The 57,671-nt window shown below is 65.3% G+C and carries 51 protein-coding genes and 3 pseudogenes (1 of these 54 running past the window's edge); 27 read left to right on the plus strand and 27 right to left on the minus strand.

The window, feature by feature from the left end:
* The first annotated feature begins 128 nt into the window (after positions 1-128).
* The 3 genes from ACWEFB_RS21180 (at position 129) to coaD (ending at position 1,805) form a co-directional block, all read left to right on the plus strand.
* Positions 129-548, plus strand: a complete 420-nt coding sequence (locus ACWEFB_RS21180) for a barstar family protein (RefSeq protein ID WP_452287762.1) — start codon at positions 129-131, stop codon at positions 546-548.
* A 236-nt stretch (positions 549-784) separates the two neighbouring features.
* Positions 785-1,132, plus strand: coding sequence for a DUF952 domain-containing protein (locus ACWEFB_RS21185; protein ID WP_452287764.1), 348 nt, complete (start codon positions 785-787; stop codon positions 1,130-1,132).
* Positions 1,133-1,250: 118 nt separating this feature from the next.
* Entirely contained in the window at positions 1,251-1,805 is a 555-nt protein-coding gene (gene coaD / locus ACWEFB_RS21190) for a pantetheine-phosphate adenylyltransferase (RefSeq protein ID WP_452287766.1), read from the plus strand.
* A gap of 76 nt (positions 1,806-1,881) precedes the next feature.
* Here the strand turns inward: coaD and ACWEFB_RS21195 are convergent, their stop codons facing one another.
* The 3 genes and pseudogenes from ACWEFB_RS21195 to ACWEFB_RS21205 all read right to left on the minus strand — a co-directional run bounded on the left by ACWEFB_RS21195 (position 1,882) and on the right by ACWEFB_RS21205 (position 4,703).
* Positions 1,882-2,598, minus strand: coding sequence for a tyrosine-type recombinase/integrase (locus tag ACWEFB_RS21195; protein WP_452287768.1), 717 nt, complete (start codon positions 2,596-2,598; stop codon positions 1,882-1,884).
* Between the two features lie 220 nt (positions 2,599-2,818).
* Positions 2,819-3,214 (minus strand): annotated as a pseudogene (locus ACWEFB_RS21200) (phosphotransferase-like protein); the annotation flags it as partial.
* A 340-nt stretch (positions 3,215-3,554) separates the two neighbouring features.
* On the minus strand, positions 3,555-4,703 hold the full coding sequence (locus ACWEFB_RS21205; protein WP_452287770.1) for a hypothetical protein: 1,149 nt from the start codon (positions 4,701-4,703) through the stop codon (positions 3,555-3,557).
* 443 nt (positions 4,704-5,146) lie between these two features.
* Between ACWEFB_RS21205 and ACWEFB_RS21210 the strand changes: the two genes are divergently transcribed.
* The 9 genes from ACWEFB_RS21210 to ACWEFB_RS21250 all read left to right on the plus strand — a co-directional run bounded on the left by ACWEFB_RS21210 (position 5,147) and on the right by ACWEFB_RS21250 (position 11,857).
* Entirely contained in the window at positions 5,147-5,296 is a 150-nt protein-coding gene (locus tag ACWEFB_RS21210) for a transposase family protein (protein ID WP_452288026.1), read from the plus strand.
* Positions 5,297-6,089: 793 nt separating this feature from the next.
* Positions 6,090-6,317, plus strand: coding sequence for a hypothetical protein (locus ACWEFB_RS21215; protein ID WP_452287772.1), 228 nt, complete (start codon positions 6,090-6,092; stop codon positions 6,315-6,317).
* Positions 6,318-6,344: 27 nt separating this feature from the next.
* Complete coding sequence (locus ACWEFB_RS21220; protein WP_452288028.1) at positions 6,345-6,542, plus strand: IS3 family transposase; 198 nt, start codon at positions 6,345-6,347, stop codon at positions 6,540-6,542.
* Positions 6,543-6,788: 246 nt separating this feature from the next.
* On the plus strand, positions 6,789-7,601 hold the full coding sequence (locus tag ACWEFB_RS21225; RefSeq protein WP_452287774.1) for a hypothetical protein: 813 nt from the start codon (positions 6,789-6,791) through the stop codon (positions 7,599-7,601).
* Positions 7,594-8,058, plus strand: a complete 465-nt coding sequence (locus ACWEFB_RS21230; RefSeq protein WP_452287776.1) for an HIT family protein — start codon at positions 7,594-7,596, stop codon at positions 8,056-8,058. The genes ACWEFB_RS21225 and ACWEFB_RS21230 overlap by 8 nt, the downstream gene beginning before the upstream one ends.
* Positions 8,059-8,072: 14 nt before the next feature.
* Positions 8,073-8,675: an AAA family ATPase gene (locus tag ACWEFB_RS21235; RefSeq protein WP_452287778.1), complete on the plus strand. Its 603-nt coding sequence runs from the start codon at positions 8,073-8,075 to the stop codon at positions 8,673-8,675.
* Complete coding sequence (locus ACWEFB_RS21240) at positions 8,659-9,279, plus strand: HAD family hydrolase (RefSeq protein WP_452287780.1); 621 nt, start codon at positions 8,659-8,661, stop codon at positions 9,277-9,279. The genes ACWEFB_RS21235 and ACWEFB_RS21240 overlap by 17 nt, the downstream gene beginning before the upstream one ends.
* A gap of 11 nt (positions 9,280-9,290) precedes the next feature.
* Positions 9,291-10,148 (plus strand): hypothetical protein, encoded by an 858-nt coding sequence (locus ACWEFB_RS21245; RefSeq protein ID WP_452287782.1) that lies wholly within the window; start codon positions 9,291-9,293, stop codon positions 10,146-10,148.
* Positions 10,149-10,867: 719 nt separating this feature from the next.
* On the plus strand, positions 10,868-11,857 hold the full coding sequence (locus tag ACWEFB_RS21250) for an MFS transporter (protein ID WP_452287783.1): 990 nt from the start codon (positions 10,868-10,870) through the stop codon (positions 11,855-11,857).
* Between the two features lie 194 nt (positions 11,858-12,051).
* On the opposite strand, the gene ACWEFB_RS21255 is transcribed toward ACWEFB_RS21250, so the two are convergent.
* Complete coding sequence (locus ACWEFB_RS21255) at positions 12,052-12,243, minus strand: hypothetical protein (RefSeq protein WP_452287785.1); 192 nt, start codon at positions 12,241-12,243, stop codon at positions 12,052-12,054.
* A 271-nt stretch (positions 12,244-12,514) separates the two neighbouring features.
* Here ACWEFB_RS21255 and ACWEFB_RS21260 point away from each other — a divergent pair.
* The 3 genes and pseudogenes from ACWEFB_RS21260 to ACWEFB_RS21270 form a co-directional block, all read left to right on the plus strand.
* A pseudogene (locus tag ACWEFB_RS21260) lies at positions 12,515-12,883 on the plus strand (dsDNA nuclease domain-containing protein); the annotation flags it as partial.
* 183 nt (positions 12,884-13,066) lie between these two features.
* Positions 13,067-13,852 carry a hypothetical protein gene (locus tag ACWEFB_RS21265; protein WP_452288034.1) on the plus strand — a complete coding sequence of 262 codons (786 nt, stop codon included), beginning with the start codon at positions 13,067-13,069 and terminating at the stop codon, positions 13,850-13,852.
* 673 nt (positions 13,853-14,525) lie between these two features.
* On the plus strand, positions 14,526-16,463 hold the full coding sequence (locus ACWEFB_RS21270; protein ID WP_452287787.1) for a hypothetical protein: 1,938 nt from the start codon (positions 14,526-14,528) through the stop codon (positions 16,461-16,463).
* Between the two features lie 631 nt (positions 16,464-17,094).
* Here the strand turns inward: ACWEFB_RS21270 and ACWEFB_RS21275 are convergent.
* Positions 17,095-17,283: a hypothetical protein gene (locus tag ACWEFB_RS21275; protein ID WP_452287789.1), complete on the minus strand. Its 189-nt coding sequence runs from the start codon at positions 17,281-17,283 to the stop codon at positions 17,095-17,097.
* Positions 17,284-17,536: 253 nt separating this feature from the next.
* On the opposite strand from ACWEFB_RS21275, the gene ACWEFB_RS21280 reads away from it, so the two are divergent.
* The 3 genes from ACWEFB_RS21280 (at position 17,537) to ACWEFB_RS21290 (ending at position 22,612) form a co-directional block, all read left to right on the plus strand.
* On the plus strand, positions 17,537-18,535 hold the full coding sequence (locus tag ACWEFB_RS21280; protein ID WP_452287791.1) for a hypothetical protein: 999 nt from the start codon (positions 17,537-17,539) through the stop codon (positions 18,533-18,535).
* Positions 18,536-18,899: 364 nt separating this feature from the next.
* The gene (locus tag ACWEFB_RS21285) at positions 18,900-19,610 is read left to right on the plus strand and encodes a hypothetical protein (protein ID WP_452287793.1); all 711 of its coding nucleotides are present in this window, start codon (positions 18,900-18,902) and stop codon (positions 19,608-19,610) included.
* Positions 19,611-20,002: 392 nt separating this feature from the next.
* Positions 20,003-22,612: an NACHT domain-containing protein gene (locus ACWEFB_RS21290; protein WP_452287795.1), complete on the plus strand. Its 2,610-nt coding sequence runs from the start codon at positions 20,003-20,005 to the stop codon at positions 22,610-22,612.
* A 464-nt stretch (positions 22,613-23,076) separates the two neighbouring features.
* Here the strand turns inward: ACWEFB_RS21290 and ACWEFB_RS21295 are convergent, their stop codons facing one another.
* The 15 genes from ACWEFB_RS21295 to ACWEFB_RS21365 form a co-directional block, all read right to left on the minus strand.
* The gene (locus ACWEFB_RS21295) at positions 23,077-24,372 is read right to left on the minus strand and encodes a hypothetical protein (protein WP_452287797.1); all 1,296 of its coding nucleotides are present in this window, start codon (positions 24,370-24,372) and stop codon (positions 23,077-23,079) included.
* 144 nt (positions 24,373-24,516) lie between these two features.
* Positions 24,517-25,173, minus strand: coding sequence for a hypothetical protein (locus tag ACWEFB_RS21300; RefSeq protein ID WP_452287799.1), 657 nt, complete (start codon positions 25,171-25,173; stop codon positions 24,517-24,519).
* Positions 25,106-25,894: a hypothetical protein gene (locus ACWEFB_RS21305; RefSeq protein WP_452287801.1), complete on the minus strand. Its 789-nt coding sequence runs from the start codon at positions 25,892-25,894 to the stop codon at positions 25,106-25,108. Before ACWEFB_RS21305 ends, ACWEFB_RS21300 begins: the two co-directional genes overlap by 68 nt.
* 1,471 nt (positions 25,895-27,365) lie before the next feature.
* Positions 27,366-28,055, minus strand: a complete 690-nt coding sequence (locus ACWEFB_RS21310) for a hypothetical protein (RefSeq protein ID WP_452287803.1) — start codon at positions 28,053-28,055, stop codon at positions 27,366-27,368.
* Between the two features lie 179 nt (positions 28,056-28,234).
* Complete coding sequence (dbpB, locus tag ACWEFB_RS21315) at positions 28,235-29,386, minus strand: DGQHR domain-containing protein DpdB (RefSeq protein WP_452287805.1); 1,152 nt, start codon at positions 29,384-29,386, stop codon at positions 28,235-28,237.
* Positions 29,383-30,603, minus strand: a complete 1,221-nt coding sequence (dpdA, locus tag ACWEFB_RS21320; RefSeq protein WP_452287807.1) for a tRNA-guanine transglycosylase DpdA — start codon at positions 30,601-30,603, stop codon at positions 29,383-29,385. The genes dbpB and dpdA overlap by 4 nt, the downstream gene beginning before the upstream one ends.
* Positions 30,604-30,649: 46 nt before the next feature.
* Positions 30,650-31,006 carry a 6-carboxytetrahydropterin synthase QueD gene (queD, locus tag ACWEFB_RS21325; RefSeq protein ID WP_452287809.1) on the minus strand — a complete coding sequence of 119 codons (357 nt, stop codon included), beginning with the start codon at positions 31,004-31,006 and terminating at the stop codon, positions 30,650-30,652.
* A complete protein-coding gene (gene queE / locus ACWEFB_RS21330) occupies positions 31,006-31,647 on the minus strand; it encodes a 7-carboxy-7-deazaguanine synthase (protein ID WP_452287811.1) in 642 nt (213 codons plus the stop codon). Before queE ends, queD begins: the two co-directional genes overlap by 1 nt.
* Before the next feature lie 3 nt (positions 31,648-31,650).
* On the minus strand, positions 31,651-32,355 hold the full coding sequence (gene queC / locus ACWEFB_RS21335) for a 7-cyano-7-deazaguanine synthase QueC (RefSeq protein WP_452287813.1): 705 nt from the start codon (positions 32,353-32,355) through the stop codon (positions 31,651-31,653).
* 478 nt (positions 32,356-32,833) lie between these two features.
* Positions 32,834-33,370, minus strand: coding sequence for a hypothetical protein (locus ACWEFB_RS21340; RefSeq protein ID WP_452287815.1), 537 nt, complete (start codon positions 33,368-33,370; stop codon positions 32,834-32,836).
* Between the two features lie 134 nt (positions 33,371-33,504).
* Positions 33,505-36,645, minus strand: coding sequence for a helicase C-terminal domain-containing protein (locus ACWEFB_RS21345; RefSeq protein WP_452287817.1), 3,141 nt, complete (start codon positions 36,643-36,645; stop codon positions 33,505-33,507).
* Positions 36,642-38,399: a hypothetical protein gene (locus tag ACWEFB_RS21350; protein ID WP_452287819.1), complete on the minus strand. Its 1,758-nt coding sequence runs from the start codon at positions 38,397-38,399 to the stop codon at positions 36,642-36,644. Before ACWEFB_RS21350 ends, ACWEFB_RS21345 begins: the two co-directional genes overlap by 4 nt.
* Positions 38,386-39,618 (minus strand): DUF6361 family protein, encoded by a 1,233-nt coding sequence (locus ACWEFB_RS21355; RefSeq protein WP_452287821.1) that lies wholly within the window; start codon positions 39,616-39,618, stop codon positions 38,386-38,388. Before ACWEFB_RS21355 ends, ACWEFB_RS21350 begins: the two co-directional genes overlap by 14 nt.
* A 52-nt stretch (positions 39,619-39,670) precedes the next feature.
* Positions 39,671-40,429, minus strand: coding sequence for a DUF429 domain-containing protein (locus ACWEFB_RS21360; RefSeq protein WP_452287822.1), 759 nt, complete (start codon positions 40,427-40,429; stop codon positions 39,671-39,673).
* A gap of 233 nt (positions 40,430-40,662) precedes the next feature.
* Positions 40,663-40,968 carry a DUF6444 domain-containing protein gene (locus ACWEFB_RS21365; RefSeq protein ID WP_452287824.1) on the minus strand — a complete coding sequence of 102 codons (306 nt, stop codon included), beginning with the start codon at positions 40,966-40,968 and terminating at the stop codon, positions 40,663-40,665.
* A 523-nt stretch (positions 40,969-41,491) separates the two neighbouring features.
* Here ACWEFB_RS21365 and ACWEFB_RS21370 point away from each other — a divergent pair.
* From ACWEFB_RS21370 to ACWEFB_RS21405, 8 genes are all read left to right on the plus strand, one after another.
* Positions 41,492-42,580, plus strand: coding sequence for a hypothetical protein (locus ACWEFB_RS21370; protein ID WP_452287826.1), 1,089 nt, complete (start codon positions 41,492-41,494; stop codon positions 42,578-42,580).
* The gene (locus ACWEFB_RS21375) at positions 42,577-43,845 is read left to right on the plus strand and encodes a hypothetical protein (RefSeq protein WP_452287828.1); all 1,269 of its coding nucleotides are present in this window, start codon (positions 42,577-42,579) and stop codon (positions 43,843-43,845) included. The genes ACWEFB_RS21370 and ACWEFB_RS21375 overlap by 4 nt, the downstream gene beginning before the upstream one ends.
* The gene (locus ACWEFB_RS21380; RefSeq protein ID WP_452287830.1) at positions 43,842-47,162 is read left to right on the plus strand and encodes a hypothetical protein; all 3,321 of its coding nucleotides are present in this window, start codon (positions 43,842-43,844) and stop codon (positions 47,160-47,162) included. The genes ACWEFB_RS21375 and ACWEFB_RS21380 overlap by 4 nt, the downstream gene beginning before the upstream one ends.
* A gap of 160 nt (positions 47,163-47,322) precedes the next feature.
* Positions 47,323-48,255 (plus strand): hypothetical protein, encoded by a 933-nt coding sequence (locus ACWEFB_RS21385; RefSeq protein ID WP_452287832.1) that lies wholly within the window; start codon positions 47,323-47,325, stop codon positions 48,253-48,255.
* A gap of 165 nt (positions 48,256-48,420) precedes the next feature.
* Positions 48,421-49,008, plus strand: coding sequence for an S-4TM family putative pore-forming effector (locus tag ACWEFB_RS21390; RefSeq protein WP_452287834.1), 588 nt, complete (start codon positions 48,421-48,423; stop codon positions 49,006-49,008).
* Complete coding sequence (locus tag ACWEFB_RS21395; RefSeq protein ID WP_452288030.1) at positions 48,956-49,159, plus strand: hypothetical protein; 204 nt, start codon at positions 48,956-48,958, stop codon at positions 49,157-49,159. The genes ACWEFB_RS21390 and ACWEFB_RS21395 overlap by 53 nt, the downstream gene beginning before the upstream one ends.
* Positions 49,160-49,171: 12 nt before the next feature.
* Positions 49,172-49,699, plus strand: a complete 528-nt coding sequence (locus tag ACWEFB_RS21400; protein ID WP_452287836.1) for a hypothetical protein — start codon at positions 49,172-49,174, stop codon at positions 49,697-49,699.
* Positions 49,700-49,850: 151 nt separating this feature from the next.
* Entirely contained in the window at positions 49,851-50,987 is a 1,137-nt protein-coding gene (locus tag ACWEFB_RS21405; RefSeq protein WP_452287838.1) for an IS701 family transposase, read from the plus strand.
* A 366-nt stretch (positions 50,988-51,353) separates the two neighbouring features.
* Here the strand turns inward: ACWEFB_RS21405 and ACWEFB_RS21410 are convergent, their stop codons facing one another.
* From ACWEFB_RS21410 to ACWEFB_RS21425, 4 genes are all read right to left on the minus strand, one after another.
* Positions 51,354-51,614, minus strand: a complete 261-nt coding sequence (locus tag ACWEFB_RS21410) for a hypothetical protein (protein ID WP_452287840.1) — start codon at positions 51,612-51,614, stop codon at positions 51,354-51,356.
* A 113-nt stretch (positions 51,615-51,727) separates the two neighbouring features.
* The gene (locus ACWEFB_RS21415) at positions 51,728-53,017 is read right to left on the minus strand and encodes a nucleotide-binding domain-containing protein (protein ID WP_452287842.1); all 1,290 of its coding nucleotides are present in this window, start codon (positions 53,015-53,017) and stop codon (positions 51,728-51,730) included.
* Complete coding sequence (locus ACWEFB_RS21420; protein ID WP_452287844.1) at positions 53,014-53,640, minus strand: SLATT domain-containing protein; 627 nt, start codon at positions 53,638-53,640, stop codon at positions 53,014-53,016. Before ACWEFB_RS21420 ends, ACWEFB_RS21415 begins: the two co-directional genes overlap by 4 nt.
* 923 nt (positions 53,641-54,563) lie before the next feature.
* On the minus strand, positions 54,564-55,094 hold the full coding sequence (locus ACWEFB_RS21425) for a PadR family transcriptional regulator (RefSeq protein WP_452287846.1): 531 nt from the start codon (positions 55,092-55,094) through the stop codon (positions 54,564-54,566).
* A gap of 62 nt (positions 55,095-55,156) precedes the next feature.
* Between ACWEFB_RS21425 and ACWEFB_RS21430 the strand changes: the two genes are divergently transcribed.
* On the plus strand, positions 55,157-55,900 hold the full coding sequence (locus ACWEFB_RS21430; RefSeq protein ID WP_452287848.1) for an alpha/beta fold hydrolase: 744 nt from the start codon (positions 55,157-55,159) through the stop codon (positions 55,898-55,900).
* A 392-nt stretch (positions 55,901-56,292) separates the two neighbouring features.
* On the opposite strand, the gene ACWEFB_RS21435 is transcribed toward ACWEFB_RS21430, so the two are convergent.
* The 3 genes and pseudogenes from ACWEFB_RS21435 to ACWEFB_RS21445 all read right to left on the minus strand — a co-directional run.
* A complete protein-coding gene (locus ACWEFB_RS21435) occupies positions 56,293-56,541 on the minus strand; it encodes a hypothetical protein (RefSeq protein WP_452288036.1) in 249 nt (82 codons plus the stop codon).
* A gap of 85 nt (positions 56,542-56,626) precedes the next feature.
* Positions 56,627-57,115 (minus strand): annotated as a pseudogene (locus tag ACWEFB_RS21440) (IS5 family transposase); the annotation flags it as partial.
* A 299-nt stretch (positions 57,116-57,414) separates the two neighbouring features.
* Positions 57,415-57,671: the 3' end of a cation diffusion facilitator family transporter gene (locus tag ACWEFB_RS21445; RefSeq protein ID WP_452287850.1), read on the minus strand. Its footprint extends 433 nt past the window's final position; the window shows 257 of its 690 coding nt (coding positions 434-690); its start codon lies off the right edge, out of view; the stop codon is at positions 57,415-57,417.

Consider the following 57,671-nt stretch of genomic DNA (forward strand, 5'->3'; position numbering starts at 1 on the left):
TGATCGACACTTCGGAACAGTCACTTCCCGGACCCGCCAGTCACCAGCCTAGAACACCACTACTCACCGCCTCTTGACACAGAGGGGTGCCAGATCCGGACGCTGTGGGTCGCGCTCATACTTGCATCGTGACCAACCAGAGCGATGCCCTTCCCGTGCTCGTCATCGACGGAGCCTCGTTCGTCGACTTCGCCGGCTTTGTACGCGAGTTCTCGCAGCTGCTTTGTCACGGCACCTGGAACGGAAGCCTCGATGCCTTCAACGACATCCTCCGCGGAGGCTTCGGCACCCCCGAGACCGCATGGGTGTTCAGGTGGGTCAACTCTGACTCGTCCCGGGTCGCGCTCGGTTATGACGCGACGGTCCGATGGCTGGAGCAGATCCTCCTCACCTGCCACCCATCGCACCGCACGAACATCGAGGCCAGGGTCAGGAACGCGCAGCGTGGCCAAGGGCAGACGCTGTTTGACATGATCGTAGAGATCATCCACGACCACGGCCCAGGCGGCAGCGAATCCGAGGACGGCATCATCCTCGAGTTGCTCTAACCCGTTTGGGTGGATAAACGGACCCCCTGACCGTTGCCGCCCGACCCGAGCTGCATCCGCTCACCAGGTCCACGCCTCCGCCGGCCACGACCTCCAGCGACGCGCGAACCGCGGCATGAGCGGATGCCTCGGTCGCGGTGCGTCCGGCAGCATGCAGCGTCGCTGAAAACTGGCGGGCGGAGTGCATCCACCTGTGGCAGCGGATCGTGCGCGCCGCATTGTGCAAGGATTCGGCTGTGTCCGTGTACAAGATTCTTCTGCCGGCCGAGTGGGCCACCCTCCAAGGGTCTGGGCGCTTCGACGGCTCGCCGTTCGACCGTGCCAGCGGATACATCCATCTCTCCACCCGTGAACAGGTGGCCGGCACCGCTGAGCGACGGTTCGCGGAGGAGGCACTGCTGGTTCTCGTGGAGGTCGATGCGAGCGCGTTCGGGGATCGGCTGCGATGGGAGATGATGCCCAACGGCGGACCGTACCCGCACCTGTACGAGGACCTGACGCTCGGCGCCGTTGTCGCGGTACACCGGGTCCCGGGTGCGGCAGCGGTGGAGAAGTGCCTGTGCGCTGCGGACCCGTCCGCCTGACGAACAGTGCACTCATCTCGACAGTTCAGGGTGCCGGCGCCCCTGGGCGCCGAACACCAAGCGTGACGGCTCATCGTCTGCCTGCGCCCACGATCAACGGCAGATCAGGATGTCGCCTGTGACGAAAGGCCCGATGTCGGGTCAGCACATGTACGGCTGGGATAATCGTGACCATGTGGTTGGAGTTGCGGTGACGGCTACGTCGGATCGTGGAGTGGTGCCGACACCAGGTTCGTTGGTGGTCTATCCCGGTACGTTCGATCCGTTTCACTCGGGGCACCGGGACCTGGTGGCCCGTGCCCGGGTGATGTTCGACCAGATCATCGTGTTGCTGGCGGTGAACGCCGACAAGCGACCAACCGCCGAGGCCACGACCAGGGCCGCACGCGTGCGCGACGCCATGCCGGCAGCCTGGGGCAATGTTGAGGTGGACACCTGGACCGGTTTGACCGCCGCCTACTGCCTGCACCGCGGCGCCACAGTCATCGTCCGCGGCCTACGTACGGCTGCGGACCATCGTCACGAGTACCAGCTCGCTGCGATGAACGAGAAACTCGGCGTTCAGACCGTCTGGTTGCCGTCCCGTCCGCAACTGGCCGCCACTTCGTCTACGGTCGCACGCGCATACCGCTCGGCACAGTCGACCCGTCCCTCCCTGAACGCTAAAGGGTGATCCCAGGGGTCGCGGATCGCTGGTAACGCCTTCGAGATGAAAAGCACTGTTCTCGGCAGACCCGCTCGCGCGGTCGCTAGGTTCCGGAGGCCATGTAGGCGGCGAGGATGTAATTGGGGTGGCGGTCGAGGTTCTTGCGGGCGCGGTCGTAGCGCATGGTGGTGCGGGGGTCGGCGTGGCGGGCGGCGATCTGTACGTCGCGGAGGCTGACGCCGGCGTCGAGCATGGTGGTGACGAAGGTGTGGCGCAGCATGTGGGGGTGCATCCTCGGCATCCGGATCCCGGCGTGGGCGGCGAGGTGTTTGAGTCGGCGGGTCGCGGCGTGGCGGTCCATCCTGGTGCCGAGGGTGTTGCGCAGGATCGGACCGTCGAGGTGGCCGTCGACCGCGCGGTCGACGGCCCTCGCCACCGCGGGTGGGAGTGGGACGAGGACTACCTTGCCGCCCTTGCCGCGTACCCGTAGGACGCGGTGGCCGTGTTCCTCGCCGAGGTCGCTGATGTTCGAGCCGCAGGCTTCGAAGATTCGGAGCCCGAGCAGGCCGAGCATGGCGACCAACGCGAAGTCGTTCGGGTTGTCGGATTGTCGTGAGGTGGTGATCAGTGCTTCGAACTGGAGGTGACCGAGCCCGAGGGTGGGTGATTCGGGTGGGACCACCGGTCTGCGGACGTAGTCGGCGGGTGAGTGCGGGAGGATGTCGTCGATGACGCAGACCCGGTAGAAACCGATCACCACCGACAGGCGGCGGGACACGGTCGAGGGCTGGAACCGCCGTACGTCTTGAAGCCAGCGCACGTACCGCTCAATGTCGACGCGCGCGGCCGACAGTGGATCCAGGTCTTGGTTAACGCACCAGGTCAGGAACACGCCTAGGTCGGAGTCGGTATGCGACCGTGTGTCACCTCGGTACCGACCGAGGTAGGCGGCCACCGCCGCGCGGAGAACGCGGCGATCAGGAGAGACGGTACCGGGACCGGAAGCGGGAGAGGTAGTCATACCTCACGGTGCGTCACGCTCAAAGGCAGTGCCAACACCCGCCAGGCGGCATGAGCGGACAGTCAGATGTCACGACGGGGAGCCGATCGAACGCCTTCGGCGACGGGACCACGCCGAGTGCCTCTGCGATCGCGGTTGCACAGGCATCAGGACCGGTGCTTGTGGTGTCTACGGCGATGTCGAACTCGCCGTGCGCGTAGACCGTGGTCTGGGAACGGGCCAGACCGATGGGCCGATCTCCACGACTTCGCTCGCGCCGGTCGAGTTCCTCCTGAGAGCAGCGAACCTCGACGAGCGTCACGTCGTATCCCTCCGATACATCGAGCAGGTCGTTCATACGCCACTGCTCGCTCAGCGGATAGTCCATAATGATGTCGTTTTCTGCGGAGGCGAGCGCAGCCACCGCTCGGTGAAACCTCGGAGCCCGACGAGGTCGGCCTCGAAGCCGTCCTCCCGCCGCCGCAAATCGTCGAGTGCCGGGTAGGCGGCGGGTGTCTCACCCGCCGCCTACCCGGCAGTACATCGGACTTTCCGACGCCACCGGGAGCGAGCAGGACAAAGCTCCCCGGCCGCCCGGCGAGGTCCCTGGCCGACGTGATGCCGGTGGCCGCACCGATGTCGAGAAAGCCGTCACCGTCCAGCGGCGCGTGCTCCTCATCCGCGCTCTGTATATGGCGTTCGACTGCACCGATGGCCACCGCCTCTCCCTTCCCCCGCTGGAGACGTAAACACTGCCCTAACTGAAGGCGTCGTACCTATTGGCTCAATTCACCAAAATACTCGCCAATGTCCGGATTATACCTAAACCACTCGGTCAGCAATTCCTGAACGAGCCGCCGGTCAAGCGTGCCTTCAACCAGGAATAGCTTGTGGCGCTGGCCAATCTTCTCATCAACGTCACGCCCGGACTCGACGGCATCGAGATACTCGATGTACTCCTCTGCTTGAAACACCCTCACAGCGCCGTCAAGATGGGAGAAGCTGCCCTTGACCTGATCAAAAACCACGTGCCCGAACCTTTCGACGCAGTATCTCTCACCGACACCGTGCCTTTCGTTGAGAGAACAAAATTCTTCGACTTTAAATTGCCTCAGATCCCCGTCCATCATGTCGGTTCTGAATATGGTGAAGATCTCGCAGTGATCGCTCAGACAGATTTTGCACTTGCTGCGATGCGCAGTTCGTGCGGTGAGATGCTTACTCTTCAATAGACCTTCGGAGAACGGTCGGCCATACCAGTAATCATGCTCGAAAATGTCCCGATAGTGATCGACTGTCGTCTTCCTAAGTGGATCGATTCTGATGCTGACACTCGCGCCGGCCGCCTTGGCCTCAGCAAGCAGGCTAGGTATCCCAACGAAGTTGGAGCCATAGAACCTTCGGAGGAACTGGTGAGGGTAGATAAGCGTATGCCCATCAAGGACTATGCCGTGATTGCGTAGCTCAAGCCGGTCGTCATCCGACAGGTTAACCAGCAGATTTTCCTCGTCTACCACCTTGAGCCCGAGTGTTTTGATCAATGTGGCGTCGTACAGATTGTCGATGTGGTTATCGATACCAGGCGCTCGTTGCTGTACGAGTCCTGCACCTATGTGCCGGACCACCACATCTAGATCGAAGCTGCCGTCATCGCGTTCACCAAAGAATAATGCAGATGAAAGCCACTCTGGCAGATTTGAAGTAGCGGAAAGCTCCTGAAGGGAGCCGAACCTGGATAGTATCGGCAAAATCTCAGCATGGAGTGCGTTGCAGTCGGTAACCAAGCGATCAGATGAAGGCGATTCCGAGACGAGCTCCGGGTAATCGATATAGGCAAAGCGATTTCTGTTAGCCAACTCCGCCGCGATTGCCGTGGCGAGACGATCTACTTCTGTGGTGCCGAACAAGGCTTCGAAAGCATCCATTATTAACCACCTCCTGTACCCAGCCATAGTTGATTTCAGGAGAGCAAGCAAGTCAATTTTGCCGGGCTGCCTCGCTGAACTTCCCGGCAAATCCATCGTGAGTTCTGTGATTTACTACTCGAGTTCGGGCATCGATCCTTCTGTTCGTGATCGTGTCGTCGCCATCGAGGCACTGGGGCCAGGGCGATTGCAAGGTCGAGTTCTGGCCGGCGGCGACCCTAGGCCGATGATGATCAACGTCACGTTTTGATCCACGCGGCGTGGCGGTGTCTCGCGCGTAACGGAAGTCCGGTAAATGGTCGAGTGTCTAGATCAAATATCGTCCGGAGCTTCCGTTGCCCGCACAGTCTGCCACGATCACTGCCCTGCCCGATGCCTTGGCCCAGGCCACCGGCGACGCCACCGCCGGCTATACCCCGAACCTACGGAAGTTCCTGGCTACGGTGCCTGACCCGCGTGACCCACGCGGGATACGCCACCCGCTCGTAGCGGTCCTGGCGATCGCGGCGTGTGCGGTCGCGGCCGGAGAGAAACCTTCGCCGAGATCGCCGAATGCGGGCAGGCCGCGGGCCTGGACGTCCTGGCAGTGTTAGGGGCGCGGGTCTGCTCAAGCGGCAGCTCTTGCAGGCGGTTCTGCAGCGCTGCGGCGACCGCCTCCAGGTCCAACCGGCGTTCAGTCGTGAGCGCCTCGGAGCGGGCCAGGTCCACAAGCTCCCAGAACTGGTCAACGACCATCGGGGCAGCATCGCAGGTCCAGCCGATCTTCAAGCGCAGTCAGATGACCCTGTGCTCATGCAAACCCGTTGGCCCCGACGTCGGCCATTGCCACCTCGGTGACGACCAGTTCGCGATGGCCGGCGACCAGGCTCGTCCGGCGCCCACCGGCGGCTCCATCTTCCCGTCCCGAACCCGATCGGCGGGCATCAGTGCCGGTGGAAACCGGTTCCTGGTTCGTCACGTTTCCCCTCGGTACTTTGCGCGGGCCCCTGCCATCCGGGTCCACGACGGACGCGTTGTCGGGCTCGTCGAAACCGGGCTCCTTGACATATCCGAGGGCAAACGCCCAGAAGGCAGCGAGCCGCTGGGATCGTTGGCATCGCATCCCAAGGTCCAATAGATCCCCATGGGGCCAACGTACGTGAGGCAAGACGCACTGTCATCGACAGTTCCGGACGTCGGCGCCTCGGGGCACCGAACACCGAGCGTGACGGCTTGTCGTCTGCCTGCGCGCACGACCAGCGGCAGATCCGTGCACGGCGACAGTGGGTGAGTCTGCGATCATCGCCGGATGCGATACCTGGCGCGACGCGTTTGGACAGTGGACGGAACAACTGAACATGACGGGCCACAATGCCCCCGCCTGTGCCGTACCACCTGAGAGGCGCCATGACCCGTTCGACAGAGCAGCGATATGCCTTCGACGACGCCAGTGACCAGGCCAACGACCACCACGACGCCCTCGGGCGGTTGCCGAACGCGCAGACCCGGCAGTTCATCGGCGACCTGATCGACCTGCCTGGCACGAGTTGCCTCGAGGTCGGTGCGGGCGCGACAGCGTCGCGGTCTGGCCGGCCGGCCTGGGCGCCGAGGTGCTGGCCACCGACATCGCGTTGATGGAGAACTTTTTAGTCCACACTGAAGATCGAACTGGTCTACCGCACCAGCTGGCGGAGCCGCGACGAGGCCCAGAACGCAATCTTTGAATACATCGACGCGTGGTACAACACCCGTCGCATCCCACGCGAGCTCGGCTACCTCAGCCCCGACGAATACGAGACCATCTGGCATACCCAGACCCAGCCAGATAGCCTCACCCCTGCCCCGACCGGAAGCAGGTAACCACCGGTCCATCAAACCGGGGGAACTCAGTCTCGCCTGCGTCCTCATCTGCTGGCACCGACTGATCAACAAGCCCGACCAAGATCGTATTAGGAGCTTAAGTCGAAGGGATGGCCGAAAGCATGTCAAGGGACCGTGCAAGCAAGTCCGCCGGAGCCTCGCCATCATGAGGGTCCGGTTGTATCTTGAGGTTCGACCGCCCCTCGTTCAGATCGGCAATGTCATGCGCTCAAGCTGTGGCCGCAGATGATGCGGCGCATCGATTGGCTTCTGATCCTCGGCGCGGCCGTGACCGGGGCGCTGTCGGTCAGTCTCATCTTGGCCGGCTTCCTGACCTCCGGCAACGCTGCGAATGTCCTGATCGGGCTCGGCATCAGCATCGCCATCGGTTGCGCCCTGTTGGTACTCCAGATCGTTCACATCGTCGGACGCGACCGCCCGGAGCCAGCCGGGACGCCACGGATGACGGAGCCGGCAGCTACGGAGCCCGGGCTGCCAGCCGGTCTGTACCGCTGGGAGCAGTACGCCGATCTCGAATTCGGCCGGCTGCTGGAAAGGGCGGACCGCCTGACGATATCGGCTCGGACAGCCGTGAACATACTCAGCCGCAACGCGGTGGAGATACGGCGTTTTCTGCAGCGCGGTGGAATGATGCGTGTCCTCGTACTCGATCCGTCGAGCGCCGGCCTGCTCAAGATTTATGCCGAGCCGTCCGCCGAGCTGACCGACAACCTTCGAACGGGTTTGCGATATCTGGCCGACTTCGGGCGGCAGTTCCGGCATCAGGTGCAGACCCGGCTCACTGGCCGGCCACCCACTTACGGTCTTATCTGGACCGATTGCCTGGACAAGGGTGGCACGCTTGCCGCCGGCTCGCCGAGCATCCTTCAGGTGAAAATCTACCTGGAGCACAGCCGGACTGGAGGAGGACGGCCCAACATCGTGATTTCGTCATGGGACGAGCCCTGGCACGCCGTCTTCGTCGATGATTTCAACGCGTGCTGGAATGAGGCGACCCCGCTACCGATTCCCGACGAGGCGCGAACCGAGCATGAGTAATGAGGACTGTCCGTTCTGTGAAGCTGCCGGTGGGTTGGCAGTCATCTTTCGCGGTGACGAGTGGCATGCTATATACAACTCGTCGCCCGTGGTCCCCGGTCATAGCCTCCTCATCCCGATCCGACACGTCGAGGACGCCGCAGAGTTGTCCGATACGGAGCAGCGTGAGTTCTTCATGATGCTGAGCAGCTTGGTGGCGGCAATGCTGCCAGCATACGGCGCCCAAGGCTATGACCTCGCGCTGCAGTCAGGCCATGCCGCCGGGCAGTCGATCGGACACTTGCACTTCCACGTTCTGCCCCGCAAGGACAAAGATCTACCCGACGGCAGTTCCTGGACCAGTGAGCTCGGCATCGGGCAGCCACTCGACGACGGACCGCGAAAGCGGTTGGACCTCCCGCGCATGCAGGACGAGGCGCGGCGGATCGCACGCTATCTGCCCGGGCCTCCACCGTGAGTGTGCCACGGGTAGTGTTCATCGAAGGGATGCCGGGAAGCGGCAAATCCACCACCCTCAACGAGTTGTCGCGGAGGGTGGAGCCGGGTGAGACCACGGGCCGGTTCTTCGATCTATCCGCCTCGGCGGCGGTAGAGGCGCACTTCCGACGGATGGTCTTTCAGCATGGCCCGAACACGACCCTGGACCGGGTCATGAACCTTTGGTCGTGGGCGTTGCTTGCAGCGGACACGTATCGGTCGACTGGTGTCGGTGTCGAAACGGTCATCTTGGAAAGGTCCCCGTTGTCGGCTTACGCCGCGGCCGCCCCCTTGATAAGCGGGCCGACGAACCAGTCGCTCCTTGACCTGGCAATGGGCAAAATCGGTGACTGCGCAATGGTGATCCTTGAGTGCCCCGAGGACATGCGGAGGCGACGACTTTCCGCCCGCGGCGCTCGCCAGTGGTGGCATCCAACCAACGAGAACGCGTCCTATCGGGGCGTCTTCGCCGACGCCTACGCCAGGCGTGACTCCCTTCCGTGCCGGGTCGTGGTGGTCGACACCACCGTCCCGGTGGCCGAAGTGGCATCAGAAATCATGAATTGGGTGAGGTGCGCCGATGGCCTTGCTGCCTGAGATCCAGTCACCCCAGGTTCTGCTTCTGGACGTGGGCGGTGTGCTGCTCGCGAGTGGGTGGGAGCTCATCCAGGAACATCCTGGCGCAGCGACGGATCTGGGTGAGATAACCGGCCCCTTTTCCGAAGGTCGCGACAAGGACTGGATCCTTTATCAGTCCTTGAGGCTGAGTGAGCACGAGTACTGGGAAAGGTGGTCGGCGAAGGTTAGGGCTCTGACCGATCCCATCAAAGACATCTACACCCGCGCTGCGGACCCGGTCCGGCATGCCGTCGTGAGAGAGGCGCTGACCATCACTCAGGGCGGTGCCAAGGTACTGGCGGTCAGCAATGGCATTAGTCGCCGGATAGGCGCCGAGTGGTACCGGGCACAAGAGGAACTTCGAGGATTCGAGCTTATCGACGCGGCTACTGTCGGCGCGAGAAAGCCCTCGACCGCCTTCTTTCAGGCCTGCGCAGAAGTTGCCGGAGTGCCGATGTCCGACCTCGTGTTGATCGACGACAATCTGCAATACGCCCTGGACGCGGCCGTCCATGGACTCTTCTCGTATCACTTCGAGATCGGTCACTCGATGACCTGTCGCGCGGTCAGGCCCGCTCCGTGAGAGTCGCAGTCGTGACGGCCCGGACGGTCGGGCTCCGGCTGGCCGAAGGGATCTTGGCGTCGGAGGCCCGGCTGAACGGTGACCTCTGCCTGGAACTGCTCGTCGGTATGGAGGGGGCGGAGCGTAGCGGCCACGTCGGCGCTACAGGGGTAGTCGGATTCGCGGAAGCGTTCGAAATCCCCGCGCACGTCACCGCCGACAGCAGCCTGGCCACTCTGGATCCGGGTGACGTCGACTACGTGCTGGTGGCAGGCTGGCCCTTCCGGATCCGGCGTCCGGCGACCGGGATCAAATTTCTGGGCCTGCACCCACGCCGCCTGCCAGGTGGTCGCGGAAGGTCGCCTATTTCCTGGACGATCGCCGCGCGTGAGCCGTGTACGGAACTCACCCTCTTCGCCTTGAGTGAGACCTTTGATGCAGGGCCGATTCTGCACGCGCATCCGGTTTCTCTCCGTCGCAATGAGGACGCGACCTCGCTCTTCTTGCGCATGTCGGCTGAGCATCAGGTCGTGGGAGAGCGCCTGTACGAGATTCTTTCCGATTCCATGGAATCGCTTCAGGACGAGGCGGCGGCGCGAACCTGGCCGCATCGAACGAGTGCCGACTGCCTTCTCGCGCCCGGCATGACGGTTGCGGACGCCCATCTGCTGCTACGGGCACAAACGCCCCCCTTTCCTCCCCCATTGGTCGTCCATGAGGGCGCCACGTACGTGATCGACTCGGCAGCTACGCTTGCCCGTCGCTGCCCGGATGGACGCCGGCTCCTTGACTTTTCTTGCGCCGACGGGACGATCAATCTGACGGTTCATCATTCCGAGCCGGGACAGGGAGCGAGCAATGCGATATTCCCAGTACATCGGGATTCCTGATCTCTATGCAGCCCCCGCCCGACAAGCCCTTCTGGCCTCGCTCGTCTCAGATCTGCTGCGCTTCGAGCACGCCAACGGCGGTTCCGATCTGCTTCATCCGCCCTCGCCGCTGGGCGCACAACGTCGCACTCGAGTTCTCACCGAGGTGCTGAGCGAGTTCGCGACCGAACCATGCAGCGGTGGGCCGGTGGCGGCTTTACCTCTTTCTCGATATCACGACGAGTACACCTTCCTCCGCATCGTGCAGGCGTTCGAGATCGTTTTCAGCACCATGGTCGGCGCCGCAAAAGACTCTCGGCGGGCGCTCAACCGCGACGACCATCGCTCGGCGGCCGCCGGCCTGTGGTCAGCCGGCCGCGACCTCGCCCGCCTGAACCCGCTGATGGCTCTGCTCGCGACGATGGATCGCGACGCGTTTCTCGCCTTTCGAGAGTTGAGTGCTGGAGCCAGCGCCGTGCAGTCCGACAGCCATCGGGCTTTGGTCGTGCGGTTCAGCAACCTGAATCAGGTCATAGTGGAGGCCCACTCGGCCGACGTGGCCGACGCGCTTCGGTCGGTGGAGAGGGCCCCCTGCACACCTCAACCACCGCGGTCACCGGGGCGTTCACCGCCTCCATCCTCGTCGGAGCGGTCATGGCGGTACCGGTCGGCCGCTGGCTGGACCGACACGGCGCCGAGCGCTTATGACCACTGGGTCACTGGTCGCGACCACGCTCGTCATGGCCTGGTCCCAAGTACGGACCGTCGCGCAGCTCTACGCCGTACTCATCGGCATCGGACTCACCGCGGCGATGGTGCTCTACGAACCGGCGTTCGCCGTCATCATCTCCTGGGTCGACCCCGACCAGCGAGCGAAGGCCCTGCTCGCAATAACCGTCGTCGCCGGCTTCGCCAGCTCCATCTTCCTACCCCTGACCGGGCAACTCGTGGACCGCTACGGGTGGCGCACCGCGTTACTCATCCTCGCCACCATTCACGGGCTGATCACGGTGCCGCTGCACGCCTTCATTGTGCGCAGACCACCGCACGAACCTTCCGCCACGCCGCACACTGTCTCAGCCATCCGCGGCGCGGCAGTGAGGGCGGCGCTGACCGACCGCCGGTTCTGGTGCCTCGCGGTCGCTTTCGTCGCGCACAGCGCCGCGATGAGCGCGATGACTGTGCACCTCGTCGGCTTCCTGATCCGGGAAGGGCACCCGGCGACCTTCGCCGCCGCCGTTGCCGGGCTGCTCGGCGCCCTGTCCGTCACCGGACGTCTGCTCCTGACCGGAGCACAACGCCACGTCCGCATCACCACCATCGTCGCGGCCATCTTCATCATCCAAGCTGTCGCCGCCCTCTGCCTGCCGACCATCGCCGACAGCGCACCAGGCGCGGTGGCCGGCGTGACCGCGTTCGGCCTTGGGTTCGGTATTGCCAGCCTCGCCGCACCGGCACTGCTCGCCGACCGCTACGGAACCGCCGCCTACGCCACCATCGCCGGCACCCTCGCCATGCCCGTCACCCTTGCCAAAGCGGGAGCGCCACTCGGCGCCGCCATACTGCTTTCCGTCAATGGCGGCTACAGCGCTGTCCTCGCGGCCATCAGCGGAACCTGCCTTGTCGCGGTCGCCGGCATCCTCACCGGGGCGAGGAAGCCGGTCCCGGTGCCGGCGTTTGCGGCAAAGGTGCGCGGTCGAACCGAGAGCACCCTCGGCAACACGGAATGACCATCACCCCATGCTGCGGCCTCAACTTCGGGCGGGTTTCGAATTGATTGGGTAGCAGAGGCTGGGGCTATAGGGGGCGAAGGCCTCGTTGATGCGCACTCGGAGCACCGCCCCGGTTAGGTCACGCCCAGCAACGCCGGTGACGCGTGGCAGCTGCCTGTTCGGCTTGGGCCGTACCGCCCTGCATAGTCGGTTCAGGACTGGTCGGTCACCGCAGTGTCGACCGGTTCGTCCTGGTCGTCCGGTTTCTTGTCAACGTCCAAGGAGTGCTGCACCTCCCGCAGAAGCGACACTGCCAGCGTGGCGGCGACCAGCGCGTTCTCGTCGGTGTGCTGCACCTGGTCGACGGGCAGGACTGGCTGTGCCAGACAAGGTCGCTTTGCCATATTGCGTCCTTGTAGATTCGGCCCCCATACAGGACGATGCAGTAGTTCGCTTGCCCTCCAACGGTCGCATACCTGATAACCATCGTCCACTATGCCCACTGCAGTACGTGAGCTAAGTTGCAGGGATGTCAGCCCTGATGGGTCCGAGCCTCCTTGGTCGACAGCCGCATGATCGATACTGGCGTGCCTCGGTCTCAAGTTTCTGCGGCGAGTGGATGGGCCCATTGAATGGAGCGGCCGCTATCGATTCAAGCGTTGGGGACGCGCTCCTGTGAGTGGAGTATTCGAGACAGTCCCAGCGGAGGATAGCGGTGCGAATACTCAGGATCGTTTCGGTTGGCAGCATCATTGCACCGCCGCAGACTGTATTGCGATGCTTTACGCAGACTCGACCATCGAGCGCGTAGTTTGCGAGATCCATGAGGACTACGTTGTGGACCGTGGCGGCGACGATATCGAGCTGGTGAGCTGCAAGCATCGTGACGGATCTCAAGGGCCTTGGAACCTTTCCGATTTATGTCTATCGGGAGGGTTGGCCCACCTCTTTTCGAGGTGGACGGAGCTAAAGGCTGCGAGAGTTCGATTGGTTACCAACGCGGGGTTGAGACCGGGAGCGGGAGAGGCTCTAGAGCTGCAAAAGTCATGCATGCAGGCAGCTGACGGAATGCCTTTCGAGGAAGAGGTGGCTAAGTCTCGGGACGAGTTAGCCTTGGCTCTGCTGGCGGCTCGGCGCAGACGAAGCTTCTATGGCATTCCTGAGACTCCCAAGCCGCCTCGGCGCAGGGATCAGCGCCAACCACCTCCCGCAGAGTTTCTTGTACGCGTGGAGAAATTCATGCGGGTCTTAAGGGTATGCCCTGACCTGCCAGCCCGAAGCTACATTCGCACCCAGCACGTAGAGAATGTGATGCGCCCGGCGCTGGAGAGTCTAGGGCATGATCTGGGCGGGTGTGGCAACGGCTATGACGGAGTCGTCACGCTGATTGCGAATCGCAATAAGGCGGACGCACTGCGCGGAAAGTACGCCTTATGGCTAACGGATCCTGGATTCGGCAGCGCCCGCGCCATCCAGGCCGCGCTCGTTGAGGCGAGAACCATACGGCGCGTCGATATTTTAGAGGCGCTGCCGACGCCAGCAAGCCGCCCTTTGCTCAGGCGCTGGACCACGTCCGGCCACGAGCGGCTACGTGTGAAGCTCGCCGCAGGCGGTGTACGCAGCACGCGAATCCAGGGTGCCTTGCGGTTGAGGGAAGCATGGCTTGCCCAATGGGAAGAATCGCGAGGAGATCTTCCAGGCGATGAGGCAGCGCGCCAAGATCTTGAGGCGCAGATTCTAGAGATTGCTGGTGATATTGAGGCGGCGGTTGCCAAATCAGGCCCCGAGTGGGGGGATCGTATGTATGAGCAATTGCGTGAGAGGCTGCGGAACGGCGACGTCGTGCCGGCGCCGAACCTATCCCTTGCTCCTGAGCATCTCTTTGGGCTGGCGCTCAACCTTTCCGCAGAGTGTGAGATCTGGTTTAGTGATGAATTCGACGTCGAACAAGCATTGAGGGAGGCGGGTCAGGTGGCGGCTCAGTCCTCACGGGGACTGGAGCCGGCCCTGTGAGCGTCCCTGATATTCAGGAAGAGGCGACTCACGCTGCGCTTCAGGAGGCTGCGCAAAGGCAGATCGGCGCGGCCCGTGACGGCGGGCGGCAGCCAACATCTTCGGTTGGTGAGCGGCTAATGCGGCGGCGGCGGGAGTCTATGCTCCGAGAAAGGCGTGAGGCTGAGTACCATCAGGCGCGAGTTCTTCTTCTGATAACTTCTATCGCTGGACAACGTGGGTCACTGGATGGACTAACTAAGCTTGCGAAGCTTGATTTCCTGCTCCGCTATCCAGTTTTCCTCGAACAACTCGCAGATATGGGGATTGATCGGCTAGTTCTGGATGAGGGCACAAGACCTACGCCGGACGAGAGAAAAGCGGTAGAATCGCGCATGGTCCGCTACAAATATGGACCGTGGGATGATCGCTACTACGGGATCATTGGCGCACTTGTTGGCCGTGGTTTGGTTGAATATGTTCCAGGTAAGCTGGGCAATGTAACACTCCGGCCGACAGAAGGTGGCCGAGCAGTGGCTGAAATTCTTGCTCTCGATCCTGCATGGCATCGAACAGCAGCTCGTTGCCGTGTACTTCGGAAGGCATTCGCCCGGTCAAATGGCAACTATCTCAAGAATCTAATATATGAGCGCCTACCTGATGTAGTCGATCGGCCACATCGTACGGAGATATGATGAGCGTTCGCTTCCGCATTAACGACGTTGAGCTGACCACCGGGGCTGGCGATTATTCGTTTTCGTTTGCTAGACCATGCAGCGTGCTGGACGGACCAGTTGGGACTGGCAAGAGCAGCTTGCTGGAACTGATCAAACATGCGTTGGGGGGAAATGCGGTTTTGACACCTGTCGTACGAAGCGAGGTCAGCAGCGTTCGTGCGCGAGTGGTGTTGAATGGTACCCCGATGGATTTGACGAGAGGACTGGGTGGTATGACAGCAACCTCGGTTGAATTTCGTGATCCGCGAGATGGCAGCCTCGTCGAGCAGGTGCCCATTCGTTCAACCGCCGACCGAGCAAACGTCAGTGAGACCTTACTGAGACTGCTTGGCATCCCGATCGTCGCTATGCCGCGTGCCCGGACCCAAGCAACGTCCGCATCAGTGCCGCTCACCTTTAATGATGTCTTCAGTTACATCTACGTCGAGCAGCAAGAAATCGATCGAAGTATCGTTCATCACACGGAGGTCTTTCGTGAACCCAAGAGGAGGGCTGTGTTTGAACTGATGTTTGGTCTTCTGGACCCCGAACAGCTGACTATCGAAACAACGCTGGGGCAGGTCCGCGATGCGTTGAAGGCCGCTGAGGGGCGTGCTGCGGCGGTTAGAACATTTCTCGAAACCGCAACTGATCATGATGAATCTACCCTACGCGAGCGGCAGTTGGTTCTGGGCGAACAGGCCGAGGAAGCGACCCGAGGGCTTTCTCGCCTGCGTGAAGAGATTGCTGCGACCACCCACGCCCATCAGGATCTTCGCATGCAGGTGCTTCGGGCAGAGGAGGAAGCACAAAAGCTGGCGGAAGCATGTCAATCGGCGGACTCCGAGGTTGCGCGGAGGCAACACATGCTTGCGCAGTCGCGTGTCAACCTGGCGCGGGAGGATAAGGCCCGCACGGCGAGCCGTCGCCTTTCCCCGCTCGAATTCGTGGTATGTCCACGTTGCACGCAGCACCTTGATGAGGGACGTGCGCCTGCCAATATATGTACGCTATGTCTTCAGCCGGATCCCCTCGCCGGTATGGATTTCGATTCACCACTCGGTGATAATGACGAACAGATTTTTGAACTTGAAGAGCTACTCTCTCGGGCCGAAAGGGATGCTCGAAGGGCGAGCGCCGTATCTCTACACGCTGATCAGATACTCGGCCGGCTCAAGGATGAACTCGACGTAGTCACCGCTCAAGCAGTAACGCCGCGTTTCAGTGAGGTGGAACTCCTTAGTGGTCGGCGGGGCCAAGCCCTTGCCGAGTTGACTCATACCCAGAACATCCTGAAATTTTGGGACGAGCTCCGATCATTAGACTCCCGGGTGAAGGAGCTTCAATCTGAGCGACAACAACTCGAAGAGCGGCTTGTGCGTTCGAAGGCCCGGCTGAAAACACGCCGGTCTGTACTGCAAGACCTTAGCGAGCTATTCGATCAGACCGTAGAAGCGCTTCAGGTTCCTTGGGCTACCTCTGCGTCCATTGACGATAAGAGCTATTTGCCCTTGGTTAACGGCGAGCGATTTGAATCACTTGCTGTTGCTGGCGGGACGAAGACGATTGTTACTGTGGCGTACCATTTGACGCTCCTTGGGCATGCGCTTTCGCAGCGTGATACCTTGCTGCCTCAACTGATTATTTTTGACACACCGAGAAAAAATCTTGGTGTTAATCCGAACGACAAGGCCATGGGGTATCGAATTTACGACCGTATCCGTACTCTAGTTGATGCTTATCGGGATGACGTCCAGTTCATTATTGCCGATAACGACTTCCCGGAGCGGGCTGATTGGACAAAATCGCTGCACTTCGACTACGAGCGTCCACTGCTGCCGCACGTTGTTCATCCAGGCGAGGAGGCGGCCAGATCCGGGGCGTTAGACACCGTCGATTCACTGCGAGCTCGGTGATACCTGTGCGGGTCCGGGTTTGAGCTGCACGATCTTGGCCGGAGGCCTGCCCTCTGACAGTGATGATGTGGGAGTGGGCCAGCCGGCGGTCTGACCCATCCTCTGACTGACCGTGATGTCTTCGTCGGCCTGGCCGGGTGATCCGTTCCTGCACTCACCCGCGGTCTGCGCAACGACCTGGACGCCGTGCCGCCGGACTCACCCTGCCCTAGAACTCCGGTGTCGGCGTACGGGACCCAGTCTTACTGCTGACCTCACCCGACCCTGACACCCAGAGGGTCGTAGTACAGAAGCACCGCGACCAACGCGGGGCGCGGTCTACGCGGGACGGCCAGCCGGGTGGAGAAGAGGCGGACGCCCCTGGAGGGAAGAACTATCTCAGTGCCGCCCTGAGGCATATCTGGCAGTAGACGTACTCCTCCGGGGCACTCGGCCTTGCTCCCGAACTGTTCCCCGACGCGCGCAGCACCTGCTTCGCCCGATCCTCGTGACCGACCGTATCGCCCGGCACCGGCTGATGCTGACCGACGAATGACCTCAGCCGGACCCACATCCGGTCCCTGCCGGGGAGTGCGCCGAGCCGACGATTGCTTGCAAGTCCACTCATTGCATGGCACGCGCCGGGCACCGGTCAGGTGAACAGCGCCGCCGCGGCCACCGCGAGGGCGATTGCTCCTCCGGCTGCCGAGCCGCCGACGAGTAGCGCGCGGGGCACGCGACCGTCATCAAGCCAGGACAGCAGCCCAGCCACTGAGCCGGCGATGAACGCCCCGATTAGGACGGTGACGATCCACAGGCTGATCAGCGCGTACGAGTCCACCTTGAAGCTCTCCTCAATAAGTCTGGCGCGGCACCGTGCTGCCGCAGTGCAGCAAATGTCACATGTCAGCTCGACGCTGGTTAGGTCAGTGAGTGACCGATCAGCCCGCACTCGGGCGAAATCGGCATGGCCATCTACCTCGTCGTTCGTGGTCCCCAGCCGTCTCCCTGGTAGCGAACTACCCCATGTGACTTCTTGTGCGGGCTGATCGGTCACGCCTATCTTTCTGGGGTGGCGAGCATGGGGGCGGCGAGTGGGTGAACGCGACGATCACCGCAGGCGTCGCCGGGCGGATGCGCTCCAGCGGTATGCCGATCAGTACGAGGCGGCTGGCCGGGCGCTCGATCAGGTGTACGCCGAGGGGGAGCGGTGGCGGAAACGGTTCGTGATCCGTCGTAACCTCATCCGACGTCAGCGTGCCCAGCTCGGTGCACCCACCAGCCCGGAGCCGTCACCGGCAGCGTTGCTGGTCACCCAGAAGGGTTGGGCGCTGCACCTCTACCTCATCGCGCTGTTTGATGCCCAGAGCCGCCGCCCACCGGGAGGCGCGATCCGCAACATACGGCCGCTTCGCGCCACCGGCCGGAAGCCCGGCTGGGTGGACCTGCTGCCCGCGACGACGGCTACCGCCGACCAGGCAGCAGGGATGATGCGCCAGACGAAACGTGCGCTCACGCTGCTCGCCGACCACAACTTGGTCAAGTTGAACGGCCGGAAGGGAACAGCGGGCCGGTTCGAGGAGTTCCAGCTACTCGACGAATCGGGAAGTTCCGAAGGTCTGTGGAGGCAGCACCTGTACGTCATCCCGACCGTGGACGAACTCGGAGGTAACCCGGATCCCTACCGGGCCTTAGCTGCGAAGGCAGGTAAGGCGGAGGCGATGCAGTTGCCAGACGTGTTTTTTCTCAATGGCTGGGTCCATGTCCTTTCGGCAGCCGAGATCGTGACCTACCTGATGTTTCGGGATCTGGAGGCCAGGTACCCGGAGTCGTCGAAGCGGGGCGTGTTCGTCACCGAGCCCAACCGTGCAGCGTGGTACGGCATCGGTCGCGACGTATACGAAAGCCACCGGCAGTTGGCCGCGTACGGGCTGGTTGAACGGCTGGCTGATCCGAACCGTCGCCCGGACGGCAAGATCTTGCACCGGCCCGGCGGGGGTCAGTATCTGCAGCCGCTGCGGTTCCGCACGCTCCAGCACGGTCTGGACCGGCCGGCTCTGAAGACGGTCATCGCCGCCCTCAGGAAAGCTTGACCGCAGCCGGTGATGGCCGCGCTCCCGGGAAGATCGCCCTGGCGCGCACCCACAGGTGGTGAAATGCGAAGCGGCTGGTGCGGCCAAGCTGACCGCTGAAAATGCTGGTGCGGCTGCCGCACAGCGTCGTAGGGCAGGCGCCCCCGAACTGACCGTCGGCCACGCGCTGCTCTGGTCTGTCTAGGCGCTGGTGCTAGGCTCGATACCGCTATGCGGCCCCGGCAGTACCGGGGCCGACGTGCCTCCAGGCGGATGCGACCGGGCCGGTAACCCGGATGACATGCCTACCACTGACTACTCACACAGCGTCACGCAGCTGTGCAGCGGATCGCGTCGCGCTGCGCCGGACAGATGGGAAAGCGACATGGTGTACCAGTTCCTGGCGCACAGGAGCCCCAGCAAGAGCCGAATCTTCGCGCTCATCCGAGCGACCGACGACCACCTTGAGGCGGTCACCACCCTCGGAGCCGCCGACGCAGCGGTGACCGATGACCTCGTCTCGGCGCTCAACATCTACCTTGCCGACCGTGCGGAGAAACCTCTCCACGTGGTCCTCGACCGGCTACCGGACGCGGTACGCATCGCCGTACAGAACTTCGTGCGCGAGCGCTGCGTGTTCGAGCTAGGAGCCTTCACCAACTACGGGCCGGTCGACAACATCCGCCTCAGCTACTTCGACGGTGCAGACGACCAGTTCATCCAGTACCTCGAAGCCGCGTACACGGTTGGATTGGGCATCCGCGCCACCAACGAGCTCAGCGGCACCGGCAACGTAGGCTGGGAGGTAGAACTCCGCTCCGACGAGGTGTTCGTTCCTGGCAGCGCCGAGCCGCGAACTTGGCCTCTCCCGGACGGCATACCGGTGCTGCGCACCTGGACGAGCCAGGAAAGCCCGGGTGAGTCGGTCGTCAAGGCCGTAACCATCGCGATGACGGCGAGCGATGACGGCCGCTACGTCCGCCTGCACACCCTCATCCGGGGCGGCGGCGAAACCGAGATGACTAACGGCGCGACGTCAGAATTCGTCGTCGACATCTTCGATGCTCCGATCCCGCCCTCTGCAGATGACGAGTGATCCAGTGAAGGGGCAGTACTCGCCGACATGACTCTGTGCTGGTCAGCCGATCGGGGCTATACCCGTCCGACCGGCTGACCGACCTTCGGTTCGTCGTGCGCTGGTTCAAGATGGCGGTCATGACAATAAACCGTCGTCGCCGGTGCCGTTATGACCAGAGTCGAAGTCGGGCAGCACCAGGAGCGGCTGACTGACCAGACGCCAACTATGCCGACTGTAAACCGGTAGAGCGGGCCTCGACCCCTCATGCCGAGCTAGAACTGGTGGTCACAGGCAAGGAGAGCCAGAACAGGCAGGCGAGGTCAGCTTCTCTCCCGACATCCTGGGCGGTTCGCCGCAGGCGCCGGCATTAGGACTTGGCCGTCCGTGACTGATCGGGTACCTTCCGGCGTGTGGCGTCCCGGAAACTGGCCTTCGTCGACGCGGTACGACTACTCGGCGGCGACGCGGATGCGGTGGGCTGGCTCAATCGGCTGGCCGGAGTCGCCGCAGCGGCGGTCACGGTCACGACCATCGGTGCCGTGGACCTGTTCGCGTTGCGCGACGAGCTCGTCAAATGGGGCAACGCGGCGGTCGGCCGGATCCGGGAGCGGACGCACGGGCTGGGGCGCTTCGACCGGACACAGCTGCTGGTCGCCGCGCACTCCGTCATCGTCGTGACGTCGTTCTACGAGGCGCTCGACGAGGTCATGACCGAGATACCTGAGCTGAATCTGAGTCGAGCGGAGCTAACCGCGGACGAGCAGGTCGCCTTAGCGACGAAGGGACCTGCGGCGCAGCAGTACGCCGAAATGGTGGCCTCGCTGGTCGAAAGACCGCCGCCGATGCCCGCACCGCACCTGCCGTTCGAAGAAGCGCTGAAGGCGCTGGAGGAGCACTACCGAGCGGTGGCGGGTCGGCTGCACGCGTTCCTTGCCGGGCTCAGCGCGTTCGAGCCGGAGCCCCTCGACGATGCGGCCCGGCTGATGCGTAAGCGGTTGCCTGGCATCGCGGTCGACCGGTACGCAGAGGCGTATCGCGCGCTCGCGCTCCAAGCGCCGGAGTTCGGGGTGTGGTCGGGCATGGTCGAGGGACAGGCTACTCGGGCGGTGCTGGCCGACGCGGTCGCCGGCCTGCGGTCGGAACTGGGCGAGCTGCGCGACGCCGGGCACGCAGCGGTCGACAGCGTCAGGGAGGGGCTCGGCGTACGGCATCGAGCTCGGCTAACGCGGCCCGTCCTCAGTTCGTCCGACGCTCCGCCCCACGCCACGCTGCCGACCCTAAAGCAGTCTTACGTCAAGCCGAAGGGCCGCGTCGCGGTCGCTGGGCCGACCGATCTGCCCGTTATCGAAGCCTGGTGGCGGGACAGACCGCCCGTATCGGACGTCCCCAATTTCCTGTTTGGTCACCTGACCGGGCAGGCGGCGGTAGAGCAGCCGGCGGTGGTGCTCGGTCAGCCCGGGTCGGGCAAGTCCGTGTTGACCCAGATGCTCGCCGCCGAGCTGCCCGAGAGCGACTTTCTGACGATCCGGGTAGAGCTGCGGAAGGTCCACGCGGACTCGTCCGTCCAGCAACAGATCGAACGGACCCTCTACGAGATGCTCGGCGAGGCCGTGACCTGGCCAGATCTGGTCCGGCGAGCCGGTCCGGCGCTGCCGGTGGTCATCATGGACGGGTTCGACGAACTGCTACAGGTCACCGGCGTCAACCGCGCCGACTACCTGGAACAGCTCCGGGAGTTTCAGCAGCGAGAGGCCGAACTCCGACGCCCGGTCGCAATCTTGGTGACGAGCCGGACGGTCGTTGCCGACCGCGCCCGCTTCCCGCACGGCACGGTCGTCGTCCGGCTAGAGCCTTTCGACGACAGACAGGTCGCCACGTGGCTCGACGTGTGGAACGACGTCAACCAGGCGAGCCTGCGACAGCGCGGCCTGCGCACCCTGCCGGTCGCGACCGTCGCCCAGTACGGCGAGCTGTCAAGGCAACCGCTGCTCCTGCTGCTGCTCGCCCTCTACGACCTGGGCGATAACGCGCTGCAGACCGCAGGCGGCGGCATCGGCCGAGTCGACCTCTACGAGCGACTGTTCGCCGACTTCGTCGCCCGGGAGGTCGACAAGCACGACGAGGGCCGCAGCGCCGAGCAGCGACAGCTGGAAATCGACGCGGAATGGCGACGGCTGTGCGCCGTAGCCATCGCCATGCTGAACCGGGGCGGCGACGTGATCTCCGAGACGGACCTAGAGAACGACATCGTGCACCTACTCACGCCGAGCGATCTAGGGTGCGCGCCGTCCGACTCCATGCGCCGAGGGCTCACGGTAGGGCAGCTGCTCGTCGGTCGATTCTTCTTCATCCACCAATCACAAGCGAGCCGGGGCACGGGCGCTTCGGAGCGAAGCTTCGAGTTCCTGCACGCCACGTTCGGCGAGTTCCTTGCGGCCCGCCAGCTCGTCAACGCGCTCACGGACCTGGTCGAGGACCGAGTCCACCAGCGTCTCCGACCTGGAGCGGTGCTCGACGCCGGCTTCCTGTACGCCGTCACGTCGTTCATCACCGTCGCGCGTCGTGCGCCGCTGTGGGAGTTCTCTCGTGGGTTCATCGACCGGCTCGACCTGAACCAGCGGCGACGGTGCCGGCAACTGGTGATCGAACTGCTGGCCGATGCCGGCTTCCTACACCCGACATGGTCGCTTGCCGGGTATGAGCCGCGCCGCAAGCCGGTGGCCGCCCGGCACGCCACGTATTCCGCGAATCTCGTCTGCTTCGCCGTCCTGCTGTCGGACGTGCCGGTAGACGCGGCCGAGTTGGTGGGGGAGCCGGTCGTCGTACGGTGGCGGGCCCAGGCCCTGCTGTGGGAGAGCCAGCTCGATCTGGAGGACCGCCAGCGTCTGTGGCAGGTGCTGAGGGTGACGGGGTCTGTCGCATTGACCGTGTGGGGCCGACGACCCTATGACGCTGCTATGTCCCGTCAAGTGGTTCGGGACGTTGCGGACCCTCCGCTCAAATCGCACCCCGTGAAATAGTTCTTGGCACCGCACTGGGACCGATCCGACCGGCCGGAGATGGCTCAGGTTGCGCCTCGTTGCGTGGCAGTACGTGTCGGAATCGTTCGAGCGTGACCAGCTGCGCGCGTTGATTCCTGGATCGCTGCAACGCCAACTCATGGGAAGCGATGGAGAAGGAGGCGCGCCGTGGCGGTGATGACCTGCATCCTGAAACGGGTCTCGTCGGCGTCAGACATTCCGGGATGCGAACCCTTGCTGTGGGTCATCTTCCACAGCCCCGTTCGTGTTAGGCAGGGCCGCGAAGCTCGCGGGAGACGCTGGTACTTCGTACGCTATCCGGCAACATGGGCAGGCTAAGACGCTCACACGCGTCACCGAGGGCCACAGGTATGTTCTCTCACCTGGGCTTCCGAGAGGCTCGTGCAGCGCAACGAGATCCACGCCGCACTCCACCGGGCGACTCTGGCAAATGGTGCCGGTGATTAGCTGCGTGTGGGCAGGTACAGGCCGCTGCGGTGCTTTTGCGCGCCCGTCGGCACGTGGCGCGCTGGCGGGGTTGTCAGGGCCGTGACTCCGCCGGGGATGCCGAGGCGGGCTAGCGCGCGATCGAGCCAGGCCGGTTCCTCGGTGCACAGTTCGGTGATCAGGGCGTACTGTCCGGGCACGTTGAGCCGGCGGTGCACGACGATGCTCTCCCGAGCCAGAGAACCGGGCGTGGTGCGGCGGAAGGCCGCACCACGGTGGTGGGCCTCGGTGGCGTCAAGCCCGTTGAGGCGCATCTCGCCGGAGGTCAGCACGACGCCGAGTACGTGCGGGTGGGCGTCGAATAGCGGATCGAGCGCTTGGCGAAGTACATCGATCTTCTGAGGTAGTGGGTCGCGGGCAAAGGGCGTGAGCGGCCACACGGCGCCCGCGTCTTCCAGCCACAGCCAGGCCGCGCCGGCGGATTGGGTTTTGACGGCCTTTCCCATGAGCGCTTGCAGCAGCCGGGGGCCTTGGTCAGCCTCCCACATCGGCCCGGCGATTCGAGCGCCGGCCGGCGCCGGATCCGGTTGAGCGGTCAGCGTCAATTCGTCGACGGTGACCTCGACGGGGACTCCGGTCGCCGCTGCCTCAGCGGCAGCCAAGGCCACAGTCTCCTTCCACTGCAGGGTGGCTTCGGGAGGTAGGTCGCCGTCCCAGTGCACGCCGTGGCGGCCTGCCAGCACCCGAAGGTGCGTGGTGGCATCCCTGACCCGCTGGTTGTAGGCGCGGAACGCCTGGTCTGGGCCCAGCGCCCTGACCTCGATGAACACGTCGCTGTCGGCGCGTACCGCCCGCAGATCTCCCGGCCCGCCCTGCGGCTTCACTGGCTCCAGCGTGATCCGCGCACCGGCCTGGATGGCAAGAACCGCCAGCCGTGCCAAGGCGATGTGATGGCGAAACTCCTCAGCCGTCGGGTTGGCACGCAGGTTCTTCCGTACCTGACCGATGCCCTGGACCTTGGCGTCGACCAGGACCTGCAGGCGCGCCCACAAGCCGACTACGGCGACGAACGCTGGCGCGCCCAGCAGCGAGGCGAAGTACGGTCCCATCGTCGGTCCGGTCATTCCTGGCGCGGGATGTGTTGCCCGGTGCAGCCAGGCAGGGCCGAAGAACGCCTCCAAGTCCATGATCGCCTGGCTCGCGATCCGGCGGCCTGTCGACGTCAGGTACTCCGCCTCTGCCGGGTCGCCGACCGCGACCGCCCAGTCCAGTTGTCGCCGGCCAGCTTCGACGTCCCGCCACTCATCGTTCACGCCCCTAGCATCCCCTGCCTCGCCACCGCATTTTCCGAGCCCTGCACCCTCCCTGGGCGTGCGGGGTTGCTGACCCCAGGCAGTGAGCTATCTCGATCTTGACTCACCCATGCTCTTGTCCGAGGGCTGGGGAACATCAGCCGGCTACAGGGCGTCTAGCTTGTCGTGGAGCCGGCTGCAGCAGCGGTCCAACACGTCCTGTCGACGCAGCCACGCCTCATGCTCGGGTAGCGCCTGGGACGGCCCTTCAACCACGGTGGAAAAACGTGCTTCGTAGGCCGGAGGCTTGGTGTGTCTTGACTCTGGTGCAGAACCCCGCTTGGCTCCGAGTAGCACGGCGAGGTATCGCTTTGCATCCTGGTAGAGCCGTTCCGGGTTGAGCTGGTGCTGAGACTTCAGGTGGTACGCCACGTCGATTACCTCAGCTTCGAAGTCAGCGAGACGTGGCTCAACCTCGACGAGGGCGCGGCGGGTCGCGTCGAGGAGCAGGTGCGTCTTGCCGGACCCAGCCACGCCGGAAAGGAAGTAGGTCCGGCGGCGCAGGGTTTGCCCGGGGGAGGAGTCGAGCCACCACGACAGCTCGCGGACGGCTTTGAGGAGGTCACGGAAATCGGTGCTGTGCCGAACCTGATGCCCGTCCCCGACGGTGGCCCGGTCCCGCTCGATGAGTGGCTCGGCCGCCCGCTGCACCTCCTTCAGCAGGGTGTCGAGCCGCTCGATAATGGTTGCGGGATCACCGGCCTGCAGGTCGAACGCGGTGGCTGCGTTGGCGAGTCGGTCCGCGGCCTGCACCACCGCCATATACAACGGGTCGGGCTTGGCCGGCGGGTAGCGCCGCGACTCGGCGACACCCGCGCCGACCTCGTGGACCAGCCGCTGCAGCCGCTCGCGCGCTGGCGTCGAAACCGAGCGCCAGCAGATCCTCCTGGATGGGCAGGTCGACCTGCAAATCCGGTCGGTACTTCTCGCCGGCCGCCTCCGTCTGCACGGTGTGGTGATCGCGCAGCCAGTCGCGGCCGAGAACAGTTTCGCCCCACCAGAACCAACGGCGGCCCTCGTGCTCCGGCTTGGCCAGCTCGTCAAGCAGGTCGCTGCCCTGGACCAGCTCGAAGGTGATCCTGTCTGCGCCCGGGATCGTCTGCTTCCAGACGTCGACCTTGTCGTTGAACTTGTCACGCTGCGACTTGAGCCGCGTTCCCTTGCGGATCTGCCGGCTGGTCCCCAGGTTCCACGAGATGACGAACGTCAGCGTGCGCAGCGCAGGGCGCTCCTTCGCGACCCGCTTGACCGAATCGGTCATCGCCGTCAACAGCGCCTCGATACCGTGCACGTGCTTGGCCTGCCAGCCGTGCTCCGTGCCGTCCGGCTCGACCGCGTACCACTCGACCCCGCCGTCCGGGTTGCCCGTGCGGATCGCCACGGTCCCGGCCGGCACCTGCCTCTTGAGCAGCTGGTACGACAGCTCCTCGAAAGCCCGGCTCTGCTCACCTTCCCACGGGCGCAGTGTGTCGAATGTCGTCACCGGAAACCGAGACATACTCCTTCTGACCTCCCCATTGCGATTGCTGCCGCTACGTTGGGCCAGGGCAGCCGGTTCATGCTAGTGACCTGGCGCGCTGTTCGTGCCCGAAGCGCAGGCGAGATCAGCAGCGCCTTTCCCGTGCCCTGCTGGCCAGTGTCAGCGTCCAGCGTCTGGTCGTCGTGAGGTTGCTGCCGCAGGTCAGCGGTACGGCTGTGTCGGTGACTCCCGCTACCGAAAGTACGGACTCTGTCGGCGCACGGACCTCCTGGTCGCTTCCTGCTGTGGAGCGGGGGCTGATGCGCAACCATCAGCCCCCCGCTCCACAGCCGTGATATCTCACAACCGTCTCACGGACGGTCTGACAAGGGCCGGCACGGGCCGGCTCGGCCCGGACCCCGGCTTGGCCGTCGACCTGCATTTTCGGCATCAGGTGGCGCTGCCCGGCAGGTGCCGGTAGATCGGCTGGTTCTCTGGGGGTCAAGGGGTCGTCGGTTCGAATCCGGCCGTCCCGACAGTATTTCAGCAGGTCAGAGCCGGTTTCCTGGATCCCAGGTGACCGGCTCTTGAACGTTTGACCGTCGTTTGAGCGTGGAAACGTACGTGTCGCCTCGTCCTGGGCGGTGCCGCATCATGTCGTGTCTCACCTCGTCGTCCGCAGCCGGCTGGTCTTGTCTCCGGCGCGTGTTCAAACGCCTGGACCGGCTATCCCGGTCGGCTGGCCTTCTCGGGAGGGCGCGCTTGGACAGTCCGAATGTCAATGGCTGTTCCTGGCCCCGGTCGGTCCGTTCTCGCCAGACCGCGCGGATCTGGTCCCCGATCGATGGGGCTTGGCCGCGTCCCGCGTGGGCTGTCGATGGGTGCCGCGTGGGGTCGAGCATGTTGTTGCCTATCGCTCTGTGGGCCGCGGCGTTCTGTGTCTACGACGCCGTACGGCACCGGAGGGCTTCCGCCTAGGTTTGGGAGCGATCGGAGTGGGGCGGGTCGGGGTGATGGGCGGGATCACAATCACCCGGCTTTGGGTCATCGTCAGTCGGGTAATCGTTCTTCGTGACCGCTCTGACAACGACGTTTCCCGGACGCAAACAGGGCTACGCATCGTCGACCCGTTCGAGCCGGATCACGCAGCCCGTCGGTGGCTGGTGGCGGAGAGCATCGACGACCTGGCCCTTGGGTGGGGCTTCCTCGCGGCGGACGTATGTGCCTTGCTGAAAGGAGATCCTGGTCAACCCGCGTAGCCGGACGAGAACACGAGCCTCGTATGCCGACACCTACAGCCGACCTGGTCAAACACCGTGCTCGCACTCGCGCACGACACTGCCGAAGGGGCCGCGTCGGAGGATGGTCAGGTAAGCGATCCTTCCCGGATCGACGATCGGCCGGATACCGGGGCGAGTGGCCGGGCGTTGGACATGCCTTTGTGCGCCGAGGAGCTGGTCGAGGTGGGGACTCACTCAACCCCAGCCTTGCCGGGTCAGCCCCGAAACTGGCCGTATGGTGCGTGCCCCATCATGAGAATGTGGCTGGCGATGAGGTCGCACTCGACCTCTAGCCGCTGAGACCTGGAACGCCCGGCCAGATCAGCCCACGAGCACTGGACGTCCCCGCGGAATGCCCTGTGCTGCCGGTGATCATCGCGCCGCCCCTTGGCGGCATGACTTGCCAACCGGGCGCGGACGATTCCTTGACCGATGTACGCCAGTCCTTCCAAGCCGTCGGTATCCGTGCTCCGTCCTTCATTGCCGAGACGGCGTACCCGGTAGACGCCGGTGACCGGGCTAGCAGCCAGCATCGGGCTCCACGGACTCCAGGCCAACGTGGCCCAGTCCGCCGCGGTCGGATTGCCGTGCAGATCGAGGACGGCGGGTTCGTCGGCCGATCGTCGCGCGTCCGAATCTGGATAGCCTCGCCGTCGCCGACCGGAGCGCACGAGCGCAGCGGTATTGCCAGTGGACTTGACCCAGCCGTCGGGCATACGTCCGAAGTTGGCCGTGGGCGACCGGCCGTACTTCGCCCGGCACTCGGAAAGGAGCACGCACTCGGCCGCCAGCCGGTCGTCCTTCGTGCCGTCGAACTCGGCCACGGAGAACTCGAACACTGCCTCGCCTTCAGTGCGCATCACCCAGAGGCACGGTGCAGCCGTGTGCGGGTCGTTGTAGGGCATGTCGTCGTCGTAGAGGACGCAGAGCTGGCTCAGCCGGCCGCGTAGTCCGCTCGTCTGGCCGATGTAGGCGAGACCGCTCCCACCTGAGGTCCTGACACGGTACAGCCCGGGTGACTGGGGTATCCGCAGGCGGGCGGCACGGTCATCTAGCGGACTCCAGTCGCTCCACTCTAGCGCCGTCATCGTTGTGATTCCCGTTCCGGGCTAGTCGGCTGTCTGCGGCCGAGGGTGTAGCGGCTGTGCAAAAAATCCGTCAGCCGCTGAATGTGGCGCGGAATATTTTCGATGTCATTCCACTTGTGTACCTGGCCGCCGCTGAAAATCCACGCCCCTTCGGTCCAGTGGCAGTCCTCGGCGACGAGTTTTAGATCGGCAACGAACTGGTCAGTCGCGACGATGCCATCGTTCACGGCCCGCACGTGGACGATCGCATCCATGAGGTATCCCATGCTGATGATTCCCGTTCCGTGCATCAGGCGCGAGTTTCGAACAGGCTTACCCCACGCTTCGGGAAAGACTTCACGAACCGCGCTCCAGAAGTTGCATAACAGCGTGTGCGCTTCACCGCGGCGAACCATGTCTTCGTCATTGCGCAACCGGTACAACGCGCCGTCGGTGAGGCTGTTCTGGAGCATTCGCAGGACATTACTGTCGTTGATGTAGCCACCCGGATTGGTGGTTGTCTTGATCATTCGGTATAGCGGGGATCTGACTGCGTCCGAATTCAATCGTTCGAGGAGCGTCGCCGGTAATTGGCGGAGGTGCAACAGTGGCGGTAGCGTGCCTGCGGCTGTGGGTAGCAGTTCGTTGACGAGTCCCGTAGGCAGCGGTCGGGTGCGGTTGAGAAGTATGAACTGGGACCTCTGATCGGCTACCCCGTCGGCGAGAAAGGCATTGACGGCGACGGGGAACGCGTCCACGCGGGCGTCCCTGATAGCCGCGCAGCGGTGTTGCCCGTCGACGATTAGGCCGGGTCGTTCATGCTCGGGACCATCGGTCGCCGGAACGATCAGATATCCACTTTGCACGTATTCAGGCACGGCTTCGCCGGTCGGCGTCGTTTCGAAGCGAACCCGCTCATCGAAGGCGACGACGATGGCGTTGGGCATGAGCGGGCTGGGGTCATCTTCGAGATAGCGGCGGATCGCCGCGACGTGGGTGCCACTCTCCGGTCGCTGATAGCCGTTAACCTGGCCATCCGGCCGTTTGATACGAGAAACCGTGGCGATCTTTGGCAACAGCTTGCCGTCGATGGCAAACGTATAGACGGCACGCCCGCGTCCCTGGTCGATCTTCAAGGCGGGAAGCCGGAGTTCCGATTTGTCGTTCACGCAGCGTCCTTCCGCTGTTGCCGGGTACGTAGTTGCTGCTCAAAGACATAGAGGTTGTGGAAGCCGCGTCGTTTGTTGCGCTCCGAGCCGCGGAAGACAGCGATCTCGATACCGAGCGCTTTGCAGAGATCACATGGACAATGCCGCCATGGCCGGTCGACGAGAGTTTGGCGGTATTGGGCGCTGCGATCAGTCTTGCCGTCCCATACGGCACCGTAGCGGACGAGGGCTTCAACTACGTCGTCGACTTCGATCTTGTCCGAGTCGAACTGCCGGAGTTGGTGCAGCGCGTTGCGTTCCAGTTTCGCTGCCTGTTCCTGGCGGATCTCACCGGCACGAATCCGGCCCTTCAGCTTGGCGTTTACGTCGACTTGGGGAACTCGGAGTGCCACGTAGGTGCGGGTCGGGGTGTAGTAGTTGTTCCGGTCGTCCTTGAACGCTTGGCGGAAGGGTGAGGTACTGTCGAAGCTGGACACACCCAGTCGGGCGAAGTGCGGGACGTCGTCGCAGCGACTGATCCCGAGCAGATGCAGCTGGGTCTCTTTGTCCCGAACGTCGGCGACGGCGGCGAGGCAGGCCAGGATGTCGCGGGACTTCAGGGGAACCATTCCACCCAAAGCGATCCGTCGATAGCCGATCCGCTGGAGGACGCTGACCGAGTCGGCGTAAGACTGCGGACTCCAGCCCTGGGCGACACCGTATGGTTCGAACCGCACTCGCCGCGCTGTGCACCGCTGCAGGAAGACGTCGGCCAGCTCCAGGGTGATGTGCTGCCGGTAAGCCCATCCCCGGGTGATCGCGTCATCTCGGGTCGCGACGGGATCGTATTGAAAAATTACGTGGTCGACGGCGATGCCGTAGTCGAAGCCGGAGCCCTCGTAGAAGTCGATGACCTCATCGGGCGTGTACGGCGGGTACTCCTCGGCGACGTACGAGAACGCACCGCAGTCGCCCATGATCTTCAGTTGGGTCTGGCTCTGGTCCAGCCGGAAGAACCGGCGTGCGCCTTCACGGTAGAGACGGTGCCGCTGGGCGACGGTGTACTTGCCATCGACAGCAGCCTTCGAAATCAGTAAACCGTCGTACGGCGCGCCTGTGAGAGCCTCGTGCGCGTAGCAGTCGTCACGTTGCCGGACGCGGAACGGATCGCGCTCCTCGGAGAGGAAGTCGAAGGCCGGATCGATCTGGTCCTGGCTGTCCGGAAAGAAGAATCTCACCTAGTCGCGCCCCAGGTGCCCTGACGATTCCGTTCCGTCCGCCGCACTACAGCTCTCCTCGGTAGATGCAGCCGGTGGTGCACGTCTCCCGCACCATCACTGCGGCCAACGACAAATGGTCGACCAGCCGATCCCAGATCCAGCGAGCGAGCACCTCACTCGTCGGATTCTCCAAACCGGGCACCTCGTTCAGGTAGTAATGGTCAAGCTGGGCATGCAGAGGCTGGAACGCCTCGCTAAGGTCGCCGAAGTCGATCACCCAGCCGCTGTGTGGGTCGACGTCCCCAGTCACATGCACCTGCACCTTGTACGAATGGCCGTGCAGCCGAGCACATTTGTGCCCCTCCGGCACATGCGGTAGCCGGTGCGCGGCTTCGAAGCTGAACTCGCGGAAGATCTCCATCAGGCAATTCCTATGTACTTGTGGGTTTGCACGCTCAGCCGCCACTGCGGGTGCTCCAGGCAGTAGCGGACCGCGGCAGCGGTGTTCGCAGCCCTATCCGGGCCGTCCATCGGCTGTAGCAGGAAACACTCGAAGTCCAGGTCCTCGAACCGCTCGGGCTCCGCACCCACCTGCGGGAAGACAAGTTTCAGGTCATGGCCCCGGGCGAGGATGACCGGAGCGCCGGCTTTGGGGCTGACACAAATCCAGTCCAGGCCAGCCGGAGCGTGGCGCGTCCCGTTGGTTTCGATGGCAACCTCGAAGCCGGCCGCGTGCAGAGCGTCCACCGCAGCCTGTTCGAGTTGCAATAGCGGCTCGCCTCCGGTGCAGACGACGTAGGGCTTGGCACGCTGGTGCGGTCGACCGTCCCAGGCTCGGGCAACCGCCACTGCCAGCTCCGAGGGACTGTCGAACCGGCCGCCGCCCGGGCCGTCGACGCCGACGAAGTCCGTATCGCAGAACTGGCAGATGGCACGATGCCGATCCCGTTCCCGCCCGGTCCAAAGGTTGCAACTCGCGAATCGGCAGAACACGGCGGGACGGCCGGTATGCGATCCTTCGCCCTGAAGGGTGTAGAAGATCTCCTTGACCAGGTACCCCACGGCTCATCCTCCGGCAGTCGCCAGAGCCGGATCGCTGAGACCGAGTTCAGCGAACCCCCGGGCCCGCAACAGACAAGAGTCGCAGGTTCCACAGGCGCGACCCTGCACCGGGTCGTAGCAACTATGGGTCAACCCGTAGTCGACGCCGAGTTCCAGACCACGGCGAATCGTCTCCGCCTTCGACAGGTTGATCAGCGGGGTGTGGATACGCAGCCGTTGACGCCCCTCCACACCCGCCTTGGTGGCGAGGTTCGCCATCTCCTCATACGCCGCGACAAACTCGGGTCGGCAGTCGGGATATCCACTGTAGTCAAGGGCGCTCACCCCGATGAACACGTCGGACGCGGCTAGAGTTTCAGCCCAAGCGAGCGCAAAGGACAGGAAGATGGTGTTACGGGCAGGCACGTAGGTCACCGGAATGTCGGCTGCCATGTCATCGGCGGTCGCGTGATGCGGAACGTCGATGGAGGCGTCAGTAAGCGCCGAACCGCCGAACGCCCGCAGGTCGATGTCGACGATCACATGCCGCCGGACACCGAGATACCGCGCTACACGGGCCGCGGACTCGAGTTCGATGGCATGACGCTGCCCGTACCGGAAGCTGAGCGCGTGGAGGTCATAGCCCTCATGGCGGGCCATGGCTAACACCGTCGCGGAGTCGAGACCCCCGCTGAGCAGGACCACAACCTTCTTGTTAGCGGTGGACATGCGCTTCCCTCACTTCCTGCGACCGGGCGCCTCGGAAATCTACGAGGTGGGTCTGACATTCTTGGGTCACCTTTGAGCCGCTGTCAGGTAATTGACAACGCCGCCGCTCTCAGCCGCACCGAAACTGCTGAAGCCGCCGCGCGGCCAGCACCGACCAACAAAGACGATTGTCACCGCCGCAACGCCACCGCGCCGCGACAGACAGACAGAGCAGGCGGGCAGGTCGTCAGCGGTCCGCTGCGTGGCGACGCTCCAGCATGCACGCGGCGCCAACCTCGCGCGGGCCATGAAGCAGGCAGTTACCGGCCATCGCCGACGCCCTCCGCCGCAGCCGACACGACGCCGGGAACGAGCTCGCACTTGACGTGATCAGCGGCAGTTTCGTTCTAGGCTCGCCCGGGTGAGGCAGACATTGGCGACCATTGCTCGGTACTGGGTAGACCGGAACAGCGGCATCCGCGATTGGGAATCGGCCCGCCTACTCGGCGAAGGGCTGCTGAGGCTCGTCGACGCCGTTGGCGGTCGGTGCACCGTCCTGCTCGCACCGTGTGGGGCTCGAATATTCGGTTCGGCGGTCTGAAGTGCGGTTCTGTGCGAGCTCGAGCACGGCGCAGCCGTCATGCTCGTGGCTATGAGCGCGTCGTTGGTGTACCTGCTGCTTCGCCAGGTCCTGCAGATGTTGTCCCAACTCGCCCGCGACGAGGGGGCCAAGGATGTGGAGATCCTGGTGCTCCGCCATCAGGTGGCGGTGCTGCGCCGCCAGGTGACCCGCCCCGATCTCGAGCCCGCCGACCGGGTGGTACTGGCGGTGCTGTCGCGGCTGCTGCCCCGCCCACGCTGGTCGGTGTTCTTCGTCACCCCGGCCACGCTGTTGCGCTGGCATCGTGACCTGGTCGCCCGACGGTGGACGTACCCGCATGCCCGGCCGGGCCGGCCAACGGTCGACAAGCAGGTCCGCGACCTGGTACTGCGACTCGCGGCGGAGAATCCTTCGTGGGGGCACCGCCGCATCCACGGTGAACTGCTCGGCCTGGGCTACCGAGTCGCGGCCAGCACCGACGCCGCCCGGCCCGCCTGCTGCTCAACAGCCGGTGCTTCGTTGACGGGACGTATCTGCAGGTTGACGGCGGAGTTGGTCCGGCCCACACATCACTCAATAGCTAACCGTTGCGGTCTCAGGTTGAGAACGTCAGGCAGGGTGTCGGTCTCGCTGGTGCCGTTGCGTCGGAGGAGAGCAAGCATGTCTTCTTGTCTTGGCTGGCCGAACGCGAGCCGGTAGAGAACGAGGTCTTCCTTGAGGCGGTCGAGCTTGGCCTGGTCTTTGCTCAACGGATAGGGCAGCACGTGTCGTTCGATCTTCGCCGGCCCGGGGAACACCCAGTAGGGCGCGAAGTCACCCAGATGTTCGGATGCGGCGCGTGCCGCGTCGTACGCTGCCTTCCACACGTCCTGCTCGGTGGAGGTGAGGGCGTCGGCGCGGTGGGCGGTGGCGATGTTGCGCCGTACCGCGTGGCCTCCGAAGCGGTGGACGCGGCCCTCGCGCTGCTCGAAGTCGACGGGGTTGGCGGGGGTGTTCCAGTGCACGATTGCGGAGCACCACTGGTGGAAGTCAATACCTTCCTGTCCAGCGCTGGTGGTGGTGACGACGAAGGGCCAGAACGGGCTGTTGAACGCGTTACGTACCTCAACCTGTCGTTGGATGCCGGCGTCGTCACCGTTGCGCCCGCCGTAGCGCAGAGCGAACCGGCCGGGCAGCCGGATCGGCGTCTCGGGGTGGTGCGGGTTGAACGCGGCGTAGGTTGAGGGGCGGGTGGTGAGTGCTGCCCGTGCCTTGTTGGCAATGTTGAGCAGTGCTTCGTTGTCGAGGGGGAGGTCGGATGCGGTACTGCGCAGAGTGTGTAGGTATTCGTCGAGGACGGCCTGTAGATCGCCGTCGGCGCAGTACTTGAGCACTGAGCGCCAGTAGACCTCTTCTGGGTAGAGCTGGTCGAGCAACAGCGCGGACTGGGCCCGGTTGAACAGGGAGCGCAGCCCGCTGGCGAGGACGGCGGCCGCTTTCCAGTGGCCGGCGGTGGTGACCTCGTCGGTGGGGCGAAGGAGACGGCCCAGTGCCCGCCAGGCGATGTTGCCGGGGCCGTGCAGGCCGATAGCGGCAAGGTCGTCGATGAGTTCGTCCGGTCGCTTGGCGACCGGGTGGTACTGCGATGCCAGGTCGAGGGCGAGCGAGACGTGCTGCCGCAGGCCGGTCTGTCCGTCGTCTCTCTCCTCGCCGGAACTACCCATGGCGTCGACGGCGAGGTTTAGCGTGACGGATGCGTCGATGTTCGCACCGGGCCATCGAAAGACGGCCTGCCACGGGTGCGCCTCACCGACGTGGTCGGCGGCTGTGTAGTCGTCGGGCGCTGACCGTAGGAGCCGCTCGCGGACGTTGTGACCGACGGCGGCGAGCGAGGGCAGTTCGGTGGGTGCCTGACGTGCGACGTCGAGTGGGTCGCAGGCGGCGGCGAGGTCAGGGTGTGGCCAGAACAACGCCAGGGCGCTCATCGCGGCGGGGCGTTCCCCGTCGAGGTGGTAGTCCAGGCGGGCGCGACGGCGACGGGTCTGGCCGCCGTCGGAATCGGTGACCGCCGGGTTGGTGAGCTGGCGTTCGGCTTCGTAGCTGAGCACGCCGGAGACGGCGGTGGGCGTGGCGTTCCAGGAGGAGAACAGCAGCCGCTTCGTCATCCCGTCGCGGGCGACCGCTGCGAACGGTTCACCGAGTGCGTGGTAGGGCAGGGATGGGGGCACCCACAGCAGCCGCCACCAACCGCGGCCGATGGTGTCGGCGGCGAGTTGCCGCAGGCGGCTGTTGCCGAGGTCGATTGGCTTCTGTTGGCTGATGGCGTTCGCGTCAAGCAGGTGAGCCGACGCCAGCAGGGGGCGTAGCTGTTCGGCGCGCCGATCGCGCAGGGCGGCGCGGACCTTGTCGCCGAGCAGGTAGCCGTCGATGAAGTTGAGGAAGTACGGCGCGGATTTCCAGTATTCGACCGTCATGGGGGCGCCGACGGCGGCGGCTATGCGCCGCATGGCCACGTAGCTGCCGACGTCGCCGCTGGTGATCTCATCGGCGGTGGTGATGTGTTCGCGCAGCATGCCGTATTGGCCGACGGCGGGTCGTTCCGTGCGGCACATGACTTGTAGGAGCAGCTCACGAAGCCTGTGGCGGGTGTCGGCGCATGGCTGGCCGCGGGTGACGGCCTCGCGGTAGGTCTCGAACGCTTCGGTAACGTCGGCGTGCCAGCACTCGTCGTCGGTGAGGAAGCGCAGCACCTGGCGGAAGTCCGCGTGGTGGTCCTCGCCGGTGGCGGCTTCCTCGGCGAACGTGAACGGCTTGTACGGGGTGGCGGACAGCAGCAGCAGCCGGGCGCCGGGGTAGTCGAACAGGTGTTGTGCTAGTACCGCCGCCTCGCCCTGGTCGGGGTCGAACAGATGCCGGAACCGCTGGAACTCATCGAGGATGATGAGGTCTGGTTGAAGTGCCCTTACGCCTGCTTTGGCCAGTGCTGAGCGGAGGTCGCCGATGAGGTGCCGTGACACCCCCTGGAGCGAGCCGGGTAGGGTGTGGCGGCGGCCGATGTCGTCGAGCAGGGCTTCGAAGCGGCTGATCAGGCCCTCCTGCCGTGCGCGGTGCAGGAAGTCGGCGGTGATTGCCGGGTCGGTCGTTCCGTTCAGTGACGTCCTCAACCACTGGCAGATGTTCCCGAATCGGTCGGGGTTCCGGATGCCCTGCTGCAGGGCCCGCATGGCGGCGCGGCTGCGCCATCCGTCCCAGTCGTTCGCGTCCTGTAGCAGGAGGAACAGCAGCGCGCGTTCTAGGGCCTTGCCGGTGCGTTGTCCCCGGTCGAAGGAGGTCCCGGGGGTGAAGGCGACCAGGTTGATCGGCTTGCCTACGTTCGTCGACGCTGTCGAGAGTTTGCCGATGTCGGTGGCCAGCATGGTGAGCCGGCTGGACAGGGTGACCGTCTCTCCGGTGGTGACCTTAAGCCGGTCGATGTTCTGCCGGGCGATGTCCTGGTTCGAGCAGACGTAGATGACGTCCACGCGGTCGACGTCATCGTCGTCCTGCAGCCGCTCCAGGGTCTTCGCGATGACCCCGCGGGCGACGACGCTCTTGCCTAGCCCGGTTTCGTCGGCGACGAGGAATCGGCGCGTTGGGTCTGGTCCGAAGAACCGCTGCATGATATGGCCGACGGTGTGGCGTTGGAAGTCTTTCAGACCTGCCATCACCGGCGCTGCGGAGTAGCGGCTCATGCTGTCACCGGCTCGGCGATGGTGCGGCGTGCCTCGTCGAGGATCTTCCACAGATCGGCGAACCCGGGCGGGAGCAGTTGCCGGCCGGGTTCGCTTGACTCCATCCTGGCCACAAGGCGGGCCAGGTCGTCGAGCTGCTGCGGCCGGTCGACCAGCGCGTTGAGGAGCAGTTCGAGGATGCCGGTCCGACTCGTAGCCCAGAGGCCGTGACTGCCTCCCGCCGCCGTGGCGGTAGAGGTAGCGTCGGCGCCCAGGCCGAGCATCAGCATCAGGAAGCGCAGGAACTTCTCGGGCGTATCGACCTGGTGGGCTATGACGTGGTCGAGCCGGTCGGCCGGGTCCCCGACCAGCTGTGCCAGCATCACCGTGCGTTCCCGATTGCCGGCCTGGTCCTCAGCGGTGACGACCACGAACGGTGTGATCTCTACCAACGTCAGCCCACCGAACACCGCGTCGACCGGCGCGTCTGGCTTGAGCTGGGCCACCTCGCCGCGTCTGGTGTGGAGCTGGGCGGTCACCCGGACATCGTCGGCACCGGGTAGCGCATCTTTCGACGTCAGCCGGAGGTCGTAGTTGTCCTTGTCACCGGTGACGCTGGCGAGCAGCGGGACGGTCGCGATGTCCCGGATGAGGTCCCGCAGGGCCAGGGCATCGGCGTCCGGGTCCACCGGTATGCCCGGCTCGTACGACTCCAGGATGCCGCGGAAAGCCGCCGCTGGACCAATCATGGTGTCGACCCCGAGCTGCGCCCGGCTGCCGGTCAGCTCCACCAGCAGTTCGACGTTGCCGGCGAAGGCCGCGTCCGTGGCGTTAGCCGAGCCGAGCATCATCCGCGCCGTCTGCCCCTTCTCCACCACGTAAACTTTGGCGTGCAGGCCGGTCAGGATGTCCCCGCCCTCGGCGGCGGCTTCCTCGGATGCGAGGCCGGCCAGCTCGCTGACCACCAGCACGTCCCGCCCGTCGAGTGTGCCGTCGGGTAGGCGGTCGAGTTCTTCCTGCCGGCCGACCACCGTCGCCTGTTGGCCAGGCGCGCACCGGCGGAGCCCGCCGGGTGTGCAGAAAGGCGAGATGATTAGGTGCCGGGTGCCGGCGAAGTCTGGGGCTACCGCGCCGGGCACGCCGAGCGGGAGGAATCGCATCTCCCGTACGCCCTCGGGCAGCTCCCACTCCACCCGCCGCAGGTCCTCGGCGAGGCTGCGGACTGCGGCGTCCCGCTCGGGGACGAGGGGCTGTGTCACCAGCCGCAGGGTGTGCTGGATCAGCTCGAACAGGGGCCGGTTGTACACGTGGGGTTGCCGGCCGACGCTGCCGTCCAACCGGAGGCAGATGTCCCAGCTGTGGTCGTTGGTCAGGTTTCGGCTGAGCACCAGCAGGCGAGCGGTCACCGATCCGGTCGTCTCCTCGTGGAAGCGCAACGCCCATAGCTTCGGGTGGAACAGGCGGCCCGGCTTAGGTCGATGGACCTGGTGAACCATGGGCTCGACGAAGGCCAGCAGCCCGGAGTTACGGGCGGGCACGGTGATTTGGCCGGCCTGGCAGAACACGTCGATCCGTTCCGTGTAGTGTCGAACACCTTCCATGACGGCGATCGGGTCGCTCGTCTCGCGTATCCCGTGCGCGGCGAACGCTAACGGGGCGACCAGCAGGCTCTCCAGATCCAGCGTGAAGGTCAACGCGAGGGCTCGGGACAGTCGTGCTCCCGTCGGGGGGCGTAGGGCATCGACGAGCAGCGACCGGGAGTCAGGTGCCAGCATGAGTCATCTCCGTTCTGTCGGCGTGCCAGCCGTCGTGGATGTCGGCCACCATCCGCCGCACCTGCGGCCACCGGAAGGCCAGCCGGCGGGTTCCGGAGGCGCCGCTCCACGAACGCAGGAGCTTCTGGTTCACCAGCCGTGACTGCGCCCGCTTGACCGACTGTTCCCGTTCGGCGACCAGGCGCCGCAGGCGCTCGTGGTCCGCTACGTCGGATCCCGACTCGAGCATGAGAGCGTCGAGCCAGCGGTCGATGAACCGCCGCGCTGAGGCGTTGGTGGAGACACGGGGGTTCTGCCCGATCACCGCAGCCCACATTGCCGCACGATCGGACCGGGACCAAGACCAGTTGGCGACCGTCTCACCCCAGCCGGCGAGGGCCTCACGGTACCGACCGACCGGATCCACGTGCTCGTCGAAGCCGGCCTGCTCGTACCGCTCCGCGATCAGCAGGTTGTACAACAGCGCCGCGCCGTGCATCGCCAGGGAGAACCGTTCGGCGTGACGAAGGTTCGACGCTGCGAGTTCCGGAGCGTCGACGGCGGCAGGGTCGTTCCACGGTCCGCTACTGTTCGGCTCCGGACGATGATCGGGTGCCAGCAGGTGCGCCAGCAGAGTGTCGGACGCAGTGGCCAGCACGCGTTCACGTAGCCAACGGGCCTCCGCCGGCAGTAGTTCAAGACCGCCTTCCACATTCGAAGGGAATCCCATGGGCGGCGGCGGCAGGGTCGGGTGCCAATCGCCGCGCCGGCGGTCGGTCAACTCATCGGCTTCGCTCGTCGCGCTGAACCGTCCCGTCAGCGGTGCGACGCCGTCCTTCGCGGTGCGGATACCGAATCGGTTAAGCGCCGAGGCGTAGATGACCGACGGCAGGTTTCGGACCCTGACGCCAGCGATCCGGCCGATCATGCCGTCGGTCGCGCCGGCCTTCAGTAACCCGGCGATGACTCGGCGCTCTGTGTCGCTTACCCGCGAACTGAGGGCGTCGCCGTGCAGACCGCGGCGTTCACCTTCCTGGTAGCACCATGGCACGATCAACAGGTACCGGGCCCGAGTGTGCAGTGTTGACGTGCCGGGAAAGAGCAGATCGCTGAGGGCATCCCGCACCTGACCGACGCCCAGCTCATCACGGCTCTCCGTGTCGCTGAACATCCCGAGCAGCTCACGTATCCGCCGCTGGTCGTCGCGGGAGTTGTCCAGCCACGTCAGGTGCGAAACCATGCATGCCCTCCCCGCCGCCATGCTGCCGTCGGCCTGGGCCTGGTGATCGCCATCAGCAGGCTTCCGGATTGAGATCGTCAAGGGCGCCGGTGGGCAATGCGATCCAACCTTCCGTACGTGCGGCCTCTCGTTGGGTGTCATCGGGGCGGGTGACCCGACCGAGCGCTGCGGCGCGGGCGGAGAGCGCGGCAATGACCGCATCGATCGCGTCGTGGCTGGTGCGGCACAACTGTTCATGTGTGCCGAGATCGAGCCACGGCGCGGCGGTGAGTAACTCGTCGACCAGAAACGCGTGGCCCGCCTTCTGACCCGGCGTCTTGTAGCCGCGATGCGTCAATCCCCATCGACGCAGAGACGCCGCCGGGTACACCTCCACCACTACGCCGTCGCCGCAACGGTCTACCGGCCAACCCTGATCCGCAAGTCGCGCCAGCAGCCCGGCGGACCGGAACGCGGCATGCCCAATGCGATCAGCGGCCACGCTGAGAGGCACGAGGTCAGTCTCGGCGCGTACGACTTCGTCGGTCATGCGGTACGCCAGTCGTCGCCGCCACTGCGCACCGTCGCTACTCAGGGGCGGCGCCGTCACGTGCCCGGCCCGGTGGGCCGTCAGAAACGCGACGAACGGATCCGGCCAGCCCAACGGGCAGTCCAGGCCGGCCTTGTCGACCTCGGAGACCGCTTCCACGATCTGGTCGTCAGACACCCCGACCCGCACCATACGGACGCTCGCCTGCCTGGGGGACCACTCGATCAACGCCATTGCGGTCCGGACATCAGCCGCCGCAAGGTCAACGCCGAGTGTCAGCACCAGCCCACCGTAGGTGCACATGGCCACAGGCGATAACGACCAACCCGGCAGCAGTACGGCCCAGTCGGTCAATTGCGTGTAGTCCTCCCGCGCGCACGTTCCGAAGAATTCGGAGCCACCGAGGGGGTGCTCGTCGGGAACGCCTTCGCCGTTGCGGTGATACTGGTACCGGCGTCACGTGTATTGGATCGCTACGGCGGCGCCGGCGCTGGCGGAATGTGACCGGCCCAAAGTTACCCAACCGGGATCCCGGACCACGTCAGGATCCGCGAAGCGTTCCAGAGTGACCCGTCCTGGCCCTTCGGCCGCCCCGGACCCTGACCCGAGCGCGGCCGCAACGACTTCGGCGACGGCTTGGCCAAACCATCCGACGAGGGAGGCTTCGACGAGTTCGACGACGACTGCTTCAACCGGGCCTCAAGCTCCGCGACCCGGCCCATCGCCTTCTCCAGCCGAGCCGTCAGATCCGCCACCATCGCCCGCAACACCACGTTCTCCGCAAGGAGATCGTCATACGACGGCGACGGCAGGTCAGACACGACCCGTGAACCTACCGGCCTCCACAACAGACACCGCCGCCACCCGAACTACCGATCCAGACACGCTGAGAGATGGCGCCACGGGACGGCCTTGTAGGGTCGGCGGGAAGTGGTAAGGCTGACTCGCCGAAGGCAGCGCTCTCTGGTGGGGTACACAGGCTTCGGGTCGCAGGTTCAATCCTGTCAGCCCGACGAGAAGTAGCCGGTTACCTGCGAAGACGCGGGTCACCGTTCTCATTGGTGAACTACAGCCCCTCGAAAACCCCTCGCTTTGAGGTACGAGGGCGCATGCTCTGTGACGCCACTCGGCGGAGCGCCGCACGACACCTACAGATGCCACGGGATGACACGATGTCGATGTCGCGGTATTCTCAGGGACTTGCCCGAGCGGCGAGATCGTCCAAACCGTACCGGGACGACCACACAGATCAAGGTCCCGTCGGAGTCCGGGCAGCGCTCGTCCGTCAACTTCGGGTGTGCCCATAGCGCATGACTCTGATCAGTCCACCCGAGGGCTACCCGAGTGACTACCTCGCCCCATTCGACCCGCACAGCAACCGGTCCCCTCGTCGCAGGGGATCTCGTCGATGGCCGTACCGTCGCTGGATTCGCTTACGCGCCGACCGGCGAACCGCCGAGCCGCCGCAACGACCGGCTGCTCTTCACCGGCGATGAGCATCTTGGCGCGGCACCGGACGTCGTGGTTCCGCTCACCGCCGAGCAGGCCGACCGCCGCGGCATACCCCCGGTCGATCGGCTGCCGCATGAACATCGGTCCCCTGCCAAGCCGAGTTACGGCGGCCTGCCGGCGAAGGTCGAAAAGCTGTTGCGCCGTGCGGACGCACCATGGCGGGAGCTTGCCCTTCCACTGTTCGACACGCTCCGCCGGGCCGAGCACGATGTCTGGATCTCCGGCGGAGCCATCCGTGATCTGCTGCTCGGCAAGGATCCGGACGAGGTCAAGGATCTGGATCTGGCCGGTACGGTCCCGGCCGGCCGGTACTTCGAGTTGACCTACCTGGAGCTGCGAGCGCTCGGCGGCAGCGAGGCTGACATGCGGTTGTCCCCGGACACCTTGGTGGTCTGGACAGAGCCCGCCGATCCCGAGTTGGCGAAGCGTGCGCACATCGAATACCGCGGTCTGGGTCTGTCGGGTTTCGCCGTGCCGGGGACCGGGAGCGACCTGTCTGCCGACGCCGCGCAACGCGATTTCACCGTCAACGCCCTGCACTACGATCGCGGCCGCGAGATGGTTCTCGACCCGGCCGGCACCGGCATCAGCGATCTCACCGCAGCACAGCCTCGCCTGATCTGCTGCCGTGTTTCTGATAATCCTCGTAAGACGGCCGCCGTGATCATCCGGGCGATCAAGTTCGTCGTGCGCTGGGAGGGCGAAGGCAGGGCGGTCGATCTGAGCCGACTGGCTGCATGGTCGTCGGCCCTCCCGCCCGGGTTGTGGAGCCAGCTCGACGCAACCACGTGGCACGCGATTCGCCAGGACCGCAACGAGTACCTGCCTGGTGTGGAACCGCAGCGCCAACTCGAGGTTGCTGCCCGACTAGGGCCACACGCCATCGACCTGATCGCCAGGCTGTCGGAGGTGACGGTATGACCGGCAGGCATCGGCCGTTGAGTCCCTGGGTGGCCAGGGTGGGTTCGGACGGGCTGCTGGGCGAAATTAATGACGGACATGAGCACTGCGATGCACGCGACCTGTCGTGGTTCACCGGAATCTGGGGCCGGACTCGCATCACCGCAGCACGAGCCGGGCAGGCACCGCAGCTCGTGCTCGCGCTGCGTGAGCAGGGCAGCGGCGACACGGTCGTCGAACTGGACAACTACGGGACTCCGCTGCAGATCAGTGAACAGGGACTGGCCGTCATAGCCGAAGCGGAGTCCGCATGGCCGGACCTCGCCGACGGGCCGGGCTGGTCTGCGCTGGCCGGGGAGCCGCTGCAATTGCGGCACCTACTGCTGCGCCGACTGGTGGCCGAGGCGGTGGCGCCACCGGACCCTGCGTTGTTCCACATGCTGGATTGGGACCAAGTGGAAGGTCTCGCCGGGCAGATCACCGCCCGGCTGGAGGGCACCGTCGCCGAAACACCGTCGATCGAGCTGCGCCATTGGTATTCCCCGGCTCTGCCTGGACTGACCGCCGGGTTGGAGCAGATCGACGCCGGACAGCGCACCGGTCGTAGCGAAATCCTGTGGCGGGGCGTCGAACGACTGTTCACCGCACTGCGCGACGGTGACGTCCGCCGGCTGCCGACCGGCAGCCGACAGGCCATCGTCACCCTGCTCGCAGCCGTCATCACCGCTGAGCCGAGGTACCGGTTCGCGGCCCACAACCTCACCGCTGATCTGGCCGGCGAGCCTGCTGCCCCGTCGCCTTCAACCGGCGTCCTGGGGCCGGCTCTGCAGATCGCGGCCGCCGGCCACAATCACGATCACGAGGAGGAAACGACATCTGCGGGAGCGGACGGATTCGAAGTGATCGTTACCCGATCCGCCCTAAGTCAGGTCCACGTCACCGTCGAGATAGTTACGGCAGCCGGCTTCGCTGCGTTCCTTACCGTTTTGCTGCACCGGGACGGCCGGGCGCAGCCCGATCGTCGCTATGTGCTGGCGCTCGCCGCCGATGACGGTGTACTCACCGGCACCCTGCAACTGTCGATGCCGCGAGAAGACTTCACGATCAGCGTCGACAGTCTTCCTGTCAACGCTGCCGCGTTGAGGTTTACCGAACCGGACCGGCTGGTGGACTCCATCCGGGCCAGTGACTATCAAACAGGACAAACGTGGCGGGCTGTCGCCGCGGGCCTGCCTCCGGATCACGCCGTGCGCGAGGCCGTACGCAGGTTCGAGGAGCAACTGTGACGGATACGGCAGTGATACTGCAGGACCTGCTCGATCGCAGACTGACTGCCGCAGAGGGGTTGAGACTGCTGGGCGTACGCCAACGGCTGGTCCAAGCCATCCGTCAGGCCGTGGCCGACGGCGACACCGACGTGCTCACCCGCGTATGGCAGGACAGTTCGCGGCTGCACCGATCGATGCCGGCCGGTGCACAGTACGCCGTCGACGACGATGCGCTGGCCGAGCCGTACCGGCAAGGGCAACCGCCCACGGCGCACGCGCTGCGGGCACTCGCAGCACTAGGTTTGGCCGTTCTGTCCGATGACGACGAGCAAGCTGTAGAGTGCGTGCGCGGCGCCGAGTCATGGCTAGCGGTCTCCGGTCTGTGCCCGCCCGGGCCGTTGACCACCGAGGCGCCGGATCAGCAGCAGGTCGCAATGCTACGAGCCGGACTGGGTGTCGCCGAGGACAGCCGCATCGCTCGTCTCCTCGAACCGGGGACGCTCAGAGACCCCGTACGTCTCACTGCCTTGATCTGGCTGCTCGACCTAGCCGGTCGGCTGCCCGCCCGCCGGTCAGGTGCCGGCTGCGGTGTGCTGTTCGACGACGGCCGGGACGGTGTCCGCGGCACCCTGACGCTCACCCCGGTCGCCGGGCTACCGCCGATCCTGGCGCCGGACCCGGCGATGATGGCCCTGTGCAGCGCGGATTCGGCGTTTCGGCAGATGCTGGGCAACGTCTGGGCGCTGGCTGCGCGGGCGCCGGGAGCCGTGTTGTGGTCGGTCAGCACTGACGGGCGCCCGATCACCCGCATCGCCGGGCCGTCGATCGGAGGGGCGTTCGCCGTGCTGCATCGCGAGGTGCAGCCACGCCGCTGGCAGCGGATCCGGCCAGGCTTTCTGGTTCGCCGTGAGCGCACCCTGATCGTCGGTGCGATCAGCCAGAGTCTGCCCGATCGGCTGCTCACCGTGGACGGCTACGAAAAAAAGCTAAAGGCGGTCGACAGACGTGACCGCCTGATCGTCCCGGACGACGACAACGAGCGCGCCCACCAAGCCGCGGTCGCCGCCGGCGTCCGGCCGACGATCCGGCCGGCGCGCACTCTCGATCAGGCGGCGTGGCGCAGCCGGGTGCCGCAGATCCGGCACGTCCTAACCGCGTTGGCTGCGGTGGCGACGGTCGTGGCAGTCCTCGCCGGGTATCAGGTTCTTGTCGCGAGCAAGGAGAATGAGAGGAACCGTCTGGAGGCGCTCGCGGAGAAGGTCGGTCAGGCGGCCCGCCGCAGTTCGGGCACGGACGGGCAGGACATGCTCCTCGCGATGGCTAGCGACGACATCGCCGCACGTGCCGGCCGCCGCGGCACCCTCTTCGACGAGCTCAGCCAGGAACGTGGGAGCCTACTGAAGATTTTCCGCTCGGACGCCGGAGCCTTTCGCCATGCGGCTCTTTCTGGCTCCGGTGACCTGGCGGTGCTCACCGGGGATGCCGGAACGATCCGCGTCGTCGACACCGGCCTCCGGGAGATCGTCTGGTCACGCAACCTTCCGCCGGGAACCATGAGTTCACCCGACCAGGCGCATGTGATGTCGTCAGCGGTGTCGGACACCGGCGTGGTGGTGATCGCACTGTCGACCAACAAGATCTTGGTGCTGCGGAGGAAAGGCCTCACCTGGCCCAAGGAGCCCCAGTCGATCACCGTGCCCAGCGATGACAGGAGCGGACTGTTCGGCTCCCATGCCATGACCGACATGGCCATCGACGACGACGGCACCTACCTCTACACCTCCGGTTCCGACGGCATACGACGGGTCTCGCTCGGTTCCGAGCCGGCCGTCGATCGGTGCGCGGACGTTCGCGCTGTCCGGGCCATCGAGGCGAATGACGACGGCGTAGTCCTGACCTTGCCCGACCGGGTCGTCGCGGTCGCATTCCCAGGCTGCCAGATGAAGACCCTCCTGCGGGCGCCCACAGGTGTGACCCTGCACGGCTCGGCTGTCATGACCACTGAAGGAGAGTCCGGACAACGTGTTGCCGTAGGCACGACCGGCACCGCACTGGTCACGGTCAATTCCCAGGGCGTTCGCTCCACGATCGCCGCGAACGGGCCGTACGAGCCCAGGATCTCGCACATCCGATGGACACTGCAGGTCTCCGCCGTGGATTCCCGCGCTGGTGACAGCGTCCTCTGGGATGTCGAGAACGGCAAGGAGACACTCCGGACTCGTGGCATCGGTGAGATCTGGAGCGCCGGCACGGAACTGGTATGGATCCACGATGGGATCGCCGAACTCCATTCGGCCGGCCTCGGCACCTTCCTCACCCTCCGGGTCATCGACGACTTCCCGTCGCGCAAGGTCCAGTGGGCGGGCCCGCATCTGCTCATCGCCGACTTCCGCGGGCCCTACCTGCTGCGTTCGGCCGCCACCAAGCCTTTCCTGCAGGGCCGTGTCGATCTACCCGCGCCGGAGAAGAGCAGCGTGGTGACGCTCGCCGGTGATGACGCCGGACGATGGGGTGCGGGCATCTTCCAGGACACCGGCGAGTCGCCCGTCATGCGCCTTCGGGCCTGGGATCTGAACGGGCGCCGGGAGATGCCCCTACCGGTCGTTCGCGGCGACTTCGCGACGTCGATCGAGTTCGTGGGCGACCGGCTGCTCGTCGGTTACGGCAGCGGGGCGATCAGGACCTTCCGTGTCGCTGAGGGCGCCTGGGTGCCGCAAAGTCAAGCAAGGCTAACCGGCCCTGTTCTCGACGTCACCCCCACGCACGACGGCCGCGCCGTCGCCGGCATCGCCATGGATGCGTCCCGGACCTCGATGCATGCCTTCGTCCTCGACATCGAGACGATGCGGCGGCGGGCGACACGCGCGCTCGAGAGCACCGTGGGATCGGGTCATGTGGTCGTCCTGCGCGACGGCCGGATCGTGGCGGCGTACGGATCCGGCAATGTGACCTTCATGGAGCCCGACCTGACTGTCATCCGCAGCTTCCACGAGCCGGAGGCGGTGTACCTCAACGCAGCGGCAGAGGTGCCCGAGCGCTCGGAGGTCATCATCGGGACCCGTGCCGGATCTCTGGTGTACGACACCTTCACCTACGCGAAGAAGTCTTCCGACGACTGGGGGCACGCGGGCGTCATCGGCGACCTGGACGCCACCGCCGCCGGTGACTACCTCGCCACCGTTCGCGGCGGCGGTGTGTTCAGTGACGTCGCCGTCTGGTCCACGGCACCGGACGGGCGGCGGGCGAACGCGTGCGCAGCCATCGGCCGGGACCTCACCAGGGACGAATGGGCGGAGTACGTCGGACCGGCACTGGAATACGAGCGTGTGTGCTGACACACCCGAAGTAGAAAGCGAGGCGACCGTGCGTCTGTTGTACCCAAGCGGTCTGGTTGTAGGTGTCCTGCTCGCCGTGGCTGGCTGCAGCCAGCCGGACCGGTCTGCTCCAACCCCTGCGGAGGCGGTATTCGCCTACCTCACTGCGGACAGCTTCGCCGTGCATCGCGGCGAGACGACGATCCACCGGAGCGCGGGACGTTTCGAGGGTGCGCCGGTCTGGAGCAACGACGGTCAATACGTCAGTGCGGTCACATTCGAGGAGGATCCCGCCGTACCCGGCAAGGTGATCGCCGCGGAGGTCGCCACCGGGAAGACGCGTGAGTTCGTCTGCAGCTGCACGAGTGTCGCCGGGCACGGCGGGTCGACGATCGCCTGGGGCGACGCCGCCGGCCGGCTGTTCACCGTCGACCTGGCGCAGTCGCGGAAACCCCGGCAGCTGCCGTCATCGCTGCCGGACGGGTTCACTCCGCGAGCCGTCGTCGCCGGGATGGAGGGGCTGATCCTGGTGCACGCGCTGCCGATGGTCGAGCCTGATCGACCGGACGCTCCGGCGGACCAGCACGGATCCGTCTACGCGATCTCCGACAACGGTCCGCCGGTGCTGGCGAGCGGACTCGATCCTGTCCTGGAGGCCAGGTCGGTCGCTGTGTCGGGGCGGCGGTTCGCATATGGCGTCGTCAGCGGCCGGGGGGACTGCGTGCACTGGGGTCCGGTCACCGTCTACGACCACGACGTCGGCGCCACCATCGGCATAGACAGCACGGCCGTCCTGGGCACCGGACCGGAAGGTGGCGAGGTCGCCGTCGATGAACTGTGGTGGGCCGTGGACGGGTCGTTACACGCGGCTCTGTCCGTGGTGACCTGTGACTCGGAGGGTGGTGACGTCGCCGTGCCGGCGAGCCACTGGCGTCTAACGGAGGCGGTCTGGGTTCCCGGCGGGGATCCGGTACAGCGGCAGTGGATTCTGCCCGGAGACAGCCGGCTGGTTCTCGATGACGGTGGCCGGTTGCGCCTGACGAGCGAGGACAGCAGCCGAGAGGTGGCGCGGAACGTCGTAGAGGTGTCGCTGCCGGCGGGGCGGCGCGCATGAACACGGCGAGAAGCACCCAGCCGCGGATCTTCACGGCGCAGAACACCCCGGATGCGCGTCGGCTGGTAGCCGCACAGGCCCGGATGTACTCGGACACGAAGGCCTTCGCTGCCGTCCGGCTAACGATGCTGATCGGGTTGTCCGTCGCCGCCGGTGGTGGTCGCGGTGCGACATCCGGACCTACGCACCGCTGTCGGGGTGGGCGGTGGCATCGCTCTGCTGGTGCTTTCGTTCGTGACCGCCAGCGCCGAGAAGCGGCTGCGCATGATGGCCGCGGCCGTGCAGGAGGAATTCGACACCCGGGTGTTCCGGCTCGACTGGAACGGCGTCCTGGTCGACCGGCCGTCGGCTGCCCGTATCGCCAAGGCCGCCTCCCGGTACCGCGGACGCCGCGACACGGACTGGTACGAGGACACGGGGAGCGTGCACCGACCGTACGACGTTCTCATCTGCCAGGCCACGAACCTGGGTTGGGGCTGTTCGATGCACCGCCTCTGGGCCTGGCTGCTGGCTGGATTGGGCCTCCTCGCGGCCGGTGTCGCCGTCGCCGTCGGGTTTTTCGCCGGCCTCGGCTGGAGCGGGCTGCTCACCTCGGTGGTCGCTCCCGGGCTGTCTCCAGTGAAGGAGATCGTCGAGCAGGTCCGGGCAAAACGTCGACAACGCGCGTTCGAAGGAGGCCGCGGAGCGCAAGCTCGCCGACCTGTGGGCGGCCGGCATGATGGGCATCGATACGCCGTCCGAGACGCGAGTTAGGTCCCTGCAGGACCGGATCCTGCAGTTCCGGCAGACGAAGGCGATCGTCCCGGACTGGCTGGACCAGATCTTGCACCGTCGCAACTCCGCAGCGATGCGGATCAGCGTGCAGAGCCGCGTCGAAGAGGCTCGCCGCAACGGCATCGGGTAGGAGCTGAGCAGAGTGCACCCCTGGCGTTCCACGATTCCCCTGACGGTCATCCTGACCCTGACCGGCTGCGCCGCGGCGGACACCCCTCCGGCGGTACCCACCGTGACCTTCAACCACTACGGCCCGATCGCGGCGGGGATGAGCCGGGAGGAGTTGCTGGCCGCGACACCCGTGCATCTCGACCAGTACGGCGGCAACTCGGTGTGCTCGTGGCTCGCCGACAGTCGCCATCCACCGAGGGCACCGTACGGTGAGCTGCATGTGACTCTCGACAGGGAGGGCACTGTGGTGGGGATTGACGCGCCGGCCAGTGCATGGACAGATCTCGGTATCACCGTCGGCTCGTCGCGTGATCAGGTGGTGGCTGCCTACGGCGAGCCGGTGGAGGAAGGCACGAACGAAGAGGGTGACTTTTTGCTGTACGGCAGTTCCGAGAAGGGCTGGCTGGGCTTCAACCTGAACTCCTCCGACGCTGTAGTGACTATTCGCACCGGCTCGGAAGACTACGCACGCGGGGGGAACATTTGCTCAGAAGGGTGAGGACGTGTCTGACTTCGAGTAGCGGTTGCCAGCTTCGTGACGCCATCGTGATCGGACTGTCTATGCCCTGTAGGACCCTGTTGCCCAATTCTGGTTAGTACCGCAACGGCACTGACCGAGTCGAGTCCTGTTCACGTTCGTTGGGTATCGCGTGACGGATGTCGATGTTGACCGGTGGCACGCGGAGTTGGACCATCTTCATGGTCGGATCGGTGGCCGGTTTCGTCGGGCGGAGCCGCGTCGGCGGGCCCGTCAGTACCTGTGTGGGCTGGTGACGAGCCTGGACCGGAAGAACGGGTGGACCCTCGCGGAGCAGGCCGGGGACGTGTCTCCGGACGGGATGCAGCGGTTGCTGCGGTGGGCGGATTGGGACGCTGAGGCGGTCCGCGACGACGTGCGGGACTACGTGATCGACCACCTCGGCGACCGGCAGGGTGTGCTGATCGTGGATGACACCGGGTTCCTGAAGAAGGGTGTCCGGTCGGCCGGGGTGCAACGCCAGTACTCGGGGACCGCCGGCAGGACTGAGAATTGCCAGGTCGGGGTGTTTCTGGCCTACCGCTCCGGCAAGGGCCACGCGTTGATCGACCGGCAGCTCTACCTACCGACGTCGTGGACCGAGGACCGGGACCGGTGCCGGGCCGCCGGTGTCCCGGACGAGGTCGAGTTCGCGACGAAGGTCCAGATGGCCCGGACCATGCTCGGCCGCGCCTTGGACGCCGGGGTGCCGGTCGGGTGGGTGACGATGGACGAGGCCTACGGGCAGTCGAAGTCGCTACGGGTCTGGTTGGAACAACGGGATGTGCCTTATGTGGTCGCCACCCGCCGCAACGACGATATGATCACCAACGGCATGGGACAGGCCCGGGCCGATGACCTGATCGCACGGCCGCCGGCGAAGGCGTGGTGCCGGCTGTCCGCCGGGGCGGGGGCGCACGGCCCGAGGGAGTACTGGTGGGAACGGGTCCCGGTCCGGGTGTTCTGGCGGTCGGGCCGCGGGCACTGGCTCCTCGCCCGCCGGAACATGACGACCGGGGAGATCGCCTACTACGTCTGCTACGGGCCTCGCCGGACCCGCCTCGTTGACCTCGCCCGGGTCGCCGGGTCCCGGTGGGCGATCGAGGAGTGCTTCCAACAGGCGAAGAACGAGGCCGGTCTGGACCAGTACCAGGTCCGTGACTGGCGGGCCCGGTACGCCCACATCACCCTGCCGATGGCCGCTCACGCGTGGCTGTCGGTGGCCAGATCCCTTGCCGTAAAAGGGGAACCGACCACCCCGAACACCTGATGATCGGCTACACCGTACCGGAGATCCGCAGGCTCCTCACCGCACTGGCCGTGCGACAAACCCACCCACCAGAACACGTCTGGGCCTGGTCCCGCTGGCGACGCAGGCGCCAACACCAAGCCCGAACCTGCCACTACCGACGACGCGGCTACCCCTACCAACTGCCGTTGCAGTACCTAGACAGACCTCTCCCGAGCCGCTCTCGCCGGCGGTCGTGGTCGGGGAGCAGGCCGTTCGAGGGCCAGCCCGTAGGCGACAATCCCAGTCGACCCGGACCTGTTCCGCGATGCCGAGGCAGCCGTACGGGCGGTCGACGCGGATGTGCCGGCGTACCTGTTCTACCGGCGCTCAGAGCTGCCGGACACGTTAACCCCCACGGGTCGTTATCACGGCCAGCCTGGGCATGTGCCCGGCACGGGCGGCCCAGGCCAGACACGGTTTGAGGAGTTGCCGCTGGTGCGGTCGGTGATCGATGAGCCAGCGGACGAGGTCGTTCTGCCGCAGCGTGGTGAGGGTCAGCTTCTGCTGCTGGGCCCAGTCGAGGAAGTCGCCGGCGCAAAGGACCTGCTGGCCGAGGTCATTGCGGGTGGCGTGGCTGACGGCTCCGCGCGGGGGGTGGTGTACCACGTGCCCACGTGGGCGGCGTGGTCGATGGTGAACGCCAGTATGCCCGACTCTCTGCATAGAGCCCGGCTTTCCGGCCGCCTACCAGGAACGACGACAATCACCGCTCTGTAGCGCTAGGCCGCGTTGGTGCTGATTGGCACGTCGATGACGTCCCGTGCGACCACGATCCCGTCCTTGACGATGTAGCACTCGACGACGTGCTCCCCGCGGAAGCTGGTTCGCTCGTGCCTCACGCCGGGGCGGCTCGACGAGATGATCTGGCCGCGGATGTTGTTCCGGCGCTCGGCCTCCTCCCCTCGGTTCAGCACCTTCCACTTCACGTCATACGGCTCCGGGACGCCGCACTCGGTGATCGTGAAGTCGAGGCCCTTGTTCGCGAGGAGCGGAGTCCGGTCGCGGAGCATCATCCGCAGCAGGGTCGGTCGCCAGCCGTTCTGCGTGACCTCGCAGTCGATCGTCACCGAGTGCCCGATGTCGACGGGGAACAGGTTCTCGATGAACTCCTCCGTGTCGCTGAACGACTGGGCAGACTTGGTCGCCTCAAGCGGAATCGCCGTGCCGAACACCTTGCGCCACTTCTTGTTCGAAGATACGTTGCCCTCGTCCGCGATCGCCTCGAGGCAGCGGTTGTACGCCTTCTTCGCCTTCGGCTGGAACCGCTTCTTCACCGTCACACGCTGGTTGCTGCCCAGCGCGAGGTAGTAGTCCTTGTCAGGCTCGTCCGCGAGGAACTTGAAGAAGTCCCGGACCATAAAGTCGAACCAGAGAGACCCCTTGTCGTCGTACTCGGTGGTGGTCGAGAAGAACCGGTGTACCAGCGTGTCGATAAGCAGGCCGCCCATGACCACGCCGTTCGTGTCCTTCCACGCCCGGGCCATCCGAGCGAGGTGGCGCATGTTCTTCGACGTGCGATCGTTGCAATCCTTGGTCGCCGTGATCTCGTCGCGCGGCTTGGTGACCTTCCAGGTCTCGGACTTTGTGTCCGGGTAGTCGAAGGTGCCGTCAGCGTTCTCGAAGGCCGGCTGAACCTCGAACTTGAACTTGTTGCTGGTGAACTGCACCCGCACGACGCACTGGTCGACCTGGATGTCGGTGCTGGGATAACGAGCCGTCAAATCATCCCGGACGCGGTTGAGGATCCTCCGCGGCCCAGTCTCGCTGTCGTAGCTCGAGCGGAGGTTGGCGGGGAGGATGTAGATCATGTCGAGGTCGGACACTCCACGGATCGCTGTATGTCGCCCGTAGGAGCCCACCATTAGCCGGTTCGCGGTGGATCCCTCGACCGACCTGAAGTCCTTGTTCAGCGCCTTAGTGATCTCATCCCGACGCGCGGCGATGGTGGTGCTGGCGTCGCCGACCTTCAGGTTCTCGAGAAGGGTGTCGAAGATCTCCGAGACCTTCATCCGGCCGCGTCCCTCTCGTTGAGCCGGAGGGCCTCCGGGAGGAAGAGGTCGATCTCGCGTGACGTGAACGTCAACTCCTCGTTGTTCTTGAGCCCGTCCTGCGCCTTGCCATATGCCTTGGATGTGGTCCTGGGCGCGTCGGTATAAGCCGCACGCGTGGCCTCCTGGAGCTTGGCACGGCGCTCGCGGGCATCGGACGCCGACGTCGCGCCGGACATCAGGTCGGCGATCAGAGACAGGTACGACTCGCGCACGTCCCACAGGCGCGAGGCGATGTCGCGGTGCGCCTCGGACTCCTCGCCGAACTTGAAGCTCTGCGTCGCGAGGGTCAGCGCTGTGACAATCAGGGCGATGAACGACGTGACGAGGCTTGCGATCTGCGGGCTCACGAAGTTCCCGAGCAGCGCCGCTAGGAACGTGCCGGCGCTGGCCGCCGTGAAGACGACAAGCGCAGCCTGCTGGCTGCGGTGCTTCCGGAAGCATAGGTCGGCTTGCTTCTCGTGGGTCTTGTGGCTGTATACCACGCGACCGAACGCCTCCCGCACCTGCGCCAACAGGTACTCGTCTCGCTCTGTCTCGACGGCGGGGTCTGTCGCCATCTCTCCCCGTTCGCTAGCGACCATGAGGTGCACACCCTCGGTGGGTTCCTCCCGGGCCGCACGTGCCGCGGGAGAGCGACGGTCGCTGACTATCGCTGCACTCGGACTTAAGTATGGCTGGGACCACCGACACTCTTAGTGCCAGAGAGGCTCTTCCTCAGCCTCGGAGTTGTGTGGCAGCGGGCCCGTACCCGGTGGGGTACGGGACTGGGCCCGGTCGACGTACTGGGCGAGGATCGCAACGGCGAGGCGGTCACGTCGACGTCGCGCAAGGGCCCCGGGCTGCGCCCGGTCCCCGGACCGGGCGAGGATCGCAACTGGGTCGGCCCGGTCAACCCGGACGACGTCGACGGCGCCGGCTGCGCCCGGCCGACGGACCGGGCGAGGAGGAGGACGAAGGTCGGACAGCTGCACCGCTCGAGCCCCCATGCCGGGCAAGAGCATCCGCAGGGACCGTCGGCGTGCCCCCCCGCTTACCCCCCGAAAACCCCTGGTTACCACTGACAATCAGTGACAGGCGATGATTAGTGGCTGGCGGCGTTTGTGCAGGTCAACGCCAGGATCTGACAACTACCGACAAAGGCGGGGCGGTCACGATTGGTAACAAGGGGTCGTCGGTTCGAATCCGGCCGTCCCGACAGACAAAAGCCCTGGCCAGCGGAAACGCTGGTCAGGGCTTTCATTTTTGTCTATGGAGTTTTGAACCTTCCCCCGAAACCCCCACTTACTGGGGTTGACGACCACGTTTGTCATCCGTGAGCGTCGTTGCGCGCTGGGAGCGGGTGGTTGGCGCTGAGGCGCTCCAGGATTTCAAGCTCAGCGCCTGACCCGCCTCGCTGGCGCCGGGCGGCCGTGAACGATCGAGTTCGAGTCGCTCCGAGCGCCCAGCAGGCCAGGGCCGGTTTCCCCAGATGGGAGACCGGCTCTTGGCCCGCCCTTGAACGGACTCACGTGTTCGGCCCTGGTGTCAGCATTTCTCGCAGCCAGGCAATCTCGGTGCGGCTGGTGGCGGTGGCGATGCGGAACAGCCCTCGCCGAAAGGGGTCGTCGGGGAAGTCGGCAGCGCGCAGCGGTCGGTCGCCGTCCCAGAAGAAGCTCGCCGGCTGCGTGAGGAAATCGAGCCGGCGGCGCAGGACGGCCGCCTGGGCTACCGGGTCTTCGAGGTGGTGCAGGAAGGCCAGCAGCGTGAACCAGCGGTTCTCGTCGCTGATGAAGAGTTCGTCGGGTGTGCGGAGCTGACGCAGCAACTCGGCCCGCCCGGCCGGGCTGAGGATCAGCACGTGCCGTGGTGCCGCCACCTGGCCGGCCTGCACGTCCCGGCGAAGCCAACCCGCCCGTTCCATCCGCTTGATCGTCGGGTACAGCGTCCCGTCCGCGATCGGCCGGACGTGGCCGGTGAGTGCCGCAACACGTCTGCGTAGCTCGTACCCGTGCAGCGGGGCGTCGGCCAGGAAGCCCAATATCGCGAACTCCAACACCGTGCTAACTTACCTCGACAACGGAATACCTCGAACGCGAGGTATAGGTCAGGAGGTACGTGATGCGCGGTGCCCAGGTCCGACCAGACGGCACGACCATCCGCTGGGTGGAACTCCCCGGCGCCGAACCCACACGGGTCTACCTGCACGGACTCGGTGCCTCCTCGCCGGCGTACTACGCGGCGGTGGCCACCAGCCCTGCCCTAGCCGGGCGGCGCAGTCTGCTGATGGATCTGCTCGGGCACGGCATCAGCGACCGACCGGCCGACGCCTCGTACACGCTGGAGGAGCACGCCGACCTCGCCGCCACCGCGCTGACAGCAGCCGGGGTCGGCGCCGCAGAGGTGATCGCGCACAGCATGGGCGGTGCCGTCGCCATCGTCCTGGCCGCCCGCCACCCGCACCTTGTGTCGGCCCTGGTTCTCGTCGACGCCACCCTCGACCCGCAGCCTCCGGGCGTCGGCATCGGTGCCCGCTACACGGAGGAGCAGTTCGTACACGGCGGCGGCCGGTCCGAGACGCTCACCCGGGTCGGCCCGGCCTGGGCGGCGACGATGCGGCTCACCGGTCCGGAGGCGCTCTACCGCACGGCCGCACACCTCGGCCGCGGCACTATGCGGGAACTGCTGCTCGAACTGCCGGTGCCGCGCACCTACCTCCACCCGGCCGGTAACGAGCCGATCGATGTGCGGGCCCTGACCGATTCCGGCGTGCGGGTGGTCGCCGTACCCGACAGCGGTCACAACATCATGCTGGACAACCCCGACGGCTTCGTCGCGGCCACGGTCGCGGCACTGCCGGCTTAAACCGTTTTGGCTTGAGGGAAGGCCGCGTAGGACCACCCCCACGGGCGTGGGAGCAGTGCTTGACCCCACCGTCCAAGTTCTCCAAGGACGGACCACCCCCACGGGCGTGGGGAGCACACTTCGCGACCTGGGGTTTTAGGCGGGGTCGTGACAGATCGGGAGTGGGAATACGATGTTGTCGCGCATGTGTCGCCTGCTTCGTCTGTACACCCTGGACCGCCTTCTAGCCGTGAGACAGCGACCATGGAAGATGATAAGCCGAGCGTCGATCTTCGAGCGGAGGTGTCGATGCGTGGAAGAGGCCACCGGACCACCGACGGGACGGAAAGCACCCACGCCGTGCGAGTCAGCTTAGCTCCAATCGGCAACGCTGCGGAAATGACGGATAACAGTCAGCTTAATTGCAGGTCGGCGGCAATTCGGATTATGTAGTTGGAGTTCAACTCGGGCCTCGGACACAAACTAGTACATGATCCATCAGGGTTGGCCTCCGCTTCGATGATGCGGAGGCCCGGTTTGTATGTGAGCTTGAGTCCGAGTTGCTGGTCGACCTGGGCCTTGTCGGCGGGGTCGGCGGTGCGCAGGATGTTGGCGATGCCGGAGAGTGCCTCGACCATGGTGTCGATCTCGTCGGGGGTCATGGTGCGGCGGCCGGTGAGTTGGCGTAGCTCGGCCTCGCTGGTGGCCTTTTCTGCCTGGACTTGGGTGGTCCATTGCTGGACGAGTGCTGGCGCTGGCGGCGGTGACGACGACCGCGAGGAGCAGGCCGAGGGTGTCGGTGACGGTGCCGCGTTTGCGTCCGACGATCTTCTTGCCGGCGTCGGTGCCTTGCGTGGGCAGGGGTGCGTTGGTCGAGGTCTTCACGCTCTGGGTGTCGATCACGCTGGCCGTCGCTTGCGCGGCGCGTCCGGCCTTGGTGCGGGCCAAGCCGGTGAGGTTGTAGTTGAGCTGGGTGAAGATGCCGTCGCCTGTCCAGGTCGTGAAGTACCAGTAGACGGTCTGCCATGCTGGGAGGTCGTGGGGCAGGTAGCGCCAGGCGATGCCGGTGCGGTTGACGTAGAGAATCCCGTTGAAGATCTCTCGGAGGCCGTGGGTGGCGGTTCGTCCGCCGACTCCGGCGTCGGTGCGGGCCTGGCGCCGGGCGGTCAGTCGGGGCTCGATCAGGGCCCAGCGGGCGTCGGACAGGTCGGAAGGATAGGCGGGTCGCTTGATCACCCAGCGGGTCTACTGTGGATGAGCGAGGAGGGATCGCACACCAAGTCCGACGATTGCTCAACTTTTTGAATCAGACACGTTCTGTGGGACGAAGCTGGCATCTCGATGCGGCACGAACCGGGTCGAATTGACGTCTATAGTCGCAACATGGTCGCCCGACCGGGCCAGTACTTGGCAGGCCAAGCCGGGGCCAACCCATCCCGGACGTGATTAAAACGCCCTCTCAGTCGGTGTTTAAGCTGGCTGTGGTCAGCCTCGATCGGGACCACCGCGGAGCATCCCTTCCAGCGGACCACCCCTTACGGGCGTGGGGAGCACCGGCTTACCATCGGTGCCGGCCGCGCGGCCAGCGGACCAGCCCCACGGGCGTGGGGAGCACGCCGTACGCGGCCGGGCCGCACTGTCGATCCGCGGACCACCCCCACGGGCGTGAGCCCGGCACCGGGCAGACAGGCGGCATGACGGAGGACGCCGGGCGCACGGGCGACCTGCCGGGGGAGCGGACGGACACCGCCGCCAGCGTCACCGTCTACGAGAACGGCCCCCTGCCGGATGT

It is taken from the genome of Micromonospora sp. NPDC004704 (assembly GCF_053601675.1).

What these genes read in the sequence shown, in the direction of transcription:
- queD (WP_452287809.1), bottom strand. Translation starts at nt 31,006, where the DNA reads ATGGAGATCTTCCGCGAGTTCAGCTTCGAAGCCGCGCACCGGCTACCG.
- ACWEFB_RS21350 (WP_452287819.1), bottom strand. Translation starts at nt 38,399, where the DNA reads ATGCTGGCACCTGACTCCCGGTCGCTGCTCGTCGATGCCCTACGCCCC.
- ACWEFB_RS21300 (WP_452287799.1), bottom strand. Translation starts at nt 25,173, where the DNA reads ATGGCGGTGGTGCAGGCCGCGGACCGACTCGCCAACGCAGCCACCGCG.
- queC (WP_452287813.1), bottom strand. Translation starts at nt 32,355, where the DNA reads ATGTCCACCGCTAACAAGAAGGTTGTGGTCCTGCTCAGCGGGGGTCTC.
- ACWEFB_RS21430 (WP_452287848.1), top strand. Translation starts at nt 55,157, where the DNA reads ATGCGCGGTGCCCAGGTCCGACCAGACGGCACGACCATCCGCTGGGTG.
- ACWEFB_RS21225 (WP_452287774.1), top strand. Translation starts at nt 6,789, where the DNA reads ATGATGCGGCGCATCGATTGGCTTCTGATCCTCGGCGCGGCCGTGACC.
- ACWEFB_RS21375 (WP_452287828.1), top strand. Translation starts at nt 42,577, where the DNA reads ATGACCGGCAGGCATCGGCCGTTGAGTCCCTGGGTGGCCAGGGTGGGT.
- ACWEFB_RS21345 (WP_452287817.1), bottom strand. Translation starts at nt 36,645, where the DNA reads ATGAGCCGCTACTCCGCAGCGCCGGTGATGGCAGGTCTGAAAGACTTC.
- ACWEFB_RS21355 (WP_452287821.1), bottom strand. Translation starts at nt 39,618, where the DNA reads ATGGTTTCGCACCTGACGTGGCTGGACAACTCCCGCGACGACCAGCGG.
- ACWEFB_RS21270 (WP_452287787.1), top strand. Translation starts at nt 14,526, where the DNA reads ATGAGCGTTCGCTTCCGCATTAACGACGTTGAGCTGACCACCGGGGCT.
- ACWEFB_RS21435 (WP_452288036.1), bottom strand. Translation starts at nt 56,541, where the DNA reads ATGACCCCCGACGAGATCGACACCATGGTCGAGGCACTCTCCGGCATC.
- ACWEFB_RS21240 (WP_452287780.1), top strand. Translation starts at nt 8,659, where the DNA reads ATGGCCTTGCTGCCTGAGATCCAGTCACCCCAGGTTCTGCTTCTGGAC.
- ACWEFB_RS21255 (WP_452287785.1), bottom strand. Translation starts at nt 12,243, where the DNA reads ATGGCAAAGCGACCTTGTCTGGCACAGCCAGTCCTGCCCGTCGACCAG.
- ACWEFB_RS21310 (WP_452287803.1), bottom strand. Translation starts at nt 28,055, where the DNA reads ATGCCCTACAACGACCCGCACACGGCTGCACCGTGCCTCTGGGTGATG.
- ACWEFB_RS21285 (WP_452287793.1), top strand. Translation starts at nt 18,900, where the DNA reads ATGGTGTACCAGTTCCTGGCGCACAGGAGCCCCAGCAAGAGCCGAATC.
- ACWEFB_RS21215 (WP_452287772.1), top strand. Translation starts at nt 6,090, where the DNA reads ATGACCCGTTCGACAGAGCAGCGATATGCCTTCGACGACGCCAGTGAC.
- ACWEFB_RS21230 (WP_452287776.1), top strand. Translation starts at nt 7,594, where the DNA reads ATGAGTAATGAGGACTGTCCGTTCTGTGAAGCTGCCGGTGGGTTGGCA.
- ACWEFB_RS21250 (WP_452287783.1), top strand. Translation starts at nt 10,868, where the DNA reads ATGGCCTGGTCCCAAGTACGGACCGTCGCGCAGCTCTACGCCGTACTC.
- ACWEFB_RS21205 (WP_452287770.1), bottom strand. Translation starts at nt 4,703, where the DNA reads ATGGATGCTTTCGAAGCCTTGTTCGGCACCACAGAAGTAGATCGTCTC.
- ACWEFB_RS21415 (WP_452287842.1), bottom strand. Translation starts at nt 53,017, where the DNA reads ATGAAGGTCTCGGAGATCTTCGACACCCTTCTCGAGAACCTGAAGGTC.
- ACWEFB_RS21420 (WP_452287844.1), bottom strand. Translation starts at nt 53,640, where the DNA reads ATGGTCGCTAGCGAACGGGGAGAGATGGCGACAGACCCCGCCGTCGAG.